The organism is Pseudomonas japonica, assembly GCF_013522925.1.
GTDB classification, from domain to species: Bacteria; Pseudomonadota; Gammaproteobacteria; order Pseudomonadales; family Pseudomonadaceae; genus Aquipseudomonas; species Aquipseudomonas japonica_A.
Window position 1 is genome coordinate 508,808 of sequence record NZ_JAAMQU010000001.1, and the last position, 46,119, is coordinate 554,926.

Annotated in this window: 44 protein-coding genes (1 of these 44 running past the window's edge); 15 read left to right on the forward strand and 29 right to left on the reverse strand. The window is 61.0% G+C overall.

From position 1 onward, the window contains the following. Positions 1-270, reverse strand: the start of a protein-coding gene (locus G7016_RS02430) for a hypothetical protein (RefSeq protein WP_181111235.1). Its footprint begins 375 nt before the window's first position; only the first 270 of its 645 coding nucleotides appear in the window; it begins with the start codon at positions 268-270; its stop codon lies off the left edge, out of view. 217 nt (positions 271-487) lie between these two features. On the opposite strand from G7016_RS02430, the gene G7016_RS02435 reads away from it, so the two are divergent. Continuing rightward, on the forward strand, positions 488-1,120 hold the full coding sequence (locus G7016_RS02435) for an SCO family protein (protein WP_181111236.1): 633 nt from the start codon (positions 488-490) through the stop codon (positions 1,118-1,120). Between the two features lie 3 nt (positions 1,121-1,123). Here G7016_RS02435 and G7016_RS02440 read toward each other — a convergent pair whose 3' ends face one another. The 3 genes from G7016_RS02440 to G7016_RS02450 all read right to left on the reverse strand — a co-directional run bounded on the left by G7016_RS02440 (position 1,124) and on the right by G7016_RS02450 (position 3,612). Further along, entirely contained in the window at positions 1,124-1,897 is a 774-nt protein-coding gene (locus G7016_RS02440) for a MetQ/NlpA family ABC transporter substrate-binding protein (protein ID WP_181111237.1), read from the reverse strand. Positions 1,898-1,942: 45 nt separating this feature from the next. Further along, on the reverse strand, positions 1,943-2,542 hold the full coding sequence (locus G7016_RS02445) for a methionine ABC transporter permease (protein WP_181111293.1): 600 nt from the start codon (positions 2,540-2,542) through the stop codon (positions 1,943-1,945). Between the two features lie 62 nt (positions 2,543-2,604). Then, on the reverse strand, positions 2,605-3,612 hold the full coding sequence (locus G7016_RS02450) for a methionine ABC transporter ATP-binding protein (protein WP_181111238.1): 1,008 nt from the start codon (positions 3,610-3,612) through the stop codon (positions 2,605-2,607). Positions 3,613-3,831: 219 nt separating this feature from the next. Here G7016_RS02450 and katE point away from each other — a divergent pair, with 219 nt between their 5' ends. Next, positions 3,832-5,958 (forward strand): catalase HPII, encoded by a 2,127-nt coding sequence (gene katE / locus G7016_RS02455; RefSeq protein ID WP_181111239.1) that lies wholly within the window; start codon positions 3,832-3,834, stop codon positions 5,956-5,958. 33 nt (positions 5,959-5,991) lie between these two features. On the opposite strand, the gene G7016_RS02460 is transcribed toward katE, so the two are convergent. The 4 genes from G7016_RS02460 to G7016_RS02475 all read right to left on the reverse strand — a co-directional run bounded on the left by G7016_RS02460 (position 5,992) and on the right by G7016_RS02475 (position 8,815). Further along, positions 5,992-6,699: a PA5502 family lipoprotein gene (locus G7016_RS02460; RefSeq protein WP_181111240.1), complete on the reverse strand. Its 708-nt coding sequence runs from the start codon at positions 6,697-6,699 to the stop codon at positions 5,992-5,994. Positions 6,700-6,781: 82 nt separating this feature from the next. Further along, positions 6,782-7,567 (reverse strand): zinc ABC transporter permease subunit ZnuB, encoded by a 786-nt coding sequence (znuB, locus tag G7016_RS02465; RefSeq protein WP_181111241.1) that lies wholly within the window; start codon positions 7,565-7,567, stop codon positions 6,782-6,784. Continuing rightward, positions 7,560-8,333, reverse strand: a complete 774-nt coding sequence (gene znuC, locus G7016_RS02470) for a zinc ABC transporter ATP-binding protein ZnuC (RefSeq protein ID WP_181111242.1) — start codon at positions 8,331-8,333, stop codon at positions 7,560-7,562. The genes znuB and znuC overlap by 8 nt, the downstream gene beginning before the upstream one ends. Further along, positions 8,333-8,815 carry a Fur family transcriptional regulator gene (locus G7016_RS02475; protein ID WP_181111243.1) on the reverse strand — a complete coding sequence of 161 codons (483 nt, stop codon included), beginning with the start codon at positions 8,813-8,815 and terminating at the stop codon, positions 8,333-8,335. Before G7016_RS02475 ends, znuC begins: the two co-directional genes overlap by 1 nt. Positions 8,816-8,880: 65 nt before the next feature. Between G7016_RS02475 and G7016_RS02480 the strand changes: the two genes are divergently transcribed. After that, positions 8,881-9,801 carry a zinc ABC transporter substrate-binding protein gene (locus tag G7016_RS02480; protein WP_375139669.1) on the forward strand — a complete coding sequence of 307 codons (921 nt, stop codon included), beginning with the start codon at positions 8,881-8,883 and terminating at the stop codon, positions 9,799-9,801. Between the two features lies 1 nt (position 9,802). Here G7016_RS02480 and G7016_RS02485 read toward each other — a convergent pair whose 3' ends face one another. After that, a complete protein-coding gene (locus G7016_RS02485; protein ID WP_181111245.1) occupies positions 9,803-10,753 on the reverse strand; it encodes a homoserine kinase in 951 nt (316 codons plus the stop codon). Between the two features lie 65 nt (positions 10,754-10,818). Next, positions 10,819-11,106 carry a DUF2782 domain-containing protein gene (locus tag G7016_RS02490; RefSeq protein WP_181111246.1) on the reverse strand — a complete coding sequence of 96 codons (288 nt, stop codon included), beginning with the start codon at positions 11,104-11,106 and terminating at the stop codon, positions 10,819-10,821. 74 nt (positions 11,107-11,180) lie between these two features. On the opposite strand from G7016_RS02490, the gene polA reads away from it, so the two are divergent. Further along, positions 11,181-13,943, forward strand: coding sequence for a DNA polymerase I (polA, locus tag G7016_RS02495; protein ID WP_181111247.1), 2,763 nt, complete (start codon positions 11,181-11,183; stop codon positions 13,941-13,943). Positions 13,944-14,176: 233 nt separating this feature from the next. On the opposite strand, the gene yihA is transcribed toward polA, so the two are convergent. Beyond that, positions 14,177-14,815 carry a ribosome biogenesis GTP-binding protein YihA/YsxC gene (gene yihA, locus G7016_RS02500; RefSeq protein WP_181111248.1) on the reverse strand — a complete coding sequence of 213 codons (639 nt, stop codon included), beginning with the start codon at positions 14,813-14,815 and terminating at the stop codon, positions 14,177-14,179. Between the two features lie 174 nt (positions 14,816-14,989). Here yihA and G7016_RS02505 point away from each other — a divergent pair, with 174 nt between their 5' ends. From G7016_RS02505 to G7016_RS02515, 3 genes are all read left to right on the forward strand, one after another. After that, positions 14,990-15,631, forward strand: coding sequence for a thiol:disulfide interchange protein DsbA/DsbL (locus tag G7016_RS02505; protein WP_181111249.1), 642 nt, complete (start codon positions 14,990-14,992; stop codon positions 15,629-15,631). A 90-nt stretch (positions 15,632-15,721) separates the two neighbouring features. After that, a complete protein-coding gene (locus G7016_RS02510; protein ID WP_181111250.1) occupies positions 15,722-17,818 on the forward strand; it encodes a GGDEF domain-containing protein in 2,097 nt (698 codons plus the stop codon). Between the two features lie 59 nt (positions 17,819-17,877). Next, positions 17,878-18,672 (forward strand): N-acetylmuramoyl-L-alanine amidase, encoded by a 795-nt coding sequence (locus G7016_RS02515; protein ID WP_181111251.1) that lies wholly within the window; start codon positions 17,878-17,880, stop codon positions 18,670-18,672. On the opposite strand, the gene G7016_RS02520 is transcribed toward G7016_RS02515, so the two are convergent. Both G7016_RS02520 and algB read right to left on the reverse strand, forming a co-directional pair. After that, positions 18,665-20,437, reverse strand: coding sequence for an ATP-binding protein (locus tag G7016_RS02520; RefSeq protein WP_219856190.1), 1,773 nt, complete (start codon positions 20,435-20,437; stop codon positions 18,665-18,667). The two genes, G7016_RS02515 and G7016_RS02520, sit on opposite strands and share 8 nt — an antisense overlap. Before the next feature lie 8 nt (positions 20,438-20,445). Continuing rightward, positions 20,446-21,792: a sigma-54-dependent response regulator transcription factor AlgB gene (gene algB, locus G7016_RS02525; protein WP_181111253.1), complete on the reverse strand. Its 1,347-nt coding sequence runs from the start codon at positions 21,790-21,792 to the stop codon at positions 20,446-20,448. 160 nt (positions 21,793-21,952) lie between these two features. Between algB and G7016_RS02530 the strand changes: the two genes are divergently transcribed. The 6 genes from G7016_RS02530 to G7016_RS02555 all read left to right on the forward strand — a co-directional run bounded on the left by G7016_RS02530 (position 21,953) and on the right by G7016_RS02555 (position 27,136). Next, the gene (locus G7016_RS02530; RefSeq protein ID WP_181111254.1) at positions 21,953-22,795 is read left to right on the forward strand and encodes a BON domain-containing protein; all 843 of its coding nucleotides are present in this window, start codon (positions 21,953-21,955) and stop codon (positions 22,793-22,795) included. Positions 22,796-22,926: 131 nt separating this feature from the next. Continuing rightward, a complete protein-coding gene (locus tag G7016_RS02535; protein WP_181111255.1) occupies positions 22,927-23,274 on the forward strand; it encodes a hypothetical protein in 348 nt (115 codons plus the stop codon). A 37-nt stretch (positions 23,275-23,311) separates the two neighbouring features. Continuing rightward, on the forward strand, positions 23,312-23,476 hold the full coding sequence (locus tag G7016_RS02540) for a DUF1328 domain-containing protein (RefSeq protein ID WP_040260491.1): 165 nt from the start codon (positions 23,312-23,314) through the stop codon (positions 23,474-23,476). Between the two features lie 40 nt (positions 23,477-23,516). Next, positions 23,517-23,942: an inhibitor of vertebrate lysozyme family protein gene (locus G7016_RS02545; RefSeq protein ID WP_181111294.1), complete on the forward strand. Its 426-nt coding sequence runs from the start codon at positions 23,517-23,519 to the stop codon at positions 23,940-23,942. 545 nt (positions 23,943-24,487) lie between these two features. After that, on the forward strand, positions 24,488-25,816 hold the full coding sequence (gene gltP, locus G7016_RS02550) for a glutamate/aspartate:proton symporter GltP (RefSeq protein ID WP_181111256.1): 1,329 nt from the start codon (positions 24,488-24,490) through the stop codon (positions 25,814-25,816). Positions 25,817-25,906: 90 nt separating this feature from the next. After that, complete coding sequence (locus tag G7016_RS02555) at positions 25,907-27,136, forward strand: nucleoside recognition domain-containing protein (protein ID WP_181111257.1); 1,230 nt, start codon at positions 25,907-25,909, stop codon at positions 27,134-27,136. On the opposite strand, the gene G7016_RS02560 is transcribed toward G7016_RS02555, so the two are convergent. The 15 genes from G7016_RS02560 to G7016_RS02630 form a co-directional block, all read right to left on the reverse strand. Further along, positions 27,118-28,173: a DUF5924 family protein gene (locus G7016_RS02560; RefSeq protein ID WP_181111258.1), complete on the reverse strand. Its 1,056-nt coding sequence runs from the start codon at positions 28,171-28,173 to the stop codon at positions 27,118-27,120. The genes G7016_RS02555 and G7016_RS02560 overlap by 19 nt on opposite strands. Positions 28,174-28,228: 55 nt before the next feature. Further along, entirely contained in the window at positions 28,229-29,629 is a 1,401-nt protein-coding gene (locus G7016_RS02565; RefSeq protein WP_181111259.1) for a M16 family metallopeptidase, read from the reverse strand. Between the two features lie 73 nt (positions 29,630-29,702). After that, the gene (locus G7016_RS02570; protein ID WP_181111260.1) at positions 29,703-31,358 is read right to left on the reverse strand and encodes a Na/Pi cotransporter family protein; all 1,656 of its coding nucleotides are present in this window, start codon (positions 31,356-31,358) and stop codon (positions 29,703-29,705) included. 141 nt (positions 31,359-31,499) lie between these two features. Then, positions 31,500-32,234: a TerC family protein gene (locus tag G7016_RS02575; RefSeq protein WP_181111261.1), complete on the reverse strand. Its 735-nt coding sequence runs from the start codon at positions 32,232-32,234 to the stop codon at positions 31,500-31,502. Positions 32,235-32,292: 58 nt separating this feature from the next. Further along, positions 32,293-33,600 carry a CitMHS family transporter gene (locus G7016_RS02580; RefSeq protein ID WP_181111262.1) on the reverse strand — a complete coding sequence of 436 codons (1,308 nt, stop codon included), beginning with the start codon at positions 33,598-33,600 and terminating at the stop codon, positions 32,293-32,295. 104 nt (positions 33,601-33,704) lie between these two features. Then, positions 33,705-35,666, reverse strand: a complete 1,962-nt coding sequence (locus G7016_RS02585) for a DUF7844 domain-containing protein (protein ID WP_181111263.1) — start codon at positions 35,664-35,666, stop codon at positions 33,705-33,707. Beyond that, on the reverse strand, positions 35,663-35,983 hold the full coding sequence (locus G7016_RS02590; RefSeq protein WP_181111264.1) for a DUF2388 domain-containing protein: 321 nt from the start codon (positions 35,981-35,983) through the stop codon (positions 35,663-35,665). The genes G7016_RS02585 and G7016_RS02590 overlap by 4 nt, the downstream gene beginning before the upstream one ends. A 35-nt stretch (positions 35,984-36,018) precedes the next feature. After that, a complete protein-coding gene (locus G7016_RS02595; protein WP_181111265.1) occupies positions 36,019-36,312 on the reverse strand; it encodes a DUF2388 domain-containing protein in 294 nt (97 codons plus the stop codon). A gap of 106 nt (positions 36,313-36,418) precedes the next feature. Then, the gene (locus tag G7016_RS02600; protein ID WP_181111266.1) at positions 36,419-36,745 is read right to left on the reverse strand and encodes a DUF2388 domain-containing protein; all 327 of its coding nucleotides are present in this window, start codon (positions 36,743-36,745) and stop codon (positions 36,419-36,421) included. A gap of 212 nt (positions 36,746-36,957) precedes the next feature. Further along, positions 36,958-37,173 carry a DUF1127 domain-containing protein gene (locus G7016_RS02605; RefSeq protein ID WP_181111267.1) on the reverse strand — a complete coding sequence of 72 codons (216 nt, stop codon included), beginning with the start codon at positions 37,171-37,173 and terminating at the stop codon, positions 36,958-36,960. A 320-nt stretch (positions 37,174-37,493) separates the two neighbouring features. Next, positions 37,494-38,987, reverse strand: a complete 1,494-nt coding sequence (locus G7016_RS02610; protein ID WP_181111295.1) for an acetyl-CoA hydrolase/transferase family protein — start codon at positions 38,985-38,987, stop codon at positions 37,494-37,496. A gap of 173 nt (positions 38,988-39,160) precedes the next feature. Further along, positions 39,161-40,597 (reverse strand): NAD(P)(+) transhydrogenase (Re/Si-specific) subunit beta, encoded by a 1,437-nt coding sequence (locus G7016_RS02615; RefSeq protein ID WP_181111268.1) that lies wholly within the window; start codon positions 40,595-40,597, stop codon positions 39,161-39,163. Continuing rightward, the gene (locus tag G7016_RS02620; RefSeq protein WP_181111269.1) at positions 40,594-40,911 is read right to left on the reverse strand and encodes an NAD(P) transhydrogenase subunit alpha; all 318 of its coding nucleotides are present in this window, start codon (positions 40,909-40,911) and stop codon (positions 40,594-40,596) included. Before G7016_RS02620 ends, G7016_RS02615 begins: the two co-directional genes overlap by 4 nt. Positions 40,912-40,925: 14 nt before the next feature. Further along, positions 40,926-42,047: a Re/Si-specific NAD(P)(+) transhydrogenase subunit alpha gene (locus tag G7016_RS02625; RefSeq protein ID WP_181111270.1), complete on the reverse strand. Its 1,122-nt coding sequence runs from the start codon at positions 42,045-42,047 to the stop codon at positions 40,926-40,928. 353 nt (positions 42,048-42,400) lie between these two features. Beyond that, complete coding sequence (locus G7016_RS02630) at positions 42,401-43,309, reverse strand: LysR substrate-binding domain-containing protein (protein ID WP_181111271.1); 909 nt, start codon at positions 43,307-43,309, stop codon at positions 42,401-42,403. Between the two features lie 143 nt (positions 43,310-43,452). Here G7016_RS02630 and G7016_RS02635 point away from each other — a divergent pair, with 143 nt between their 5' ends. Both G7016_RS02635 and G7016_RS02640 read left to right on the forward strand, forming a co-directional pair. Then, entirely contained in the window at positions 43,453-44,634 is a 1,182-nt protein-coding gene (locus G7016_RS02635) for an acyl-CoA dehydrogenase (RefSeq protein ID WP_181111272.1), read from the forward strand. 12 nt (positions 44,635-44,646) lie between these two features. Further along, positions 44,647-45,867: a CaiB/BaiF CoA transferase family protein gene (locus G7016_RS02640; RefSeq protein WP_181111273.1), complete on the forward strand. Its 1,221-nt coding sequence runs from the start codon at positions 44,647-44,649 to the stop codon at positions 45,865-45,867. A gap of 29 nt (positions 45,868-45,896) precedes the next feature. On the opposite strand, the gene G7016_RS24865 is transcribed toward G7016_RS02640, so the two are convergent. Continuing rightward, a partial coding sequence (locus G7016_RS24865) for a hypothetical protein (protein ID WP_219856193.1) occupies positions 45,897-46,119 on the reverse strand: 223 nt, incomplete at its 5' end.

The following is a 46,119-nucleotide window of genomic DNA, read 5'->3' on the forward strand; positions in this document are numbered from 1 at the left end:
CAAGGCAATGTTCAGCACCGGTTGAATCTGCGGGCTGATGCCCGCCTCCAGCGCGACTTGCGCCGCCGCGTCGATCAGGTCGGGCACCTGTTCGATATAGGCATCGACGAAGCGGTGAAGGGTAGCCTCCGACTCGCTTTGGCCGTCATTCAGGCGAATGGAAGAGTGAAGGGTGCTAAGGCGGCCATTCAAGAGGCCGGCAAGCTGGCCGGTTTGTGCCTCATGGTTGTGGGCACGCTTGATCAGCTCGCGCAATGCGGCGGTATTCATGTTTACTCCGGCTAATACGTTTGCGCAAAGCCCCTACGATAGTCGCCACCACGGTAGGGGTCAGATGAAATATTCATAACCCGTCCGTGGTTATTTCCTTGAGTTATTGCAAAAAGCCATTATGGGCTTCGAGAGTTCTAAGGGTTCAGGCTTGCCGAAGGCTTGCTCAGGCGTGCTGAATCACCGTACCGTGTGGCATGCCTCTGGGAGCCATGAGATGACCCGCCTCGAAAAAGCCACCGCTGCCCTGATCGTGATTGTCGCTCTGGGGATCGGCTGGATGATCGAAAAGGCTATCAACCGCGACGGGCTGGACGAAAGTTCAGAGCTGTTGGAAGCTGGGGTCATCGTTCTTCCCCAAGGGCGCCCGATGCCTCGCCTGGACATGACCGATCAGGACGGGCACACCGTCGCGATGGACAGCCTTACCGGTACCTGGAGCGTGCTGTTCTTCGGCTATACCTTCTGCCCCGACATTTGCCCTACTACGCTTGCGCAGTTACGAGAGCTGAAACGCAAACTGCCTTCGGCATCCGCGCAGCGGCTACAGGTGTACTTCGTAAGCGTTGACCCGAACCGGGACACGCCGGCGCAAATGAAGGACTATTTGAGTTACTTCGACAAGAACTTCAAAGGGCTGACGGCATCGGAAGCGGTATTGACGCAATTCTCGACCGCAACCGGCATCCCCTACCTGCCGCCGGATACCACCAAGCCTAATTACACTGTACAGCACAGCGGTAACCTGGCGGTCATAGGGCCGGACGGTCGGCTACGCGGGTTTATCCGCGCGCCATTCGACACGGCCCTGCTGGTGAAGCGTTTGCCGCAGCTGCTGGAAAGCAACTGACCTTCAGAAGGCTGGCAGCACCGCGCCTTTGTATTTATCCAGGATGAACTGCTTGAGCTCCGGGCTGTGCAGGGCTGCAGCCAGCTTTTGCATGGCCGGCGAATCCTTGTTGTCCGGGCGGGCGACCAGAATGTTTACATAAGGCGAGTCGTTGCCCTCGATCACCAAAGCATCCCGGGCGGGGTCCAGTTTGGCTTCCAGGGCGTAGTTGGTATTGATCAGCGCGAGGTCCACCTGCGTCAGCACCCGTGGCAGGGTGGCGGCTTCGAGGGCGCGGATTTTCAGGTCTTTCGGGTTCTCGATGATGTCCTTGGGCGTTGCCAGGATGTCCCTGGGGTTCTGCAGCTTGATCAGGCCAGCCGCTTGCAGCAGCAGCAACGCTCGGCCGCCATTGGTGGCATCGTTGGGAATGACCACGTTGGCACCGCCCGGCAACTCGTCGAGCTTCTTGTACTTGCTCGAATACGCGCCCAGCGGCTCCAGGTGCACGCCGGTCACGGCAACCAGGTTGGTCCCTTTACCGTTATTGAATTCATTCAGGTAGGGCTGGTGCTGGAAGAAGTTCGCGTCCAGGCGGCTTTCTGCGACTTGCACGTTAGGCTGTACGTAATCGGTGAATACTTTCACGTTCAGGTCTACGCCCTGTGCGGCCAGCGCTGGCTTCACGAATTCGAGGATTTCGGCGTGAGGCACCGCGGTGGCGGCAACGGTGAGCGTTTCGTTGGCGTGTGCGGCCAGGCTGAAAACAGTGGCGAATGCCACCAGCAGTTTTTTCATGGTCAGTGCTCCTGCAGGCCGCCCAGGGATAAGGGCGGCTTTACTTTATTTACGGGAATAATGAATCACCAGGCGGTCGCCGATGCTTTGCAGCACCTGCACCAGGACGATCAGCAACACCACGGTGACGATCATCACGTTGGTCTGGAACCGCTGGTAGCCGAAGCGAATGGCCAGGTCCCCCAGGCCACCCGCGCCCACCAGGCCCGCCATGGCGGTATAGGACACCAGTGTGATGGCCGTGACGGTAATCGCCGCGAAGATGCCTGGCCGTGCTTCGGGCAACAACGCGTTGAGGATGATCTGCCTGGTAGTGGCGCCCATCGACTGGGTGGCTTCGATAATGCCGCGGTCTACCTCACGTAACGCGGTTTCAACCAGGCGGGCGAAGAACGGCGTGGCGCCCACGACCAGCGGCGGAATCGCGCCTGCAATGCCCAGGGAAGTGCCGGTGATCAGGATGGTCAGCGGGATCATCACGATCAGCAGAATGATGAACGGGAGGGAGCGCAGTACGTTCACCACGAATGAAAGCAAGGCGTACATACCGCGCTGTTCGAACAGCTGCCGCGGGCCGCAGAGGAACAGCAGCACGCCCAGCGGCAAGCCGAGCAATACCGTGAACAGCAGCGACCCGCCGAGCATCAGCAAGGTGTCGACTGTGGCAAGCCAGATGTCGCTCCAGTCGATGTTGGCAAAGAATTCAATCACCGCAATACCTCCATATGCACGTCCGCTTGTGCGAAGCGGGCGAACGCTGCGTCCATGTCGCCGCCCGTGATCGCCAGCGTCAGCTGCCCGTAAGGAGCATCCTTGATGCGGTCGATACGGCCAGCGAGGATGCTGTAGTCCACGCCGGTTTCCCGGGCAACGGTACCCAGCAATGGCGCATAGGTGGCTTCGCCCTGGAAGGTCAGGCGCACGATACGCCCCGGCACGTGAGCGAAATCGTCGCGCTGTTCGCTTTCGTCGATCTGCTCGTCCTCCTGCACGAAGCGCTTCGTAGTGGGATGGGTGGGGTGCAGGAACACTTCGGCGACCGGCCCCTGTTCCACGATCCGCCCGGCGTCCATCACGGCTACCTGATCACATACACGTCGGATCACGTCCATCTCGTGGGTGATCAACACGATGGTGAGGTTCAGTTCGCGGTTGATCTCGGCCAACAGGCGCAGCACCGAAGCGGTGGTTTGAGGGTCCAGCGCGCTGGTGGCCTCATCGCACAGCAGGATTTTCGGCTGGGTGGACAGCGCGCGAGCGATACCTACCCGTTGCTTCTGCCCGCCGGACAGCTGCGCCGGAAACTTGCGCGCGTGTTCGCTCAAGCCAACCCGCGCCAGCAGGCTGGCTACGCGCTTGTCGATTTCAGCAGACGGAAGTTCGCCCGCCAGGCGCAGCGGCAACGCCACGTTATCGGCGACGGTTTTCGATGCCAGCAGGTTGAAGTGCTGGAAGATCATGCCCACCTGCTGGCGCAACCGGCGCAGGCGGTCCGCGCCATAGGCAGTCACGTCTTCGCCATCGATGAGTATGGTGCCGCCGCTGGGCTGCTCCAGCCGGTTGATCAGGCGCAGCAACGTGCTTTTGCCGGCGCCGGAATGGCCGATCAGGCCAAATACCTGGCCTGAAGGGATCAGTAACCGGGTGGGGTGCAAGGCGGGAATATCCCGGCCTGCCACCCGGTAGGTCTTGTGGACGTCTTGAAACTCGATCACGGGTCACCTGCGTGCCACGCACCCTGAGGCGCGTATGGAGGGCGGTTGGCCAAAACCGCGCATTTTAGCCTGAGCAGGCCGCCGCATCAGTATTTCTTTCGTGACCGGTTGCCGCAGCTGCTGCGATTTAACGGAACGGGCACCTCCCATGGTGAGTCACTAATCCACGAACCACCATGCGAAGCCTGAAACGGGCATAGCCAGCGAGGATACAACCACATGGCAACCGAAAGCGGAAAACCCAGCGAACTGGCCGGCACCGACGCGCCGGACCGCGCCAACACCAACGACAAGCTGGAACAACTCGAAGCGTTTCGTTCAGACGCCACCGGCCAGGCGCTGCGTACCAACCATGGCGTGAAGATCAGCGATAACCAGAACACGCTCAGGGTTGGCCCGCGCGGCCCCTCGCTGCTTGAAGACTTCATCATGCGCGAGAAGATCACCCACTTCGACCACGAGCGTATTCCCGAGCGGATCGTGCATGCGCGGGGTTGCGCGGCCCACGGTTACTTCCAGAGCTATGGCTGCCATGCCAGCCTGACCAAAGCCGCGTTCCTTCAGGACCCGAACAAGCAAACCCCGGTGTTCGTGCGCTTTTCCACCGTGCAAGGCCCGCGCGGCTCGGGTGATACCGTGCGCGACGTACGCGGCTTCGCGACCAAGTTCTATACCGACGAGGGCAACTTCGACCTGGTCGGCAACAACATGCCGGTGTTCTTTATCCAGGACGCGGTGAAATTCCCCGACTTCGTTCATGCGGTCAAGCCCGAGCCTCATAACGAGATCCCTACCGGCGGCTCGGCGCACGATACCTTCTGGGACTTCGTGTCGCTGGTGCCGGAGTCCGCTCATATGGTCATCTGGGCGATGTCCGACCGTGCCATCCCCAAAAGCCTGCGCACCATGGAGGGCTTCGGTATCCACACCTTCCGGTTGATCAATACCGAAGGCAAGGCGAGCTTCGTGAAATTCCATTGGAAGCCCAAGCAGGGTGTGTGCTCGCTGGTGTGGGACGAGGCGCAGAAACTGGCAGGCAAGGACACCGACTACCACCGCCGGGACCTGTGGGAAGCCATCGAAATGGGCGACTACCCCGAGTGGGAGCTGGGTGTGCAGATCGTGCCGGAGGAGGACGAGCATAAGTTCGAGTTCGACCTGCTCGACCCCACCAAGATCATCCCCGAAGAACTGGTACCCGTCACGCCGCTGGGCAAGCTGGTGCTGAACCGCAATCCGGATAATTTCTTCGCCGAGACCGAACAGGTCGCGTTCTGCCCCGGCCACATCGTGCCTGGTATCGACTTCACCAACGATCCCCTGCTGCAAGGCCGGCTGTTCTCGTACACCGATACCCAGATCAGCCGCCTCGGCGGGCCGAACTTCCATGAAATTCCTATCAACCGCCCTGTGGCGCCTAACCATAACGGCCAGCGCGACGGCATGCACCGCATGACCATCGACCGCGGCCGTGCCGCCTACGAGCCGAATTCCATCGATGGTGGCTGGCCGAAGGAAACCCCGGCTGGCCCCAAAGACGGCGGGTTCGAGACGTATCAAGAGCGGGTGGAAGGCTACAAGATCCGCGAGCGCAGCGAGTCCTTTGGTGATCACTTCTCCCAGGCACGGTTGTTCTTCCACAGCATGAGCGAGCCGGAAAAGGAACACATCATCGCCGCCTACAGCTTCGAGCTGGGCAAGGTCGATCGGGAGTTCATTCGCGCCCGGCAGGTGAATGAGATCCTCGCCAATATCGACCTTACCCTGGCCCAGCGCGTGGCGGCCAACCTGGGCTTGCCTGCGCCTACGGCTGGCACGGTCGACGTGAAGGAGCAGACCCTCAAGGCATCGCCAGCGCTGAGCCAGCTGAACCTGCTGGTGGACAACATCAAGGGCCGCAAGATCGCGGTACTGGTGGCCAACGGGGTGGACGACCAGGCGGTAGCCAGCGTGAAAGCCGCGCTCGAAGCCGAAGGCGCCCATGCCAAGGTGCTAGGGCCGACCTCGGCGCCGGTGAAAACCGCAAGTGGCGCCACACTGGCGGTGGACGCCTCCATGGAAGGGCTGCCGTCCATCGCGTTCGATGCGGTGTGGATTCCCGGCACTCAGCAGTCGGTGCAGGCGATGAGCACTGATGGCGTGGCACTGCACTATGTGCTGGAAGCCTATAAGCACCTCAAGGCCATTGGCGTAAGCGACCAGGCCAAGGCGCTGATCGACCAGCTCAAGCTGGAAGAGGATGCAGGCTTGTTGATCGGCGACAGCAAGGTCGCGGATTTCATCGCCGCTATCAAGCAGCACCGGGTATGGGCGCGGGAGCCGAAGGCCAAGGCCGTTCCAGCCTGACCGATAGCAGCCAGGCCGGGCCCGTCGCTACGATCAGGGCTTGGCTGGGCTGAGGATGATCATCGCTGGCTGCCGCTGTTCAATGCGGTGGCCCAGCTTCCATTGCAGGCCCGGGGCGCGGCGGTTCACCCGGGTACGAATCAGCGTTTCAAGCCAGGGAATATCGGCTTGGCGCGGTGCCTGCACCACAACGTCACAGTGATAATTCACGATGTCGGTCGTGATGTCGTCCAGCTGCGCCCACAACTGATGCAGGTCACGGGTAGCCAAGGTGATAGGTGTGCTGTTGGCGGCCGGGTCGATCACCCGCGCCACGGGCTTCGCTTCGGCGGCCTTGAGGGCGGCTTCGGCTTTTTCCAGCTCTGCCTTGCGGGCCTGCGCGATAGCGCCGTTTACGCCGCCAACCAACGCTGGCGCCTGCGGCATCAGGGAGCGCGCCCGGGCCAGCGCAGTAGCCGCGGCATTCACGTCACCTTTCTGCAGCACGATCTGGCTACGCTTGAGGTAGGCCTCGGCCAGCTGCCGTTGCAGGCTCTCCAGTTGCGGGTCATCGGGCGTTTTCGCCTGCAACGCCGCCAGCTGATCCTCTGCGGTGGCCAACTCATTGCTGGTAATGCTCTGCTGCAGTATTTCGACCGCGCTGGGTGGTGCCGGCGGAGCTTCCACCGGCGCGCTCTGGCACCCGGCAAGCGCCAGGGAAATTGCCGCGATCAGCAGACAACCAGACATGAAAGGCTTCATTGCGCCACTCTCTTTATGGGCAAAATCGAGCAAGTCTACACGCCGGACGGCCGTGCGAAAAAGCCCCCTTTGTACGAGCGTCTCAGGCACGGCGCGGCAGCGCGTAACTAAGCAGGAACAAGGCAGCCGCGCACACCACGATCGAGGGCCCGGCGGGCGTGTCCTTGAACCACGAGGCTGCCAGCCCGCCACACACGGCCACCACACCCAGCAGGCTCGCGCCGAGCGCCATTTGCTCCGGTGAGCGGGCATGCCGCTGGGCAGCCGCCGCCGGGATGATCAGCAGCGATGTTATCAACAACACGCCCACGATCTTCATGGCCACGGCGATCACGATTGCAATGAGCAGCATAAGCCCCATACGCAACGGCGCCACCGGGAGGCCCTCCACCCGGGCCAGCTCTTCGTGAACCGTGATCGCGATAAGCGGGCGCCAGAGCACGAACAGCAGCACCAGTACCAAGGCGCTGCCGCCCAGTATCCAGCCAAGGTCGGTGGCGTTCATGGCCAACAGATCCCCGAACAGGTACCCCATGAGGTCGATGCGTACGTCGCGCATGAAGCTGAGCGCCACCAGCCCCAGCGAGAGCGTGCTGGGCGCCAGTATGCCCAGCAGCGTGTCGGACGCCAGGGGCTGCCGCTGTTGCAAGGTTACCAGCACGACCGCCAGCAGTAGGCAACCTGCTGTGACCGCCAGCGTCGGGCTCACTTGCAAGGCCAGGCCCAGCGCCACGCCCAGCAACGCGGCGTGGGACAGGGTGTCGCCGAAATAAGCCATTCGCCGCCATACCACAAAAGAACCCAGCGGGCCGGCCACTACCGCCAGTGCCAGGCCGGCGGCGAGCGCGTAAATCAGGAAGTCATCCATGCTTGCACTGCTCCCCGTGCTGGTGAGCGTGCCCTTCCACCACTTCGCCGTGCAGGGTGTGGGCATGGTCGTGATGGTGGTGATAGATGGCCAGGCCAGGCGCGTGTTCGCCGAACAGCTCGATGAAGGCCGGGTCGCCGCTGACCTGTTCCGGGTGGCCAGAGCAGCACACGTGGTGGTTCAGGCACACCACCTGGTCGGTGGTGCTCATCACCAGGTGAAGATCATGGGACACCATCAGCACGCCGCAGCCGTGGCGGTCGCGCAGGCGGGTGATCAGCCGGTAAAGCTCGGCCTGCCCGGCGACATCTACCCCTTGCACCGGCTCGTCGAGCACCAGCAGTTCTGGTTCGCGCAACAAGGCGCGCGCCAGCAATACCCGCTGCATCTCGCCTCCCGAAATGGTTTGTACCGGCTTGTCGATCACCTGCGCAGCGCCTACTTCATCCAATGCGGCCTGGGCCTTCGCTCGATTGACGCCCGGAAGCAACCGCAGGAAGCGGACTACCGTCAGTGGCAGGGTTTGCTCGACCTGAAGCTTTTGCGGCATGTAGCCGATGCGCAGCCGCGGCCTGCGCCACACCGAACCGCTGGTGGGCTGCAACAGCCCGAGTACTGCCCGCACCAGCGTTGTCTTGCCAGCGCCATTGGGGCCGATCAGGGTCACGATTTCTCCCGGGCGCACTTGCAGGTCGATGCGCTCCAGGGTGGATTGGCCGGCAAAGGTGACCGACACCTGGTCCAGGCGGATAAGCGCGTCTTTCATCAGGCCGCCTTGCAGTTCGCGCAGAGGCCCACCACCTCGACCGTCTGCGCCTCGACCGCGAAGCCGATACCAGCAGCGCCGTGGTTGATGGCCTCGCTGATAGGAGCGTCTTCGAGTTCCACCGCCACATGGCACACCCGGCAGATCAGGAACTGCCCCTGATGCGCATGTTCAGGGTGGGCGCATCCCATGAAGGCATTGAGCGAGGCGATGCGGTGAACCAGGCCGTTATCAAGCAGGAAATCCAGCGCGCGATACACGGTGGGCGGGGCGGCGCGACGGCCGTCCTGCTCACTCAATACGCCCAGAATATCGTAGGCCCCCAGGGGCTTGTGGCTTTGCCATACCAGTTCCAGCACGCGACGACGCAGGGCAGTGAGGCGCAGCCCTTTCTGTGCGCACAGTGTGTCGGCTTCCGTGAGAGCGGAATGCACGCAGTGGGAGTGATCGTGGGGGCGGTTGGCCAGGGGCGTGATAAACATGAGCGGGACGCATCTGTATGGAGACGTTATTATGTTACCCCTTTCTGCATCTGAAGGTGTCTACCGTGTCTCGGCTTTTTTCATGGGTTGCAGGCTGCATGCTCGGCTTGAGCATCAGCCCCTTCGCTTGCGCGAACCTGAACGTGCTGACCAGTATCAAGCCGCTGCAGCTGCTTGCCGCCGCGGTGCAGGATGGCGCGGGCACACCTGACGTGCTGTTGCCTCCGGGTGCTTCGCCTCATAACTACGCATTGCGACCTTCTGAAGTTCGCAAGCTGGCCGGCGCCGACCTGGTGTACTGGATCGGCCCGGACCTCGAAGGGTTCCTGCAACGCCCATTGTCACAGCGCACACTGCCCAGCGTGGCGGTGCAGACCTTGCCTGGCTTGCACCTGCGCCACTTCAGCGAAGACAGCCATTCCCATGAAGAGGACGCCGACGAACACGATCACGATCATCGGCCGGGCTCGCTGGACGCGCATCTGTGGCTCGATACCGTCAACGCCCGGGTGATTGCCGAAAAAATGGCCTCGGATTTTGCCCAGGCGGACCCGGCCAACGCGCAGCGGTACCAGCAAAACGTCGCCGCTTTTTCGCAACGCCTGGATCAGTTGGACGCCCGTATCCGTCAGCGCCTGGCCGGTGTAGCGGATAAACCCTACTTCGTGTTTCACGAGGGCTTCGATTATTTCGAGCAAGCCTACGGGCTGAAGCACGCCGGCGTGTTCACCGTGGCGGCAGAGGTGCAACCTGGCGCGGCACACGTGGCCGCCATGCGCGCCAGGCTCACCGAGGCAGGAAAGAGTTGTGTGTTCAGCGAGCCCCCGGCGCGCCCGCGGCTGGCTGAAACCTTGACCGCCGGCTTGCCCGTGCGCCTGGCCGAACTGGACGCGCTGGGTGGTTTCGAGGAAGCGAGCCCGCAAGGCTATGAACTGTTGCTGCAGCGCCTTGCGGATAACCTCGCTGGCTGCCTCGAGCAGCTTTGAGTCAGAGCGCGAACGGCAGCGCCAGCGTGACGTGCTGGCGCTGCGCAAGGCGCTGTTCAAACTCTGCGGGGTCGTGGATCAACACGTCGCGGCCGGCGAATGACTGCGCCGCGATCAGCCTCGACAGCCAGAAGCGCACACAGGCGATGCGCAACATGACCGGCCAGAGCTGCACTTCGGCGGGCGTAAAGCGGCGCAGTCGCGCGTAGCCCGCAAGCAGGGCATTAGCCAGCGTGGGTTGCAACTGCCCGTCAGGGCCGGAGCACCAGTCGTTCAGCGTGATAGCCACGTCGTACAACATGGGGCCGGCGCTGGCGTTGTAAAAGTCGATCACCCCGGTGAGGTGGGTGCCCTCGAACATGGCGTTGTCGCGGAACAGGTCGCCATGCAGGTTGGCCGTGGGCAGCGCGAGGATGGCTTCTCGGTGCTGGGTAATCTCCTTCAAGGCATTGCCCAGCAGCGTGGCAGGTTCGGGCGCCATGCCTTGCACCAATCGCTCGCCTTCCTTGAGCATCCAGGTCATGCCGCGGTCGGTGCGCCGGTGGAGGATTCTGTCGCGGGTGGCCAGGTGCAGCCGCGCCAGAAAGGCCCCTACTTCCGCACAGTGCTGGGCATTGGGCTTGGCGATGTGTTTGCCTGCCAGCCGGGGTTGCAGCAGGGCTGGCTTGTCGGCGAGTTGCCGCAAGGCGATACCGTCGCGCGCGGGAATTGCGAAGGGCACCGGCAACTGGGCCTGATGCAGCACTTCCAGCAGCTCGACAAAAAATGGCAAATCCTGCGTAGGCCCACGCTCCACCAGGGTAAGTACGAACTCGCCCTTTTCCGCGCTTACGAAGAAATTGCTGTTTTCAGTGCCAGCGGCAATGCCCTGGAAATCCCGCAGCCGGCCCAGGTCGTAGGCTTCAAGGAAGGTTTCGAGTTGCGGGCGCGACAGCGGTGTAAACACGGACATGTGGATTCAGGGCCTGAAGAGCCACCGGTAGCCGGCGGCTGAGGGTTAAATGAACGCGGGCGAGTTTACCACTTGAAGATTTCCCATTGGGGAATGAGCATGTCGGGCTGGTCGGAGCGGATGAAGTTAGGGCTGGTGCCGTCGGCGCGCACAAGGAAATACGGCTTGCCGTGTTTGGGCGTGACCTTCACGGCATACAGGAAGCCGTTCTGCCGATACTCCTGGATGGTCTTGTCGCCGTCCTGGCGAATGGTAACGTCCGGGTCCGCCGAGGGCGCGTCGTCAGCGGCCATTGCGGCCATCGGCGCGGCAAGCAGCAGGCCGGTGAGCATCAAGCGTTTCAGCGTGCACATGATAACCTTGTCCTTTTGTGGTCCATTGAACCGGTATTCTAGCGCCGGCAACGTCCTAAAGGTTGATTCTGCTCATGACCCAAGCGCCTCTCGTTCTGGTAGACGGCTCGTCCTACCTGTACCGCGCCTTCCATGCCCTGCCCCCGTTGACCACGTCCAAAGGTTTGCCTACCGGCGCGGTAAAAGGCGTGTTGAACATGCTTCGCAGCCTGCGCAAGCAATACCCCGACAGCCCCTTTGCGGTGGTTTTCGATGCCAAGGGTGGGACCTTCCGGGACGAGCTGTTCGCCGAGTACAAGGCCAATCGCCCAAGCATGCCCGACGACCTGCGGGTACAGGTGGAGCCATTGCACGCCTCGGTGAAGGCCAGCGGTTATCCGCTGCTGTGCGTCGATGGGGTAGAAGCCGATGATGTGATTGGCACCCTCGCCCGAATAAGCGCCGCCCAAGGCCGGCCGGTGGTGATCTCCACAGGCGACAAGGACATGGCGCAACTGGTGGACGAGCACATCACGCTTGTGAACACCATGACCGGCACGGTGCTCGACATCCCGGGTGTGCGCGAGAAGTTCGGCGTGGGCCCCGAGCACATTATCGACTTCCTGGCGCTGATGGGCGACAAGGTCGACAACATTCCTGGCGTACCGGGCGTGGGCGAAAAAACAGCCCAGGGCTTGTTGCTGGGTATCGGCGGCGGCCTGGCCGAGCTGTACGAGAACCTGGACAAGGTGCCAACGCTGGCGATTCGCGGGGCCAAATCGCTGCCCGCCAAGCTGGAAGAACACCGGCAGATGGCATTCCTCTCCTACGAGCTCGCCACGATCAAGACAGACGTCATGCTGGACGTTTCCGTTGATGAGCTGATGTGCGGCGAGCCGGACCGGGAAATGCTCGCGGCGCTGTATTCGGAGCTGGAGTTCAAGAGCTGGCTCGAAGAGCTCAAGCGCGACGCGCACGCCACCAGCGCACCATTGCAGTTGGCCGACGCGCCTCCGGCCGTAGAGCCTACGTACGAAATCGTGCTCGACGAAGTGCAGTTCGAGCTGTGGCTGGAAAAGCTGCGCAACGCCGAGCTGTTTTCGTTCGATACCGAAACCACCGGGCTGGATGCGCAAGTGGCGGAACTGGTGGGGTTGTCCTTCGCGGTCCAGCCGCACGAAGCCTGTTATATACCGCTGACGCACTCTTACATGGGCGTGCCACGCCAGCTCGATCGCGACACTGTGCTGATGGCGCTCAAGCCGCTGCTGGAAGACCCGAACAAGCTGAAAGTGGCCCAGCACGCCAAATACGACATCAACATCCTCGCGAACTGTGCGATTGGCGGCGATCTGGACGAAGGCATCACCGTTCGCGGTGTGGCCTTCGATACCATGCTTGAATCATACGTGCTGGATTCCACCGCCACGCGCCATGACATGGACAGCCTGGCGGCCAAATACCTGAACCACCAGACCATCCTGTTCACCGATGTTGCCGGCAAGGGCGCCAAGCAGGTCACATTCGACCAGGTGCCGCTGGAGCAGGCCGGGCCGTACGCTGCCGAGGATGCGGACGTTACGCTGCGGCTGCATCAAACCCTCGCGCCTCGCCTGGCGGCTGTGCCTAGCGTGGAAAGCGTATTGCGCAATATCGAAATGCCGTTGGTCCCCGTGCTGGCCCGGATGGAGCGCACCGGTGCCTTGGTGGACGCAAGCCTGCTGGCCATACAAAGCGCAGAGCTGGGCGAAAAGCTGGTGGCGCTGGAACATGAGGCCTACGCCATCGCTGGTGAGGAATTCAACCTCGGCTCTCCCAAGCAGTTGGGCGTGATCCTTTACGAAAAACTAGGCATGCCGGTTATCAGTAAAACCGCCAAGGGGCAGGCCTCCACAGCCGAAGCCGTATTGGCCGAGCTGGCCGAGCAGGATTACCCGCTGCCGCGCGTACTGATGCAGTACCGAACACTGAGCAAGCTCAAAAGCACCTATACCGACAAGCTGCCTGAACAGATCAACCCTCGCACCGGGCGGATTCATACCTCGTATCAGCAAGCGGTGGCAGCGACCGGGCGGCTTTCATCGAGCGACCCGAACCTGCAGAACATACCCATCCGCACCGCCGAGGGCAGGCGCATCCGCCAGGCGTTCATCCCTGCGCCAGGATACAAACTGCTGGCTGCGGACTACTCCCAGATCGAGCTGCGGATCATGGCTCACCTGGCCCGCGATGAAGGCTTGCTCCATGCCTTCCAGAACGACCTGGACGTACACAAGGCGACCGCCGCCGAAGTATTTGGCGTGGAGCTGGACGCGGTCACCAACGACCAGCGCCGTAGTGCCAAGGCGATCAACTTTGGCTTGATCTACGGGATGAGTGCCTTTGGGCTGGCCAAGCAGATCGGCGTGGACCGCAAGCAATCCCAGGATTACATCGACCGTTATTTCACCCGCTACCCCGGGGTGCTGGCCTATATGGAACGCACCCGCGCCCAGGCAGCAGAAAAAGGCTATGTGGAAACACTGTTCGGTCGGCGGCTGTATGTGCCGGACATCAACGCGAAAAATCCTGCCCTGCGCCGCGGTGCCGAGCGCGCCGCCATCAACGCACCGCTGCAGGGAACTGCGGCAGATATTGTAAAGCGCGCCATGGTGGCCGTAGACAACTGGCTGGCAGAGTCCGGGCTGGACGCCCGGATGATCCTTCAGGTGCACGACGAACTGGTACTGGAGGTGCGTGAAGACCTCGTACCGCTGGTGCGTGAGCAGATCCAGCCCCACATGGCCGGCGCGGCTGCGCTGGATGTGCCATTGCTGGTGGAAGTAGGCGCGGGCAATAACTGGGACGAGGCGCACTAACGCCAGCTGAGCAGATTATGAAACCTTGCCGTTATTGCGATTTATTAGCATCGGCAAGGAACTAAACCTGTGAATTATTGCTCTGACGCTGTGAATGGCTGTGAAGCCCTTCATGCTCCTATGTTGTGTTAAGTGTTGGCAGATATCCGGCCCGTGCGAGCGGCCCGGAACTTGAACCCCGAACTTCTCCCTCCCCATATGAAGTTTGGGGTTTTTTTTGCCTTTTTTTCGGGCTACGCCTCTGCCGCTTCCTCTGGCATCAGATCCAGCCAGCCGGCCAGTACTTCATACGCCTCGTCGGTACCGCTGCGCTTCGGCGCGGAGAACAATTGCGCGGTGACGCCGGTGCCCCAGCCCTTGCGGATCTCGGTTTGCACCTTGAGCAGCGTATTCTTGGCGGCGCCGTAGGTGAGCTTGTCTGCCTTGGTCAGCAGAATATGCATCGGCATGCCGCTGGCGACCGACCAATCGAGCATCATTTTGTCGAAGTCGGTCATGGGGTGGCGCACGTCCATCAGCAGAATGATGCCCTTGAGGCTCTCCCGGCTGCCCAGATAGGCTTCCAGGTGTTTCTGCCAGTGCTGCTTGAGCGGGATCGGCACCTTGGCATAGCCATAACCGGGAAGGTCAACCAGGCGACGGTAGTCATCGAGCTGGAAGAAGTTCAGCAGCTGGGTGCGCCCCGGCGTTTTCGACGTTCGCGCCAGGCTGGCATGGGTCAGGGTGTTGAGCGCACTGGATTTGCCAGCATTCGAGCGCCCGGCAAAGGCGACTTCAAAGCCTTGGTCTTCGGGGCACTGATCGACCTTGGCGGCACTGAGCATGAAGGAAGCTTGCTGGCAGAGGCCAAGCACTGGGTTTTTGAACGACATTGGAATCCTGAGGGCGCAAGCGCCATGGCACATTGCGCGGCAGTATATCGCCTGAGCTGCCCTGCTGTCGTTGCCGCGCGGCAGGCCCTCGTAACAACTACGAATGCATTGTTACTTGCCATGCCAGCCGCAGCAATGTATTGAAGGCCATCCCTAAACGCCCAGGAGTTAAGCATGCGTAATCTGTTCATCGGCGCGGTAATGGCGCTGGCCAGCCTGTTCGGCGTCGCCGCCCACGCAGATGACATCCAGGCCGGCAAGCAGTACACCGTGCTTGAGAGCCCGGTACCTGTAGCCCAGCCAGGCAAGATCGAGGTCGTGGAACTGTTCTGGTATGGCTGCCCCCACTGCTATGCCTTCGAGCCCACCATCAACCCATGGATCGAAAAAATGCCTGCCGATGTGCACTTCATCCGCATACCGGCCATGTTCGGCGGTATCTGGGATGTGCACGGCCAGATGTTCGTTACCCTCGAAGCCATGGGCGTAGAGCACAAGGTTCACACTGCGGTGTTCGATGCCATCCACAAAGAACACAAGATGTTCAAGACACCCGAGGAGATGGCGGACTTCGTAGCCACTCAGGGCGTGGATAAGGCCAAGTTCCTTGAAACCTACAATTCCTTCGCCGTGAAGGGCATGGTAGCCAAGTACAAGAAGCTGGCGGTGGATTACGGCGTGACGGGCGTGCCGACCATGATTGTGAACGGCAAATACCGTTTCGATCTCGGTTCGTCGGGCGGGCCTGAAGAAACCCTGAAAGTGGCCGATACGCTGATCGAGAAAGAGCGTGCGGCCAAGGGCGCCGGCCAATAACCCCCCCGTAATGCCTCTCTCGCACCCCTGCCTGGCAGGGGTGCGCCTATGCTCCGCTCCGTTCCTCCTGCGCGCCGGCCTCGTTTTCCCATGACAGATGAAGCCCAGCGCTGGAAAGAAAAGTACCTTCAAAGCATCGAAGCCCAGGAAAAGCTCGAGCGTCGCTGGAATGCCCGGCTCGACCTGCTTCGCCAGGGGCTGGTGCGCAGCACGCTGGCCGCAGAGGGCTCGGACAAGGCGGTAGACGAGTGCATGAAGGAAATGCGTGAGGTTGTACGCGGCGACAACATGGATGCCGGCCTCGCTAACCTTATTCCTCGCCTTGAGAAAGCCGTGCTCGACTCCGAGCAGCGGCGTGAAACCCGGCTCGAGCAAATCAGCACGGCTGTCAGCGCGCTGGTAGCGCAGCTACAAACCCTTCCGTTACCGCGTGACGCCGCCAAACCCCTCAAAAAGTTCGCCGGTAGCCTGGATAAACGCCTGTCGCAGGGGCGTGAGCTTCCTATTTTGCTGAGTGAGCTGAGCGCGCTTCAAGGCAATGCCCTGTCTATGCTGGACCCTTCGTTGTCCGCAACCAGGCCTGGTCTGCTGGAGCGTCTGTTCGGCCATCGTGAGGCGGACCCTGCCCCTCAGGCTCCCTCATCGGTTGCGGAGCTGTCGCCCTCAGTTGAGACCGAGCCGGTACCTGTGCTCGCTTCGCCACTGCTCAGCGGGCCGCTGCCGTGCCCGGCCAACGATGAGCCGGAGCTGGAAGACCAACCCCGGCTTCTGATTATCGAGGCGCCACGGGAACTGCCAGCCTCGGGCCACGACGAAGTCAGCGCTGCGCAGCCGATACCTGACCGGACGTTTGCTGACAGTGAGCCTGATTGTGTGGCACACGAATCAGACGCAGCGCCCCAGGTGCAGGCTGGCATGGAGGAGCAACCGCTCACGTTGGAGGCTTTTGTCACGGACAAGCCGGCTGCCGACATCGAAGACCTTGCCTTGTCCCACTCCGCCCAGGCGCCGCACCTGGCCCCTATCAGCGTGCTGGACATCCTGCCCCTTCCCCGGGAAATGGCCGAAGCCTTTGCAAATGCCCCAGACACCGAGCCCACCGAAGCCCAAGGCTTTGCGCTCGCGGTGAGCCACGAGCCTACCTACAGCTCGGTGGCCACTCACATCGAGGGTACCTTGCTGAAAATGCTCGATGACCTGGTGTTGCCGCAGAAATTGCAGGACAAAGGCGAATCCATGCGCGAGCGGCTCGAGCATGGCCTGAACTGGTACGAGCTGCTGCCATTGCTGGACGATCTGGCGGTGATGATGCTGGCAATCAGCGATAACGGGCAGCAGGAACTGCAACGTTACCTGGAACAGATCAATGAACGCCTCGCCTGGTTTCACGGCCAGCTTCAGGAAGCGAGCCAAGGCCATGCTGAAAGCCAGGATGAAGCACGGCAGCTGGACACTGACTTGCGTGAGCAGGTGGGCGGGCTGCATGAAAGCGTGGCCGAAGTGGGTGATGCCGATGGCTTGAAGCGCTTGCTGGAGTCTCGATTGGACGGCTTGCTGGGTTCGGTGGACGAGCATCGGCGGCGCCGGGAGGCACGCGAGGAGGAAGTGGCCGAGCGTATGCGGGGGCTTTCCGAGCGGGTAGCGAGCATGGAGCGCGAAGCGGAAGCCTACCGCGATGGGCTGGAAGAGCAACGGCAGAAGGCCCTGCTGGACCCGCTGACCGGGCTGCCCAACCGGGCAGGCCTCAATGAACGGCTGGAGCAGTTGGTGGCCCAGCGCGAGGCGCACGACACCCCCGCCCAGGTAGCGATCATGGACCTGGACCATTTCAAGTCGATCAATGACGGTTATGGGCACCTGGCCGGAGACAGGGTGCTGAAGATCGTTGCTGACCAACTGCGCCGACAGTTGCGCGAAGGCGATTACCTGGCCCGCTTTGGCGGTGAGGAATTCGTGGCGCTGTTCCCTGACTCCGCGCCTGAGGCGGCCCATGAGGTGCTGGAGAAGATGCGTCAGGTGATCGAGGCCTGCCCTTTCCACTTCAAGGGCATGCGCATCGTGGTCACCGTGTCGATCGGTACTGCGGCGCTGCGCGCGCGCGAACAGGCTGAAGCTGCGCTCAAGCGCGCGGATCAGGCCTTGTACCACGCCAAGGATACCGGCCGAAACCGCATAGAGAACAGCTGACCCTGCATCGGCGCTGCAGGCATGTAAACTAACGGTTTTCTGCGGATGCCTTGTAAACCATGAACCTGCAAAACGTGGCCTGGTTGGCCTTGGTAGCGCTATTGGCGGGGTGCGCCAACACGCTGCGCGTGGATACCAGCCACCCCTCCGCCAATTACGACAGCCGCGTTCAGTTCGTGGTGATGCACTACACGGCAGCACCGCTGGACCGCTCGCTTGCGCTGCTCACTCACGGTGAAGTCAGTGCCCACTACCTGATTGGCGATGGCCCCGCCACGGTTTACCGCCTGGCGGATGAGCGTTATCGCACCTGGCACGCCGGGGAAAGCGAGTGGGACGGCCGCACCTGGCTCAACTCCAGTTCGATCGGTATTGAAATCGTGAACCCGGGCTATCGCGATACGCCCCAGGGGCGCGAATGGTATCCGTACAGTGAGGCGCAGGTGCAAGCGCTCCTGGCCTTGCTCAAGGACATTCGCACCCGCTATCGCATCGACCCGGCGTACTTTGTGGGGCATAGCGATATCGCCCCTTTGCGCAAGCTCGATCCGGGGCCGCTGTTCCCCTGGCAGCGCCTCGCACAGGAAGGCTTTGGGTTGTGGCCGGACGCCGGCGCGGTGAGCCGTGCGCAACAGCAGTTCGCTCAGGCGCTGCCAGGCATTGCCTGGTATCAGGAGCAACTGGCGAAGGTGGGTTATGCCGTGGTGCGCAGCGGCGAGCTGGATGTGACCACCCGCCACGTGCTCGCCGCGTTTCAGATGCACTATCGCCCAGGGCGTTACGATGGGCTGCCCGACGCCGAAACCGCCGCTTTGCTCCAGGTATTGGCAGGCATGCGCGGCCAGCCTAGATAGGCAGGGCCATGTAGAACTGTGTTCCCTGGCCAGGCCGCGAATATACGCCCATGCGCCCGCCGTGCAGCTGCACGATTTCCTTGCACAGCGCCAGCCCCAGCCCCGCTCCGCCTTTCTTGCGCCCTACCTGCACGAAAGGCTCGAAAATCCGACCCTGTTGGCCATAGGCAATGCCTTCGCCGTTGTCTTCGACACTGATGATCACCCGCTCCGCATGGCGTCGGGCTTGCAAACGGATATGCCCGTTGCTCGGGGTATGGCGCAGTGCGTTATCGATCAGGTTGTCCAGCACGCGGTCCAGCTGCGCTTCGTCGGCGTGCAGGCGCGGCAGGTTCTCGTGAGGCTCGATGGTGAGCTCGATACCTTGTCCGGCCGCGGCTTCGCTATAACGGTCGCGGGCCCGGCACAGCAAGTCGTCGACCGAACAGGGGCCTAGCGTGAGCTTTTGCAACCCACTCTGGTAGCGGGAGAAGTTCAGCAGGTCGTTGATCAGCTGCACCAGCCGTTGCATTTCCTCGTTGACGGTTTTAAGGAGGTCCGCTTCCCGGGATTGGGCTTCGAAACGCACGCGTTCCTGCAGCAGCCCGAACGCCATATGCATGCCTGTGACGGGTGTACGCAGTTCATGGGAGGCACGCAACACGAACTCGCTGCGCACGCGTTCGAACGCGCGCTGCTCGGTCACGTCGTGCAACACCATGACCGCGCCGAGGATGTCGCCTTGCACGTGGCTAACAGGTGTGAGGCTATACGCCAGCAACCGCGTCTCGCCATCCACTTCGAAGCTGAGGTCTTCCGGGGCGCGCTCCAGCGTACCGCCGCGCAACACCGTGTGCAGTTGCGCGTCCAGGTCGGGGCGGCCCAGCGCAGCACCCAGGCTAAGCCCCTTGCGGTCGGTGTCCCAGCCGAGCTGGCGCTGGGCAACCGGGTTGAGGTGCTCAAGCAGCCCTTGACGATCGATCATGAGCAAGCCGTCATCAATGCTGTCGAGCACGGCCTGCATGCGCTGCTGGCCCGCGATCAGTTCATTCACATTGGTGGCTTGATGGTTGCGTAACGCTTCGGCCATGGACGCAAAGCGGTCGCTCAGCCGGTTCATCTCGGTCGCGCCGGATTCCGGCAGCGCCACGTCATAGCGGCCATGGCTGATCTCATCCGCGGCATTGGCCAAGGCCTCGATGGGCTCACCGAAGCGCCGCGCAATACGGTGTGCCGTGATAAAGCCAACGCATAGCACGGCGATGCCTACCAGGCCCAGTAGCGCGGATATCCATTGCGCGCGCGTGTGGGACGCATGTTCATTGGCGGTAATACTTTCCAGCGAAGCCTTGTACGCATCGATCAGGTCGTTGCGCACGGCATTGAAGGCGGTACCCAGGGCCTTGTCCGCACGGGCATTCGCGCCCATGCGCATCACCTCGTCGAAGCGCTGCTGGAACACCTGATAGTGCTCACCGATCTGTTCGAAATGCCTCAGTTGATCGGGCGTACCGGTGGCCTTTGCCTGCTCCAGCGTTTGGGTGAACTGCCGCTCGGCTTGCTCGAACGCCTCAGGGTCTGGCGAGTCCGCCCATACGATGGATAACTGATCGCCCAGCAATTGGCGCAGGCGCAGGCCGCTTTCCAGGGTATGGAAACTGCCCTGCAACAGCGATTGCTGGCTGGATGCCATTTGCATCACGCTTACCAGGCCCAGCACCAGCCCTACCAGCGCTACCGTAATGAGCGCTGAGATACTGAGGAAAAGCCGGGTCCGCAACTTCATCCACGGCATCACAGATTGTATTGCTTACGTTTGCGGTACAGCGTGGAGGCATCGATGCCGAGTGTCCTGGCTGCCTGGTCCAACGTGTCGCTATTGGCCAGCACCGCGCCGATGTGCGCCTTTTCGAGCTCGTCAAGGCTCAGCGCCGCCCCAACCCGTGGCGCGTTGTTCGTCGGCTGTTCGGCCATACCCAGGTGGGTGACTTCCACGCGTTCCTGAGGGCAGATGATGCTCGCCCGCTCGATCACGTTGCGCAGCTCGCGAATGTTGCCGGGCCAGCGGTAGTTCAACAACGCCGAGCGAGCTTCCTCGCTGAACGTGCGGGCAGGGCGTGCGTATTCCTTCACAAAGCGGGCAAGGAAGCGATCCGCGAGGGTGAGGATGTCTTCGCTGCGCTCGCGCAACGGCGGCAGGTGCAAGGTGATGACGTTCAGGCGGTAAAGCAGGTCTTCCCGGAAGCGCCCGTCCTTGACCATGTCTTCAAGGTTCAGGTTGGTCGCCGCCAGAATACGCACATCTGCGCGGCGGGTGACCGGGTCACCGACGCGCTCGTATTCTTTGTCCTGGATGAACCGGAGCAATTTAGGCTGCAGGGTGAGCGGGAAGTCGCCGATTTCGTCCAGGAACAGCGTGCCGCCGTCGGCCTGGTTCACTCGGCCGAGTGTGCTCTCGCTGGCACCGGTAAACGCGCCTCGGCTATGGCCGAAAAGCTCGCTTTCCATCAGGTCTGCCGACAGTGACGGGCAGTTGATGGTGACACAGGCCTTCTTGGCGCGCTTGCTCCACCCGTGGATAGCCCGGGCGAGTTCGCCTTTACCGGTTCCCGATTCACCAAGGATCAGTATGTTCGCGTCGGTATTGGCTACCTGGCGCGCCGTTTCCAGCACCACCATCATGGCTGGGCTGTGGGAATCCAGACCGTCCTTCGGCTTGCGGATCTGGCCTTCCAGTGCTTCCAGGCGCTGCGACAGCTGACGTACTTCCAGTTGCTTGGCCGTGGCGAGGCGAAGCTGATCCGGGCTGCAGGGTTTGACCAGGTAGTCCGCCGCGCCGGCCTGGATGGCATCGACTGCCGTATCGACGGCCGAGTGTGCGGTCACGATCACTACACGCATCCAGGGGGCCAGGGTGCGCATTTGCGCAAGCACGTCCAGCCCATTGTCTTCACCCAGGCGAAGGTCAAGGAAGCACAGGTCGAAAACCTGGCGTTGCAGCAACGCTTCGGCCTGGGCCGCGCTGCTCGCTGTGGCGACGCTGTAGCCTTCGTCTTCTAGGCAGTAACGGAAGGTGCGAAGAATGGCTGCTTCATCATCAACCAGCAGGATACGGCCTTGATGATCCGCACCAGATTCCATTTTCCTACGCTCCTAAAATAAAGATCTTCTCTTAGTCCGAGAATTATCGGGCAAGTTGCAATGTCAATTCTGAACGATTTCACCCCTCACAGGGTAGCGCTCACTTGCAGTGCCTTTGATCGAGGCTGGGTTACCCGCGAGACATTACGCTGGAGGAAGCATGACGGGATATCACACGGCATTGACGCGATACGCGTTCGCAGCCGCTTTGAGCAGCACCGTTGCACTAGGAGCGGCTACTGCACACGCCGATGCGCTCACCGATGCTCGAACCGAAGGTGCTACCGGCACAGCATTGGCCCTTAACCGCGAACTGGCCAATGAAAAGATAGAAGTGAGGGTGGCCGGGGCTCGTGTAGTGCTCGACGGCGTAGTGGCGAGCGAGCAGAACAAAGCCCTGGCGGCTGCGCTTGCGAAAGCTGTCAGCGGAAGCGAGAGCGTGGACAACAAACTTGCCGTCGACCCTTCGCTGGCGGAGCGCCCACCGGTCAAATCACCGCAGCAGATCGCACTGGATGACCTGACGCTGGCTTCGGCGATTCGCTCTCGCCTCGCCTGGAGTGTTTCTACGGCAGGCGCACCGATAGAGGTGAGTGTGGATGGAGGTGTGGTAACACTGAAGGGCCAAGCCATCACCGCGCAAGCCAAGGAGTGGGCGGGTACGCTGGCGGCGAGTACGGACGGTGCCATAGTGGTCAACAACCTGATCAGCCTGCGGGCAGCGGATACGCGTACAAGCGAGGCCGAGACCCAGGCACGGCAACCGGACGAAGCGGTCAGTGATGGCTGGATCGCAAGCAAAGTGGCCCGCAGTTTTCAGTACGAGCGCTCCCTCGACGCCTTGCGCCTGGATGTAAAGGCCCGTGAAGGCATCATCACGCTTTCGGGCGAAGTAGACAGCCAGCCGCAAAAGGCGCACGCCGTGGCAATAGCGAGCCAGATCCGCGGAGTCAGAGGCGTGGACGCTGATCTGGTGAAGGTAGGGGCTAGAGCGGCTTTATAGCCCGGCATAATGCCATCATGCAAAACGCCCGGAGATTCATCGGGCATCGTGCAGCTTGCGTACCAGCCGAGGCGCTTTAGCCGCCGCAAGTGCCCGTAAAATAAGACTTTTCCTACAAATCGAAAGCTGGCATGCAGCCTGCAATAAACCCCTCAAACGCATCGGCATTTGATGCAACAGATTTCGGAGGGGTGAATATGAAACAGCCAGGTCAACGCGATGCTTCGGTCTCTTTCATCAATACGCATACCTTCCGCCAAGGCCTCTTCGCTTCCCTGGCGCTGATGCTGACCCTCGTGGGTGCTCAGCAGTTCCATTATTGGACCCAGCCATCCGAGCCGTTGATCCACACGCTGCATTCCTTGCAGGCACCTGCTCTCAACGCCGTGAGTGCATCCGCTTCGCAAATTTCTCGTCTTCAGCCCGTTGAACAAAGTGATGAGTTCCAGCGTCCGAGCGTAGACCGCTGGGTGTTTTGACGGCTAAAACCTGATCACAACATAAAGGAGTTTCACCATGCTGAGCTGGGCCATTACCTTCCTGATCATCGCAATCATTGCCGCTGTGCTTGGATTTGGCGGCATCGCGGGTACGGCTGCCGGGATCGCCAAGATCCTCTTCGTCATCTTCCTGGTGCTGTTCGTGGTGTCGTTCTTCTTCGGTCGCCGTGGGCGCCCGTGACGTGAAGGGCGTTATTTCGAGCCTGGTGTTCGCCGTGGCAATGGCCACGGCAATACCCGTGCTGGCGGACAACGATGGCCAGCAGCGAGCCGGTAACCTGATTGCAACAGATACTGAGTACCGTGATGCATGGCAGGGAGCCGTACGGAAGCAGGAGCGCCTTCCCGATTGGGTGTTGAACCTGTCCGGAGCCTCTTCTCCAATGAATGCCGTCACGGAAGATGGCGACAAATACCTGGTTGGGCAGGTGTGTGAGAAAGCTGATGACTGCCTGCACAACCGCGTGGTAGTTGCGTTCAGTTGGGACAAGTCCAAGGCCTACGTGCTTTGGGTTAGCGTTCCGCAGGGCGTTCCGGAAGACAAGACGCCTTCCAGGCATGCGGATTACCGCTGGATGGGCGATCCGGACGAAGGCATGCAGGCCATGTTGATGGAGCAGCTGAAAAGCGACCCCAACTGGTACTGACATCGGTTTTGAAGCGTTGTGTTGCGGAACTGTACAGCCTGAGGAAGGCTGTTACATGACCAAGGGGCCGGGATGCTTTGGCGGCTGTAGCGCTGGAGTGACCTAGGGGTACAGGGAGTGCCTCCACCGCGGGTGGGCCGGGTCAGGAAAAAAGCCTCGTGATGCCAGGCAAGCGGCTGTGTAGCCCGATGCCGCCGCATTTCGGGGCTTTTTTGACACCGCCCGTCGAGAAAGTGATGCTCGGGCCCGCCTCAGTTCAGTGTTCGGCTATCCGAACGTCTTATCGTAACCGTAAGACAACCCCTTGCAGCCTGGGGTGTATTGTTCGGTATCCCGAATGCCGCGATCTTCCATTCTTAAATCCTTTTAAATCAATAGTTTATTCATGCCGATTCGGCATAGGCTAGCCCGTTCCGGCATTAGACGGCAGGTTGCCACCCCTTGATAGTTCACCGCTTTTGCTGCCAGAGGCTCTGCTTCAGGCGGTAAACCATCGGCATGCCCAGCAAGGGCGTGACCCGAGTGAACCTGACCAAGGGTTAATAATGACAAAGCCAAAACTCAGCCTTGCGTGGCAAATTCTCATCGGGCTCGTGCTGGGCATTGCCCTCGGCGCGGCGCTTAATCACTTCAGTGCCGAAAAAGCCTGGTGGATCAGTAATGTCCTCCAGCCGGCAGGCGATATCTTTATCCGCCTGATCAAGATGATCGTTATCCCGATCGTGATCTCGTCACTGATCGTAGGCATCGCCGGGGTAGGTGATGCGAAAAAACTGGGGCGCATCGGCGTCAAGACCATCCTTTACTTCGAAGTAGTTACCACCATTGCCATCCTGGTGGGGCTGGTGCTGGCCAACCTTGTGCATCCGGGCAGCGGCATCGATATGAGCACGCTGGGTACGGTAGATATTTCGCAGTACCAGAAAACCACGGCCGAAGTGCAGCATGACCATGCGCTGGTGGCGACGCTGTTGAACCTGATCCCCTCCAACATTTTCGCCGCGGTAGTGCGAGGCGAGATGCTGCCGATCATTTTCTTCTCGGTCATGTTCGGCCTCGGCCTTTCCAGCCTGGCGCCAGAAACGCGCGAACCGCTGGTGCGCACGTTCCAGGGCATCTCGGAGACGATGTTCCGGGTAACCCACATGATCATGAACTACGCACCTATTGGCGTGTTCGCCCTGATCGCGGTAACCGTGGCCAACTTCGGCTTTGCCTCGCTGCTGCCGTTGGCCAAGCTGGTGGTGCTCGTTTATGCCGCCATTCTGTTCTTCGCGCTGGGCGTGCTGGGGCTGATAGCCCGGCTGTTCGGCTTCTCGGTGTTCAAGCTGATCCGCATCTTCAAGGATGAGCTGATCCTGGCTTACTCCACGGCCAGCTCTGAGACCGTTTTGCCTCGGGTAATCGAGAAGATGGAGGCCTACGGCGCGCCGAAGGCCATCAGCAGCTTCGTGGTGCCCACCGGTTATTCGTTCAACCTTGATGGGTCCACGCTGTACCAAAGCATCGCGGCGCTGTTCATTGCCCAGCTGTATGGCATCGACATGCCCATCGGCCAGCAGATCCTGCTGGTACTCACCCTGATGGTGACGTCCAAGGGCATCGCCGGGGTGCCGGGTGTTTCGTTCGTGGTGCTGCTCGCCACCCTGGGCAGCGTGGGCATCCCGTTGGAAGGCCTGGCCTTCATCGCAGGCGTGGACCGCATCATGGACATGGCACGCACCGCCCTGAACGTGATCGGCAATGCGCTTGCTGTTCTGGTGATCGCACGCTGGGAAGGCATGTACGACGACGCCAAGGGTGCCCGCTACTGGAACAGCCTGCCGCACTGGCGCAGCGGCGAGCGCTCGGCGCAAACGTCTACCTCGCGCTGATAGCTGTTGCGTGGCCGGGCGCCCTGCCCGGCCATAGCCTGCTCCCACCGGCCCGACTATCATGCCGGCATCGATCAGTGGGGGTTCACCATGCTCAACGGCCTTTGGCTCGGCTTTTTCATAGTGGCGGCAGTGTCGGCAATGGCCCAATGGCTGCTTGCCGGCAACAGCGGAATCTTCGCCGCCATGGTCGAAGCCATTTTCAATATGGCCAAATTGTCCGTCGACGTGATGGTGCTGTTGTTCGGCACCCTCACCCTTTGGCTGGGCTTTCTGAAGATCGCCGAAAAGGCCGGTATCGTGGACTGGTTCGCTCGCTTGCTCGGGCCGTTGTTCGCCCGGTTGATGCCCGAAGTGCCGAGGGGGCACCCTGCGCTGGGCCTGATCACCATGAACTTCGCAGCCAATGCCTTGGGGCTGGACAACGCCGCCACGCCTATCGGGCTCAAGGCCATGCGTTCGCTGCAGGAGCTGAACCCGCGCCCTGAAGCCGCCAGCAACGCGCAGATCCTCTTTCTGGTCCTTAATGCCTCGTCGCTCACCCTGCTGCCGGTCACCATCTTCATGTACCGAGCTCAACAGGGCGCGCCGGATCCCACCATGGTATTCCTGCCTATTCTGCTGGCCACCAGCGGTTCTACTCTCGTGGGCTTGCTCTCAGTGGCCTTCATGCAGCGCCTTCGGCTGTGGGACCCGGTGGTGCTGGCTTACCTGCTGCCTGGCGCTTTGCTGTTGGGTGGCTTCATGGCGTTTCTCGCCGGCTTGTCCGCCACGGCGGTAGCCAGCCTTTCCTCTCTGCTCGGCAACCTCACGCTGTTTGGGTTGATCCTCGGCTTTCTGGTGATCGGAGGGCTTCGCCGGGTACCGGTGTATGAAGCCTTCGTGGAGGGCGCCAAGGAAGGCTTCGACGTTGCCAAGGGCCTGCTGCCTTACCTTGTGGCCATGCTGTGCGCGGTAGGCGTGCTGCGTGCCTCGGGCGCCCTGGACCTGGCGCTGGAGGGTATCCGCCATGGCGTCCAGTGGCTCGGCCTGGATACACGGTTTGTCGATGCGCTGCCCACGGCACTGGTCAAGCCGTTCTCCGGAAGCGCCGCCCGCGCCATGTTGATCGAAACCATGCAGAGCAAGGGGGTGGACAGTTTTCCCGCGTTGGTGGCGGCCACTGTACAAGGCAGCACCGAAACGACCTTCTATGTGCTGGCCGTGTACTTCGGCGCCGTGGGTATCCAGCGTGCCCGCCACGCAGTCGGCTGCGCGTTGCTGGCCGAACTGGCGGGCGTGATCAGCGCGATTGCGGTGTGCTACTGGTTCTTTGCCTGAGCCGATGCATTGCCGGTCGGCGCCGCGTCATCGGCAATCGTGAACCGCAGGGCGCCGATGATCTGACCGTCTTCGGTCTCCACCCGAACTTTCCACTGGCCTGTGGGGTTACCCGGGAAGTTCTGCTTGCGCGTCCAGGCGCGGTAACCCTCTTTACGGCCGCCATGGATGTCCAGGGCGATGCGGTCGACTTCCGTGCCGTTGAACTCCCACACATGGAAAATGCGCTCATCCAGCCCCCGCGGTGCATTGATTGCCGTGTAGGCATATACCCCACTGCGTGCCTGGTTGACGGTCAAGCGGCTAAGGCCATCACCCGGGGTGCGGGTCTGGTCATCCAGGCTGAGGGTAATGGCGTCTTCGGTCATCCATAGGGTGGCTGGCGGCACCCAGGTGCGTAACAGCCAGCCCGCCCCGCCGATCGCCAGTGTCATCACTACCAGGCCGAGGGCCCTGCGCCAGTGGTTGAACGGGAAACTGCTGGCCAGGCTGGGGAACGACAGCAGCATGGCCACTACCAGCGCGATCTTGAAGGTTTCTGCTGTGGTGAGGTGAAGGATGATCGGCATCGCTGTAAGCAGCGCGGCGAACAGGGTAAAGGTGTGCAGCGCCAGGAACAGCCAGCGGCGGGGTGCTACCCAGCGGTAGTACAGCGGATCGGTGATGGACACAAGGCCGGCCAGGGTCAATAGCCCGGTGAACACCAGTTGGCCGCTATTCCAGGTGGTGGTGACGTAAAAGAACGGCAGCACGAAGAACAGGCTTTCCTGGTGGATCATCTGCGTGGCATAGCGCAGCAGCGGCTGAGGAATTTCCCGTTTGAAGTAGCGGCTGAACAGCCGATTGAAGGTGTTTTCGAACATCAGCCATACCCAGCTCACCAGCAGCAGGATGGCGATGGGCGTAGCCAGAGTGGCCTGGCGGTCTACCAGTACGAAGCTTCCAAGCCCGGAGCAGAAGCCAAAGGCGGCGACAATGCCCGGGTAGCGTTTGATCAGCTCGATGATTTTCAGAACAAAAGGCGGCAATGACTTCATGACGGCAACATAGGCGGAACGAAAGCCAAGGATACCGGCTTGGCGAGGTGGCCGCTCACTTGCCCGCCGAGCGTCGTCGATGGCGCGCGATGGCGATACACAGGGCCAGCCCTGCCACAGCCGCTAGCACGGACGAGACCGTGATCAGCGTGGCGAAGTCGTCATAGCCGATCAGCGATTTTTCGACGCGTATATAACCAGGGTCGGCAAACAGGCGCCTTGTTGCCTCGTCCGCCTGCGCCAGCGTTACCGAGCGCAGGGCGGCTGAGGGATCGGCAAAGCGGCCGTCTTCATAATCGCTCAGCGCGCCCCAGTAATAATCCGCCAGCCCGCTGTCGCCCTGGATAGCCCAAGCCAGGCGATCGATTGCCCCTGCTTTCAGGCGCTCGAAGGTAGGCCCATCCAGGCCTTTGTCCTTGACTTGGCGCGTCAGCGCCTGCACTGCCTCACGCGCTTTCTCGATATCGTCCCGGTCCAGGTCGGCATTCAGGCTCATCAGCGTGCTGTCGCCGAAGGGCTCGTTCAGGCTGCCCGGCCCGTAGGAAAGGCCCTCTTCCAGCCGTAGTTTCTTGTACAGCGCCCAGTCCAGATAGCTTTGCAACAAGTCCCATACCCCAGGCGGCAAATCCTCCACATCGGGCTCGGGGAAGTACCAGTGAAGCTTGGCCGTATCGCCGAGCCAGCCTTGGATCAGCGTGCGCTCTCGTTGGGCGGGCCGCTGCTCCAGCGTAAGTGGCGGATGGTCGCTGGGCTTGACCGAGGCGAGCTCGCCATAAGACCGCTCCAGATAGGCGGGAAGCAATTTGTCCAGCTCGCCCACAACGATCAAGGTCATGTTGTTGGGCGCATACCATTGCTGGCGTACCTGTTTCACCTGGGCGAGGGTAAGCCCGGCCGCAGAAGCGCGGTCGGCACAGCGCAAGCCCATCTCGATCGCCAGCTGGTTACTGGCGTCCTTGCCAAGGTCCTGGTGATCCAGCCAGCGCTGCAAGTGCGAGTAATGGCCACCGTCTTCGCGCTCTACGATGCGCCTGGCGGTATCAAGGCGGGCCTCGGTCAGCTCGGTGCGCGTGATGGCCTGCAGCAACAAGTCCAGCACTTTGCGCTGGTTGCGCGCGGGGGCTTCGATCACAAAGGTGGTGTCGGCTTCACTGGTAAAGGCGTTCCACTCCCCGCCCAGCGCTTGCATACGCTCCTCCAGGCCACCTTCGCCGCTGTCGTCCAGGCCGCTGAACAGCAGGTGCTCAAGCAAGTGGGGCAATTCCTGGCTGGCGCAGTTGAAGTCGCTGAACCCCACCCCTACCACCAGGCGAATGGCAACATGACCGCGGTCGGTGCCTGGCTTGAGCAATACCTGGAGGCCGTTTGGCAGGAGGTACCCTTGCACCTGCAGCCGGTCCAGCGCGGCACTGGGTAACGACAGCAACAGCAGGCAGGCGAACAACATGCAACGCATCTACGGGCTTCCTTGCACTAACCGAAAGGGCCGCGGCCGGCCCTCTTAACTGACTGCAACGTGCCCGCGACGTTCAAGAGAGCTGGGTAGCGGTGTCATCGCCCGCCAGCAGGGAGCCGGTATCACCGGTACCCAGCACCGCGTAAGCACTGCCACAGAACAGCGAGTTGAGCCGCTTCATATCCGCGATCAGCTCAAGGTGCAGCGAGCTGGTCTCGATACTTTGCACCACCTTGTGTTGCAGGCGGCTGACATGTGCGTGGGTAAGGCGCCGCTCTTGAGCGCGGAAGCGCCTTTTTTCACGTAGCAGCTGGCGAGCACTTTCTTCATCACGGCTTAAAAATACGTTCAGGCCCAGGCGCAGGTTGCTCAGCAGTTGGCCATGGAGCGTGGTGAGCTCTTCCAGGCCGATTTCGGAAAACGACCGGCGCTCGGAGGTTTTTTGCTGCTGTACCTTGCGCAGCATGCGCTCGATCAGGTCGCTGGCCAGGTTCAGGTTTACCGACAGCTCGATGATCTCGGCCCAACGGTGCCGGTCCTGATCGCTGAGTTCATCCAAAGGCATTTGCGCCAGATACAGCTTGATGGCGCTGGATAACGCCTCGGCATCATCGCCCAGGCTTCGCACTTCGGCGGTGACCGCCGTTTGAACGCCGCGCAAGGCGTTGAGCACCGCACCGAGCATGCTTTCGATGATATCGCCGATACGCAGTGTTTCACGCACGGCGTTGGCCAGCCCCAGGCTCGGGGTGCTCAAAGCGGTAGCGTCGAGGTGGCGAGGCACCGCGCGGCCACCGGTATCGGGGCGCTCGGGCAATAACGCCGCGCACAGCCGGCCCATGGGCCCAGCGGTGGGCAGCAGTACCAGGCAGCGCAGGCTGTTATAGAGCACATGGAAGCCGATCACCATGGACTGTGGGTCGAAGCCCAGGGTGTCCATCCAGTGAACCACCGGGTCCAGCACCGGAATGATCGCTACCAGGCCGATAAGCTTGTACAGCAGGCTACCCAGTGCCACCTGGCGCCCGGGGGTGTTCTGCATGTTGGTGGACATGAACGCCAGCAACCCACTGCCGATGTTCGCGCCAATCACCAGGCCAACGGCGACCGGCAAGCTGATCACGCCGGTTTCAGCCAAGGTGGCAGTGAGCAGCACGGCGGCCAGGCTTGAATAGGACACCATCGCGAAGAGCGCACCCACCAGCGCGTCCAGCAGGATATCGCCGGTCAACGAGCCGAACAGTACCTGCACCCCTTTTGCCTGGGTGATGGGCGCGGCCGCTTCTACGATCAGCTGAAGCGCCAGGATGATCAGCCCCAGCCCGATGCTCACGCGGCCAAGTTGCCCGAGGCGGGTTTGCTTGCGGGAAAGGAAAAAGACAACGCCGAGGAAAATCAGCAGCGGGGACAGCCATGACAGATCGAAGGTGAGCACCCGAGACATGACCGCGGTACCCACATCTGCACCCAGCATGATTGCCAGCGCCGGGGTAAGGCCCATCAAGCCTTGGCCTACGAAGGAGGTGGTGAGCATGGCGGTGGCGTTGCTGCTCTGAACCACAGCGGTGACGAGAATACCTGCCAGGAACGCCAGTGGCCGGTTGGCCATGTTCTGCCCCAGCAACCTGCGCAGCGCGGTACCGTACACACGAAGGATGCCGGTGCGAACGATGTGGGTGCCCCACACCAGCAGCGCCACGGCGGAAAGAAGATCCAGCAGGGTGAGCATGCGAAACGGCCTCCCTGATTAAGCCCCGGCGGGGCGAACATCCAGAACCGCTGAGGCCTGCACCTGTGGCCAGCAGGGCGCAGGCCTTGTTGAAACAAAACCGTAACATACGAGCGGGCCTTGTTGCAGCCCGCACGTGCCTCAGGCTTGTGTGTTGCGCTTCTTCGCGGCGCTAGTGCGCATTTTGATGTTGATAGCTTCCACCGCCAGCGAGAACGCCATGGCAAAGTAAACGTAGCCCTTGGGCACATGAACGTCGAATGCTTCGCCGATCAATACGGTACCTACCACCAACAGGAAGGACAGCGCGAGCATCTTCAGCGACGGGTGCTGGTCGATGAAGCGGCTGATGGTGCCCGAAGCAAGCATCATCACCAGTACTGCCACTATGATCGCCGCGATCATCACCGGTACATGCGACACCATCCCGACGGCGGTAATGACCGAGTCCAGGGAGAACACGATGTCGATGATTGCGATCTGAATAATCGTGTAAAGGAAATTACCGCCCTTACCCGAAGGTTCATCACCCCCCTCATCTTCACCTTCCACACCGTGGTAGATCTCCTGCGCGCTCTTCCACAGCAGGAACAGCCCACCGAAGAACAGGATCAGGTCACGGCCGGAAATGCCTTGCTCGAATACCACGAACAGGTCGGCGGTGAGGCGCATCACCCAGGTGATCGACAGCAGGAGCAGGATGCGCGTGACCATGGCCAGGGCCAGGCCGAACAGTCGGGTGCGGGCCTGCATGGCTTTGGGCATGCGGCTTACCAGGATCGAGATCATGATGATGTTGTCGATGCCCAGTACAATTTCCAACGCGGTCAGGGTGAAAAAGGCGACCCAGAGTTCCGGGCTGGTCAACCATTCCATTATTGATTCCTTTGGTAGAGACAACGGCGCTTGCTAGCGCTGAATACACGGTAGTGGATTAGAGCCCACCTGCCAGGGGAAAGATCCCCATGAGCAAGGCGGCGAACATTATGCACAGGCAAACCAATACTGCCCATTTAAGGGTGAAGCGTTGATGGTCGCCAAACTCGATGCCTGCCAGCGCTACCAGCAGGTAAGTGGAAGGGACCAACGGGCTTAGCAGGTGCACGGGTTGGCCAACGATCGAGGCGCGGGCCATTTCTACCGGGGTGATGCCGTAGTGCGAAGCGGCTTCTGCGAGCACCGGCAGCACGCCGTAATAGAACGCATCGTTGGACATGAAGAAGGTGAACGGCATGCTCACCAGCGCTGTAATCACGGCCAGGTACGGCCCCAACGCTTCCGGGATCACCCCCAGCAGGCTCTTGGACATGGCGTCTACCATGCCCGTACCCGACAGAATGCCAGTGAAAATACCCGCCGCGAAGATCAGCCCCACCACCGCGAGCACGCTGCCAGCGTGGGCGGCAATGCGGTCTTTCTGAGCCTGCAGGCAGGGGTAATTCACGATCATGGCAATACTGAACGCGATCATGAACAGCACGGGCAACGGCAGTACGCCGTTGATCAGGGCGACCATCAGCCCGGCGGTAAGCAGGCCATTGAACCAGATCAGCTTCGGCCGGCGTGCGTCCGGGAACTGAGATACCGTGATATCGCAGGAGGGCGCTTCATCACCTGGAAGGTGCAGCTCACCCAGGCGCGCCCTTTCACGTTTGCCGTACATCCAGGCGATGGCCAGGATGCCCAGTACGCCCGCGACCATGGCGGGCACCATCGGTACGAAGATATCGGAAGGGTCTACATGCAGCGCGCTGGCGGCACGGGCCGTTGGGCCACCCCAGGGCGTCATGTTCATCACGCCGCCGGCCAGAATGATCAGCCCGGCCATGATCCGCGGGCTCATGCCCAGGCGGCTGTACAAGGGCAGCATTGCCGCGCAGCAGATCATGTACGTGGTGGCGCCGTCGCCATCGAGCGATACCACCAAGGCGAGCACGGCGGTACCAACGGAAACCTTCAGCGGGTCACCCTTGACCAGCTTGAGGATCTTGCGTACGGCCGGATCAAACAGCCCGGAGTCGATCATCAAGGCGAAGTACAGGATGGCGAACATCAGCATTACGCCCGTGGGCGCCAGCTTGCTGATGCCTTCGAGCATCATGGGGCCGATCTTGGCGGCGAAACCGCCGAACAGCGCGAACAGGATAGGAATGATGATCAGGGCGATCAGGGCGGACAGTCGTTTGGTCATGATCAGGAACATGAACGTCACGACCATGGCGAAGCCAAGGAAGGTCAGCATGGCGAATCTCTTGTTGTTGTCTTCGTTATGGTCCGGGCACGGCACCGGTTGCCGCCGATCCTAAGCACTGTGGCTTTCGCCTGCCTTTCAGTGCCGCAAGGTAGCTAAGGCAGAATCAACCCGCCGCTGGCCTTGTGCAGGTCGCGCAGGTGCTGGCCGATGGCCTTGAGATTGGACTCGCTGGCAGCGATGGCTGCAGCGCGCTCTGGCGTCAACAAGGCACGGACTTCCTTGTCGAGGTCGACGCTCAGCTGTTGCAGCTGTCGTTGACGCTCACCCGATGCCTGCTCCAGGCGCTTCCACTCGCTTTCCTGAGGCAGCCCGTAGCCTTCTGCGCCGAGCAGCTCAGCGGGGCGGCTGAGGAACCCGCTATTGGCGAGGATGGCCTGAAGGGTTTCGTTGGCATTGCCCACGCTCTGGTCGCCGGCGTCCCGAGCGCCCAGGTAACGCTGCTTCACTTCCTCCTGAGCCAGCAGCAGTTGCCGCCGGTAGCCGGCCTGCTCCAGCAACAGCAGCGCGGCGCTGGTGCGTAAGTCGGCCTTGGCGAACCATGCGTCGCGCGCTGCCGCAGGTTGCTCCAGCCACTCCTCCACCGTGTTCTGGGGGATAGGCAGCTGCTGCTTCAGAATCGTGAACATCGCCTGATAGCGGTCCCGGAAGGAGTCGAACAGGTACCCACGGCGCAGGGCTTCACGCTTGTCCTTGAGCACATTCCCGTCAGCGAGCCCCCGCGCTTCCAGTACGCTCAGCAAGCCATTGGGCACGATACTGTCCATGCTCTGCAGGGCCGGGTTCTGGGTCCCGGCACGCAGCAGTTTGAGTGTTTCCACGGCGCAGTTGTTGGAGAGGAAGTAATAGTTGCCGTCGTAGCTCCAGTGCATCTCGGCCGCATGGCGCACCAGGGACTGGATTTCCAGGCGGCTGAGTTTGAGCGGTACCGAAGCCAGGCTGCGCAACTCGGTCTTGGTGTATTCATCAATCACCTGAGACAGCGGCAGTACGAACAGTCGAGACGGATAGGCACCGTTGAGCCCGCCCCAGGTGGAGAGTTGTACATCGTTGACGAAGGCGCGGAACGACAGCACCAGGCTGTATTCGAGGTCCAGCCTGCAGTCCGGCCCACGCGGCCTGCCCGGGGCGCAGATGACCAGCCGAAGCATGCTGTGGCCCCAGCGGCTTACCCAGTTCTGATTGGCCTCTGCCAACAGGTAATCGACTTCATAGACCCGCTCGGGGTCGATGAGCCCAAGCGGCTGGCGTGCAAAATCACTGCCTGCGTTGAGGAATGGCAACGCGGTGGGACAGTTGGCCTGGCTGGCCGGTGCCCAGCCAAAGTGGCCTTTGAGGTAGGCATATAGCTCAGGCCGGCGGCAGGCATAGGCGGGGTCTAACAGGAAGTATTCCATGTTGACCGCGATAAATTCCTTGGGGCTGCTGGTTTCGTACAGGTCCGGGCTTCGTGCGATCTGCCGGTTAGCCTGTTCACGCTCGCCGCGTCGGCCCACGGCCTGGGGCCATCCTGCCAGGTCCAGCAAGCGCGGGTCGTCGCTCAAGGTGAACCGTCGCTCCTTTTGCCCTCTGCACGCTTGCGCCAGGCCCACTTCGCCCAGTGCCGCCTGCTGTTGGCGGCATCGCGTAATAAGGGCTCGTTCGCTGGCTGGCCATAACCGCGCCCGGTCATAGAGGTGGGTAAGCTCGTGCAGAACCGTCGCCAGCATCTCTGCCCGCACAGTGCCATGAGGGCGGCCGGTTTTCTCGGTGGCGGCCGAACCGTCAACCAGGCCAGGTAACAACCGGCGATTGAGTTCCAGCGTAGACACCAACCCTGCCTGCCCGTAGGCATCCTCGGGCATGTGGGTTGTCCAGCTCACGTGAACAGTGCGGTCCAGCGCAGCAATAAACGCGGGAGGCAGTGCGGCTTTGGCCTCATCGAGCAGTGCTTGAGTTGCACTGTGCTCTGCAGGTGTAAGACCAGGATCGTCTATCAGCAGCTCCAGCGCCGCACTTGCGGTAGCGCTGAAAAACAGGAGGCCGCCGGCAAGCAGCCAGGCGGCCAAGGCTTTCACAGGGCGAGAATGGCTTCAGCCAGTGCCTGGTCGCTCGCGCCTTGTGCTTCGGGCAAGTGGGCACGCAGGGTGGCCAATGCGGATTCCAGTTGAGCGCTTCGGATATCACCTTGGCTGGCAACGTAGCTCGCCGCGTCATCCTTGGCCTGCAGCACCACTTTGGAATCACGGATGGACGTGGTGGTGTCCGAGGTGAAGTCGATCGAGCGGCCGAAGGCGCGAACGATGATATTGCTGGTTTGCTCCAGTGTGTGGGCTTGCGCCGCATCAGCCAGGGCGAACAGGCCCAAGGTAGCGACGATCAATGTGGTGCGCATGGTATCTCCGGAAAAACGGGGGGTGTAAAAAGTGCCTATTGGACGAGTATCGCCTGCGCCAGTTCAAGGTCGCTGGCGTTGTGGTCCGATGCGTCGCGCCGCAGGGCCTGCAGGGCTGCCTCGAGCCGTACGCCCCGGTCCCTGCCTTCGGTGGCCACGAACGCAGCGGCATCATCGCGCGCATTGGCGATGATCTTTTTGTCGAACGGTGCCGTGGTGACCTGACTGGTCACATAACCGCTGATGATGACGCCTTGCGTGGTGGTATCGAAAGCCTGGGCAGTGCCAGTACAGAGCAGCCAGGTAAGTAGCAGGAACGGATAGCGCATGGTTTTTGAGGGCATTTTCAACGAAGCGGCAAGGCTAGCGCATGCGCATCGGCGGAGCTAGGCCTTGGCCGGTCCGCAGCGCTCGCCTTGCGCAAGTTTCATCCGCTCAGCTGGCAACAATGGCCTTGGCCAGTTCGATATCGCTGGCTTGCAGCCCAGGCATCTGCCCACGAATCCAACCCAGGGCGCTTTCGAGGCGAACTCCTCGGATTTGCCCTTGCGTGGCAACAAAGCTGGCTGCATCGTCTTTTGCCTGCTGCACGATCTTGTTGTCCCGTAGAGACGAAGAGACGTCCGAAGTGGCATTGGTGCTCGCATCCACCGCACGTACAACGGCGTCTGTAGTGACCACGAAGCTGGAAGCCTGGGCCCCGCTCGCGATTCCGAGAACGAGCGCGCCGGCGAGCGCCAGACCTTGTTTAGCGTTAAGCATAATGACTCTCCCTGCGTGGCCCAGCGGAGCGCTGGCCTGCGACCGATGTATTAGAACCGCGAAGGGAAAAAGATTCCATCGTGGCGCTTATTCAGGGCAGATACAGTTAAAGAATTTTCGGGCTTAAGATAAAACTGTATTTGAGTGTCATAGATACAAAAAAACCCGCCACGGAAGCCGTAGCGGGTTTTTGATGTCACCCGAAAGTGCGCTTAGCGCCAGAAAGGCTTGCTCAGCTCTTCGTAACGCTGGGATTCGCTGATACCGGCGTCGGCCAGCAGTCGAGCATCCAGGCGGGCCAGTTGATGGCGGCTGGCCAAGCGGCGCTGCCACAGGCTGAGGCTGGCGAGAATACGCAGCGGCAACGAGGTCTGGTTGCGGGTGGTGGTTGCAGTGAATTGCAGGTCGGAACTCAGGGTACGTTCCATGGTGGTCATCCTTCCGCTTGTGGCGGGATTCAAGTGGTGATCTGAAGATGAGCAAATGATGCGCCTCAGCCACCCGAAATCATATGCACAGTTCACTAATAAGAGTGGCATTCAGTTATCTGTTTTACGCCACTGTACTACCCTAACCGGTGCATTCTGTACTGGTGTGCACCGTATTGGAGCATTTTGGTACTTGAAATGCGCTAGACGGCTAAATTTTCCTGGATTCTGAGCGGTACAGCAGAACAGTTTCTGCCAGCTTGCGTGATTAACACCTTGCTGGCACCGAACTGTTTTGCTCCACAGACCGCTCCGTATTCCTATTCGGCAAGCATGCGGCCGGTTGTTTCGGCATTGATGTGCCAGCTAAGGGCCTCCGTCAGGTTGTGAGGGGTATGCCCGCCTTTCATGCAGGCAGTTTCGAAGTACTCCCGCAGCGCGTTTTGGAAAGCCGGGTGCACACAGTTCTCGATAATCGCCTGGGCGCGTTCCCGTGGGGCAAGGCCGCGCAGGTCTGCCAGCCCCTGTTCAGTCACCAGAATGTCGACATCATGCTCGGTATGGTCCACGTGGCTGGCCATCGGAACGACGCTTGAAATGGCGCCACCCTTTGCGATGGACTTGGTAACAAATATGGCCAAGTGTGCATTGCGAGCGAAATCTCCCGAACCCCCGATCCCGTTCATCATCCGGGTGCCTGCAACGTGGGTAGAGTTCACGTTGCCGTAGATGTCGAATTCCAGCGCTGTGTTGATACCAATGATGCCGAGGCGCCGAATGACTTCCGGGTGGTTGGAAATTTCCTGGGGCCGCAGTACCAGTCGGTCTTTGTACCGCTCGAGGTCTGTGAACACTTGCTCATGGCGGCGCGCGGACAGCGTGATGGAGCTACCGGAGGCGAAGCTCAGTTTGCCGGCGTCGAACAGGTCAAAGGTTGAGTCCTGAAGCACTTCCGAATACATCGTCAGGTCGTGGAACGGCGAATCCAGCAAACCATGCATCACCGCATTGGCGATTGTGCCGATCCCTGCCTGCAATGGCATGAGCCGTGGCGTGAGCCGCCCAAGCGCTACTTCATTGTTGAAGAAGGCTACCAAGTGATCCGCGATGGCTTTGGTGTCCTCGTCCGGGGGAAGCACCGTGGAGTTCGAATCCGGTTGGTTGCTGATGACGATGCCCACGATCTTTGCCGGATCGATCGGGATCGCCGTGCTGCCGATACGGCTATCGCAGGCGACCACTGGGATAGGTGTGCGCGTAGGCCGGTAGGTCGGGATATAAATGTCATGCAGCCCTTCTAGGGAGGCTGGCTGGGAAAGGTTGATCTCCACGATCACCTTGTTCGCCAGGATCGCGAAGCTGGCCGAGTTACCCACCGAAGTGCTTGGGACGATGTGGCCCTGTTCCGTGATTGCCACGGCTTCGATCACAGCCAGGTCCACCGGCTTGAGCTGCAGGTTGCGAAGCTGTTCTACGGTTTCGGAAAGGTGCTGGTCGATAAACATGACCTTCCCCTCGTTGATGGCCTTGCGCAGCGTGCTGTCGACCTGGAACGGCATGCGCCGTGCCAGCACTCCGGCGTCGGTCAATTGCTTGTCCAGGTCATTACCCAGGCTGGCGCCTGTCATCAAGGTAATCTGCAGCGGATGGTTGCGCGCGCGCTCCGCCAGCGCCTGGGGAACGGCCTTGGCTTCACCGGCGCGGGTAAAGCCACTCATGCCCACCGTCATCCCGTCTTCGATCAAGGCGGCGGCTTCGGAAGCGGGCATCACCTTGCTGAGAAGGGAAGGCAGGCGAATGCGATCGGTGTACATGGACATGTCTCTCCAGGGAAATCAGGCGACAAGTCTATTGAACCGCGGCGGTGCCTGACCATCGACCAAGGTCGAAGGAAAGGCTCTGGAGAGGGGTTTTCAGTGTAAAACAGTATTGCGGGGATGGTAACGAACGGGCCCGGTGGTGAAGCCGGGCCTCTGTTATTGAGGGGTTATTCGACCGCTTTGACCATGTCCTCGATGACCTTTTTAGCGTCGCCAAACACCATCATGGTTTTGTCCAAGTAGAACAGCTCGTTATCAAGCCCGGCATAGCCGCTTGCCATGGAGCGTTTGTTCACGATGATGGTACGGGCCTTGAACGCTTCGAGGATGGGCATGCCTGCAATCGGGGAGTTCGGGTCGTTCTTCGCGGCCGGGTTGACCACATCGTTGGCCCCCAGCACCAGCACAACGTCTGCCTGGCCGAACTCGGAGTTGATGTCGTCCATCTCGAACACCTGGTCGTAGGGGACTTCGGCTTCGGCGAGCAGTACGTTCATGTGGCCAGGCATGCGGCCGGCAACCGGGTGAATGGCATATTTCACCGTAACCCCGTTGTGGGTCAGCTTCTCGGTCAGCTCCTTGAGGGCATGCTGCGCGCGGGCTACTGCCAGGCCATAGCCGGGCACGATGATAACGGTGTCGGCGTTGCTCAGCAGGAAGCTGGCGTCGTCCGCCGAACCGGATTTCACTGGCCGCGCTTCCTGGCTACCCGTACTGGCGCTCGCCTGAGCGTTACCGCCGAAGCCACCGAGGATCACATTGAAGAACGAACGGTTCATCGCCTTGCACATGATGTAGGAGAGGATTGCCCCTGACGAACCTACCAGCGAGCCGGCAATGATCAGCATCGAGTTGTTGAGCGAGAAGCCGATGCCCGCCGCTGCCCAGCCTGAATAGCTGTTGAGCATGGACACCACTACCGGCATGTCGGCCCCGCCGATCGGGATGATGATCAGCACGCCCATTACAAATGCGAGCACCAGCATCAGTGCAAAGGCGGTGTGGCTGCCACTGAGCATGAACACAAGCCCAAGGCCGACCGTAAGTATGCCCAGCAGGAGGTTAAGCTTGTGTTGGCCGGCGAACTGTACTGGCGCACCCTGGAACAGGCGGAACTTGTATTTGCCCGAGAGCTTGCCGAACGCAATCACGGAGCCGGAGAAGGTAATGGCCCCGATGGCCGCGCCGAGGAACAGCTCGAGGCGGTTGCCCGCAGGGATAGGATCGCCCAGCTGCGCGACGATGCCCAGGGATTGCGGCTCTACTACGGCCGCAATGGCAATGAACACCGCTGCCAGGCCGATCATGCTGTGCATGAAGGCTACCAGCTCCGGCATCTTGGTCATTTCTACCCGGCGCGCCATGATCGACCCCGCCGTGCCGCCAATCAACAGCCCAAGCAGTACGTAGCCAATCCCTACCCCCGCCAGCTCCGAACCCAGCTTGAAGATCAGTACCACAGTGGTCAGTACGGCCAGTGCCATGCCCGCCATCCCGTACAGGTTGCCGCGGCGGGAAGTGGTGGGATGCGACAGCCCCTTGAGCGCCTGGATAAAGCAGATGGATGCCACCAGATAGAGAAGGGTAATCAGGTTCATGCTCATTGCGCGTCGGCTCCGGGCTTGGCTTTTTTCTTGAACATTTCCAGCATGCGACGGGTAACGAGGAAGCCACCAAACACATTCACTGCGGCCAACGCCACGGCGGCCGTGCCCATGAATTTGCCGAGCGGGGTTACGGTCAGCGCAGCAGCCAGCATCGCGCCTACGATCACGATGGCGGAGATGGCATTGGTGACCGCCATCAGCGGGGTGTGCAAGGCGGGTGTAACGTTCCACACCACGTGGTAGCCCACATAAATGGCGAGCACGAAGATGATCAGGTTGTAGATGCCGTGAGAGATCAGCATGTCATCCATTGCGATATTCCTTTTCAGGGCTGCTTGCGCAGAAGTTGGCCGTCCCGGCACATCAGGCAGGCCGCGACGATGTCGTCTTCCAGGTTGATGTCCAGTGCCCCGTCCTTGCCCAGAATGAGCTTGAGGAAGTCCAGCACGTTGCGCGCATACAGCGCGGAGGCGTCCGCGGGCACCTGGGTGGCAAGGTTGGCCGGGCCTACGATAGTCACGCCATGGGCGTTAACCACTTGATCCACGACCGTGAGCGGGCAGTTGCCACCTTGGGAGGCCGCCAGGTCTACCACCACGGCGCCGGGTTTCATCTGCGCGACGGTTTCGGCGCTGAGCAGCATGGGCGCCTTGCGGCCCGGGATAAGTGCGGTGGTGATAACGATATCCGCCTGCTTCGCCCGCTCATGTACGGCCTGAGCCTGGCGCTGCATCCAACTGGCTGGCATGGGCCGGGCATAACCTCCCACACCTTGGGCGCATTCGCGTTCTTCGTCCGTTTCGTACGGCACGTCGATGAATTTCGCGCCCAGCGATTCGATCTGTTCCTTCACGGCCGGGCGGACGTCGGACGCTTCGATGACCGCGCCTAGCCGCTTGGCGGTTGCGATGGCCTGCAGCCCCGCCACACCGGCGCCAAGTACCAGTACCCGCGCGGCTTTCACGGTGCCGGCGGCGGTCATCAGCATCGGCATGAACCGCGGATAATGCTGGGTGGCCAACAGCACAGCCTTATAGCCGGCGATATTGGCCTGGGAAGACAACACGTCCAGGCTCTGGGCGCGGGATGTACGGGGCGCAGCCTCCAGCGCGAAGGCGGTAATGCCCTGCTCTGCCATGCGCGCCAGGCCTTCGGCGTTGAATGGGTTGAGCATGCCTACCACGACCGTACCGGCAGCGAGGGCGGTCAGTTCCTCGGCACTCGGCGCAACGACCTTCAACACCACCTGTGCGCTCAGCACCTGGGATGGATCCCCGATGCTGGCGCCCGCTGCTTCATAGGCGGCATCCGGGATGCTCGCGGCCACACCTGCGCTGGCTTCGACCACCACGCTGTGGCCCTGGCCGATCAGCTTCTTGATTGTTTCGGGAGTGGCCGCCACGCGGGTTTCCCCGGGGTGGGTTTCTAGTGGAACGCCTATGCGCACGATCTTTCTCCTCGCTGAAACTTTGTTCGAGCTTGCACTTTTAAAAGACGCAGGCCGCCCTGCAATAAGCAGCAGACTGAAGTGGTTAAAGGAAATGCCTGGCTGCATTCTGCATAGGCATTCAGCCGCTATCAACTATTAATGCTTTGCAGGTGTATTTGTTCGTTTGCGGGTGTTACGCAAGTGGCTGTAATCATTGCAGTTAAAGCCGCTCGCAGGCCCTGTTTTAGGTCGCAAAGGCCCGCAGGCCGGGCGGTCTGGGCTAGACCGGCTGGTCTCTAAGTGGTGGGTGCGTCAATCGCTTACAGCAAAGTTAGTTATAGCAGCTATTCTTTACGCGCATGGATTGGAAGTTATGGCTGATAGTCTTCAAAGGAATAGTTGCGCGCTGCGCCGATCAGCCAGTCCCTGAAAGCTTTCAGCGAAGCGGATTCAACTTTTCTTTCCGGAATCATCAGGTGATAAGCACGAGCGTCGGAAAAGGCATGTTGATGTGCTATCACCAGCTCTTTTCTGAGTAATTCCTGCTCAATTAAAAAGGGTGGAATCAGCGCGACGCCCATTTGATGGATAGCGGCCTGGGCCAGCATCGAAAACAGCTCATAACGGGGGCCGGTAAGGTCCCGCGCCACTTGTAGCCCTGCGGAGTTGAACCATTGCCGCCATGCATACGGCCTGGTCGTTTGCTGGAGCAGCGGCAGCTCGGCAAGGGCTGCCGGGTGTTGCAAGGTGCCCCCGGGCAGCAGCGCCGGGCTGCATACGGGAACCGACCGTTCGCCCATCAAGGGAAAAGCCTGTGCGCCCGGCCATTCACCGTCACCAAAGTAGATCGCGGCATCAAACTGCGTATCGGCGAACAGGAACGGCCGGGTTCTGTTGGTGAGGTTTACCGTCACGTGAGGATGCAGCCGCTGGAAATCTTTCAGCCGTGGCAATAGCCACCGTGTGCCGAAAGTGGGCACCACTGCGAGTTCGATAGCCACCGCACCCTGCTGGCCCATGACCGACAAGGTGTCCCGCTCCACCGCATCCAGCTGAGCGGCGACCTGCCGGCTATAGGAAAGCCCCGCTTCGGTCAGTTTTACCCCGCGGCGTGAGCGCCGAAACAGCTCCACATTAAGAAAGCCCTCGAGCGCGGCGATCTGGCGGCATACGGCGCCCTGGGTCAGCGATAGCTCTTGCGCTGCCTTGGTGAAGCTCTCGTGGCGGGCTGCGGATTCGAAACTGACAAGGGCTGCAGTGCTAGGGATCTTTCTGCGCATGGCTCATGACCTCGGCTGGCATTTGCGCCTTTGTGCGGCTTTCGGAGTGAGAAATCAACACAACAGGGTGCAGAAAGCTCGTTTGAGTACTGCCGTCGCGGCATCTAGGCTTAACGCACTGTTACTTTTTCGAGGACCGCACCATGGCCACAAAAGCGAGCTTTAACTGGATTGACCCGTTACTGCTGGATCAACAGCTCACAGAAGAAGAGCGCATGGTGCGGGACAGCGCGGCTCAATTTGCGAACACCAGCCTGGCGCCCAGGGTGCTGGAAGCCTTCAGGCACGAGCTGACCGACCCTGCCATCTTCCGCGAGATGGGCGATATCGGGTTGCTTGGCGCAACCATCCCTGAGCAATACGGCGGCAGCGGGCTGAATTACGTGTGCTACGGGTTGATCGCCCGTGAGGTGGAGCGAATCGACTCTGGCTACCGCTCCATGATGAGCGTGCAGTCTTCGCTGGTAATGGTGCCGATCAATGAATTCGGCACCGAAGCCCAGAAGCAGAAGTACCTGCCCAAGCTTGCCAGCGGCCATTCGATCGGTTGTTTCGGTTTGACCGAGCCTAATCATGGCTCGGACCCAGGGGCAATGATCACTCGCGCCAGGAAGGTCGATGGCGGTTATCGCATGACCGGCAACAAGATGTGGATCACCAACAGCCCGATCGCCGATGTGTTCGTGGTATGGGCCAAGGATGACGAAGGCGATATCCGCGGTTTCATTCTAGAGAAAGGCTGGGAAGGCCTTACTGCACCCGCCATTCACGGCAAGGTTGGGCTGCGTGCTTCTATTACCGGCGAGATCGTGATGGATAACGTGTTCGTGCCCGAAGAAAACGCCTTCCCGGATGTGCGTGGGCTTAAAGGCCCCTTCACCTGCCTGAACTCGGCGCGGTACGGAATTTCCTGGGGTGCCCTTGGTGCAGCTGAGTATTGCTGGCATACGGCACGGCAGTACACCCTGGACCGTCAGCAGTTCGGCCGGCCGTTGGCGGCCACCCAACTGGTACAGAAGAAGCTCGCTGACATGCAGACCGAAATCACACTCGCCCTTCAAGGGTGTCTGAGGCTGGGGCGCATGAAAGACGAAGGCACGGCTGCGGTGGAGATCACCTCGATCATGAAGCGCAATTCGTGCGGCAAGGCCTTGGACATTGCCCGCCTGGCGCGGGACATGCTCGGCGGCAATGGCATCTCCGACGAATTCGGCGTAGCTCGTCACTTGGTCAACCTCGAAGTCGTTAATACTTATGAGGGCACACATGATGTGCACGCGCTGATTCTCGGCCGCGCTCAAACTGGCATCCAGGCCTTCTATTAAGGAGTAGCGGCCATGGGTGCGTTGTCCCACTTGAAGGTGCTGGATCTCTCACGGGTATTGGCGGGCCCCTGGGCGGGCCAGATTCTGGGTGACCTCGGCGCGGAAGTCATAAAGGTAGAGCGCCCCGGGAACGGTGATGACACCCGTGCGTGGGGACCACCTTACCTGAAGGATGCAAAGGGCGAGAGCACGGGCGAAGCGGCGTACTACCTGTGCGCCAACCGTAACAAGTCTTCAGTGACCATCGACTTCACCAAGCCGGAGGGGCAGCGCCTGGTCCGTGCACTGGCGGCCAATTCGGATGTGCTTATCGAAAACTTCAAGGTTGGCGGCCTCGCCGCCTATGGCCTGGACTACGCCTCACTGAAGCAGGTCAATCCTCGGCTTATCTATTGTTCCATCACCGGGTTCGGCCAAACGGGGCCCTATGCCCGCCGCGCCGGTTATGACTTCATGGTGCAGGGCCTGGGTGGGTTGATGAGCCTCACCGGCAGGCCTCAAGGGGAAGACGGCGAAGGGCCGGTGAAAGTCGGCGTGGCGCTTACGGATATCCTCACGGGCTTGTATTCCACCGTGGCGGTGCTGGCGGCGCTCGCCGAACGCGAGCAGAGCGGCGAGGGCCAGCATATCGATATGGCACTGCTGGACGTTCAGGTCGCCTGCCTGGCAAACCAAGCCATGAACTACCTCACCACGGGCATCGCGCCAAGGCGGCTGGGTAATGCACATCCTAATATCGTCCCGTATCAGGATTTCCCTACAGCCGATGGCGACTTCATTCTTACCGTGGGCAATGATCAGCAATTCAGGAAGTTCGCTCGGGTAGCTGGCTTCGAAGGCTGGGCAGATGATCCCCGCTTCTCTACCAACGCTGCGAGGGTTGCGCACCGGGCGGTACTCGTTCCGCTCATTCGCCAGGCTACGGTATTCAAAACAACGGCCGAGTGGGTTTCGCTGTTGGAGGAAGCGGGCGTGCCCTGTGGCCCTATCAATGACCTGGCGCAAGTGTTTGCAGATCCGCAGGTAAAGGCGCGGGAGCTGGAGGTCGAACTGGCCCACCCGTTGGCCGGGGTACTGAGGCAGGTGGCAAGCCCGTTGCGCTTGTCCCGCACGCCGGTTGAGTACCGCCTGGCGCCGCCCCTGCTCGGCGAGCACACAGCTGCCATACTACAAAGGGAGCTGGAACTCGACATCGACAGCATCGCTTCGCTACGGGCTCAAGGGGTGATTTGAGAGATGTGTTAAATAAGTGTTGACGCCCTCTAGAAAGCCCTTATAATGCGCCCCACTTCCAGCGACAACGGAACGGCAAACTTCTTGAGAATCAACGAGTTAGCAGTTCGGGTAAGCGGGAAGTGGCTTCGATCTCCGGATCGGATGCGGTGAAAAAGGGGGTTGACAGCAGGTGGTAACGCTGTAGAATTCGCCTCCCGCTTCGAGAGGTAAGTGAAGCGGTCAAGTGTTTGAAGTTGAACGAGAAATTCT

Excerpts from the sequence above, each read along its gene's own strand:
- G7016_RS02435 (WP_181111236.1), top strand. The coding sequence starts at position 488 with ATGACCCGCCTCGAAAAAGCCACCGCTGCCCTGATCGTGATTGTCGCT.
- G7016_RS02440 (WP_181111237.1), bottom strand. The coding sequence starts at position 1,897 with ATGAAAAAACTGCTGGTGGCATTCGCCACTGTTTTCAGCCTGGCCGCA.
- G7016_RS02445 (WP_181111293.1), bottom strand. The coding sequence starts at position 2,542 with ATGCTCGGCGGGTCGCTGCTGTTCACGGTATTGCTCGGCTTGCCGCTG.
- katE (WP_181111239.1), top strand. The coding sequence starts at position 3,832 with ATGGCAACCGAAAGCGGAAAACCCAGCGAACTGGCCGGCACCGACGCG.
- G7016_RS02460 (WP_181111240.1), bottom strand. The coding sequence starts at position 6,699 with ATGAAGCCTTTCATGTCTGGTTGTCTGCTGATCGCGGCAATTTCCCTG.
- znuB (WP_181111241.1), bottom strand. The coding sequence starts at position 7,567 with ATGGATGACTTCCTGATTTACGCGCTCGCCGCCGGCCTGGCACTGGCG.
- znuC (WP_181111242.1), bottom strand. The coding sequence starts at position 8,333 with ATGAAAGACGCGCTTATCCGCCTGGACCAGGTGTCGGTCACCTTTGCC.
- G7016_RS02475 (WP_181111243.1), bottom strand. The coding sequence starts at position 8,815 with ATGTTTATCACGCCCCTGGCCAACCGCCCCCACGATCACTCCCACTGC.
- G7016_RS02485 (WP_181111245.1), bottom strand. The coding sequence starts at position 10,753 with ATGTCCGTGTTTACACCGCTGTCGCGCCCGCAACTCGAAACCTTCCTT.
- G7016_RS02490 (WP_181111246.1), bottom strand. The coding sequence starts at position 11,106 with ATGTGCACGCTGAAACGCTTGATGCTCACCGGCCTGCTGCTTGCCGCG.
- polA (WP_181111247.1), top strand. The coding sequence starts at position 11,181 with ATGACCCAAGCGCCTCTCGTTCTGGTAGACGGCTCGTCCTACCTGTAC.
- yihA (WP_181111248.1), bottom strand. The coding sequence starts at position 14,815 with ATGTCGTTCAAAAACCCAGTGCTTGGCCTCTGCCAGCAAGCTTCCTTC.
- G7016_RS02505 (WP_181111249.1), top strand. The coding sequence starts at position 14,990 with ATGCGTAATCTGTTCATCGGCGCGGTAATGGCGCTGGCCAGCCTGTTC.
- G7016_RS02510 (WP_181111250.1), top strand. The coding sequence starts at position 15,722 with ATGACAGATGAAGCCCAGCGCTGGAAAGAAAAGTACCTTCAAAGCATC.
- G7016_RS02515 (WP_181111251.1), top strand. The coding sequence starts at position 17,878 with ATGAACCTGCAAAACGTGGCCTGGTTGGCCTTGGTAGCGCTATTGGCG.
- G7016_RS02520 (WP_219856190.1), bottom strand. The coding sequence starts at position 20,437 with ATGAAGTTGCGGACCCGGCTTTTCCTCAGTATCTCAGCGCTCATTACG.
- algB (WP_181111253.1), bottom strand. The coding sequence starts at position 21,792 with ATGGAATCTGGTGCGGATCATCAAGGCCGTATCCTGCTGGTTGATGAT.
- G7016_RS02530 (WP_181111254.1), top strand. The coding sequence starts at position 21,953 with ATGACGGGATATCACACGGCATTGACGCGATACGCGTTCGCAGCCGCT.
- G7016_RS02535 (WP_181111255.1), top strand. The coding sequence starts at position 22,927 with ATGCAGCCTGCAATAAACCCCTCAAACGCATCGGCATTTGATGCAACA.
- G7016_RS02540 (WP_040260491.1), top strand. The coding sequence starts at position 23,312 with ATGCTGAGCTGGGCCATTACCTTCCTGATCATCGCAATCATTGCCGCT.
- G7016_RS02545 (WP_181111294.1), top strand. The coding sequence starts at position 23,517 with ATGGCCACGGCAATACCCGTGCTGGCGGACAACGATGGCCAGCAGCGA.
- gltP (WP_181111256.1), top strand. The coding sequence starts at position 24,488 with ATGACAAAGCCAAAACTCAGCCTTGCGTGGCAAATTCTCATCGGGCTC.
- G7016_RS02555 (WP_181111257.1), top strand. The coding sequence starts at position 25,907 with ATGCTCAACGGCCTTTGGCTCGGCTTTTTCATAGTGGCGGCAGTGTCG.
- G7016_RS02560 (WP_181111258.1), bottom strand. The coding sequence starts at position 28,173 with ATGAAGTCATTGCCGCCTTTTGTTCTGAAAATCATCGAGCTGATCAAA.
- G7016_RS02565 (WP_181111259.1), bottom strand. The coding sequence starts at position 29,629 with ATGCGTTGCATGTTGTTCGCCTGCCTGCTGTTGCTGTCGTTACCCAGT.
- G7016_RS02570 (WP_181111260.1), bottom strand. The coding sequence starts at position 31,358 with ATGCTCACCCTGCTGGATCTTCTTTCCGCCGTGGCGCTGCTGGTGTGG.
- G7016_RS02575 (WP_181111261.1), bottom strand. The coding sequence starts at position 32,234 with ATGGAATGGTTGACCAGCCCGGAACTCTGGGTCGCCTTTTTCACCCTG.
- G7016_RS02580 (WP_181111262.1), bottom strand. The coding sequence starts at position 33,600 with ATGCTGACCTTCCTTGGCTTCGCCATGGTCGTGACGTTCATGTTCCTG.
- G7016_RS02590 (WP_181111264.1), bottom strand. The coding sequence starts at position 35,983 with ATGCGCACCACATTGATCGTCGCTACCTTGGGCCTGTTCGCCCTGGCT.
- G7016_RS02595 (WP_181111265.1), bottom strand. The coding sequence starts at position 36,312 with ATGCGCTATCCGTTCCTGCTACTTACCTGGCTGCTCTGTACTGGCACT.
- G7016_RS02600 (WP_181111266.1), bottom strand. The coding sequence starts at position 36,745 with ATGCTTAACGCTAAACAAGGTCTGGCGCTCGCCGGCGCGCTCGTTCTC.
- G7016_RS02605 (WP_181111267.1), bottom strand. The coding sequence starts at position 37,173 with ATGGAACGTACCCTGAGTTCCGACCTGCAATTCACTGCAACCACCACC.
- G7016_RS02610 (WP_181111295.1), bottom strand. The coding sequence starts at position 38,987 with ATGTACACCGATCGCATTCGCCTGCCTTCCCTTCTCAGCAAGGTGATG.
- G7016_RS02615 (WP_181111268.1), bottom strand. The coding sequence starts at position 40,597 with ATGAGCATGAACCTGATTACCCTTCTCTATCTGGTGGCATCCATCTGC.
- G7016_RS02620 (WP_181111269.1), bottom strand. The coding sequence starts at position 40,911 with ATGGATGACATGCTGATCTCTCACGGCATCTACAACCTGATCATCTTC.
- G7016_RS02630 (WP_181111271.1), bottom strand. The coding sequence starts at position 43,309 with ATGCGCAGAAAGATCCCTAGCACTGCAGCCCTTGTCAGTTTCGAATCC.
- G7016_RS02635 (WP_181111272.1), top strand. The coding sequence starts at position 43,453 with ATGGCCACAAAAGCGAGCTTTAACTGGATTGACCCGTTACTGCTGGAT.
- G7016_RS02640 (WP_181111273.1), top strand. The coding sequence starts at position 44,647 with ATGGGTGCGTTGTCCCACTTGAAGGTGCTGGATCTCTCACGGGTATTG.